Source organism: Pseudocitrobacter sp. 73, assembly GCF_008369545.1.
GTDB classification, from domain to species: domain Bacteria; phylum Pseudomonadota; class Gammaproteobacteria; order Enterobacterales; family Enterobacteriaceae; genus Pseudocitrobacter; species Pseudocitrobacter vendiensis.
On sequence record NZ_VTZO01000032.1, the window covers coordinates 1 to 57,671 of the forward strand.

Consider the following 57,671-nt stretch of genomic DNA (forward strand, 5'->3'; position numbering starts at 1 on the left):
GAACTGCCAGGCATCAAATTGCAGTAAACCGGGATGAAAATCCGGGTAGTGACAAAGAAATTCGGTGGAGCGGTAGTTCAGTCGGTTAGAATACCTGCCTGTCACGCAGGGGGTCGCGGGTTCGAGTCCCGTCCGTTCCGCCACTTATTAAAAAATTAAGCCTGCTACATTAGCAGGCTTAATGATAAGAAAATTTAGGGGCGTAGCTCAGTTGGTAGAGCACCGGTCTCCAAAACCGGGTGTCGCGAGTTCGAGTCTCTCCGCCCCTGCCATATATAATCCTTTGCTTATGCAAAGGATTTTTTTTGCCTGAAATTCAGCGAAATAACATCTCGCACCCTACTCCTTCCTTCAAAACATCCCTAAATCAACACATTATTTTTCAGGATATCGCGAATTTGCGCTTGTTTATCGCTGTTCTGTAACCAGATGGCATATAACGGACGAGAAAGCGTCGCGCTGTCCGCAACCGTATGTAGCCCACCTTTCTCTTTCGCCCACGCAGTAGGTAACCAGGTACAGCCTTTCAGCGGTTCCAACTGCTGTCTTGCCAAATCAGCTGAACTGGTGGTTAACAGCGGAACGTCGTCGTGCGCAATCAGGCCAGCCTCATGCTGCTGAAAATCCGGGCCCCATTCCAGACGCAAATAGTTGAGCTCTGCTTTCTCGCTGGAGGGCGATGCGCAGTAAAGTGCGAGTGTGAAGTTTCCCAATAACTGGCTGCTAAATTCATCCATTTTGGGGGCTTCTGTCGTGATTAGCAGATCAAGCTGCCGCTCATGGAGCTGCTTCACCAGTGACTGACGCTGCGCAATTCGCGCCTCAAACTGAAGATTATCAAAGGATTGATAAAGTCTACCGAGCCAGCCATTCAACATGCACTCCCAGAGCGACGCGCTGGCTCCGATGGAGAATTCATTATGCCGCGAGGTATGGGCGACCTCTTTACGCGCCGCCTGCCAGGTATTCATCAGCGTTTCCGCGTAGGGCAGCAGTTTTTCGCCAGCGGCGGTCAGACGAATATTGTTGCGATGTCGGGTGAAGAGATTGACCCCCAACTGGTTTTCCAACTGACGGATGCGAAAACTTACCGCAGATTGCGTCAAATAGAGGGCTTCCGCAGCGCGCCCGAAGTGGCGAGTTCTGCTCACTTCGAGGAAAGTTTTTAGCAATTCCGTATCCACAGCATTCTCCACAAAATTATTTGTCGTTATGATTTAAATCTTTTGTTTTACACTCTGTCAAGCGTAACTAATACTCCGCGCCATAAATAGCTCGGCCAAAGAATTAGGAGCGTGTAGGATGGCGGAAAGCTTTACGACGACTAATCGTTTTTTCGACAATAAAAATTATCCACGCGGGTTCTCTCGTCATGGTGATTTCACCATCAAAGAGGCTCAACTGCTTGAACGTTGTGGCTATGCCTTCAACGAACTCGATCTCGGCAAACGTGAACCGTCTACCGATGAAGAGAAGCAGTTTGTTGCGGTGTGCCGTGGCGAACGTGAGCCAGCGACCGAAGCTGAACGCGTATGGAATAAGTATGTGACGCGCATCAAGCGCCCTAAACGTTTCCACACGCTGTCTGGCGGGAAGCCGCAGGTGGAAGGCGCTGAAGACTACACTGAAAGCGACGACTAACAAGAAAGGGGCTTCGGCCCCTTTTTTAATGCAACAATTTCTGCAGATGAATCAGTACCCGGTCAATGCCCCGATAACTGAGCGCCTCCTGGAGATGATGACGCGCAATAGCGTCTACCCCTTCCAGGTCGGCAATGGTGCGCGACACCTTTAATAAGCGCTGCCAGGCGCGTATCGATAACCCAAGCGTGGTGAGCGTTTGCTCCAGCCATAGCGCATCCTCATCACACAGTGCACAGAAGCGACGAATATCACTACTGCCAAGTCTGGCGTTGAGCTGCCCCTGCCGATGGTACTGACGCGCCTGGGATTCAATGACGCGTGCCTGTACTGTCTGGCTGTTTTCTTCCTCCTGCCGCGCCTGACTCAATATTCCTGGCGGTGGTAACGGTATCTCAAGGGAAAGATCAAAGCGGTCCAGAAACGGGCCTGATAAACGCCCCAGATAACGTAGTGTTTGCTCCGGCGTACAACGATTGTGATTTCCCTGATAATGCCCGGTTGGGCTGGGATTCATTGCCGCAATCAATTGAAAACGCGCAGGATAGGTGATTTTTGCCCGCGTTCGTGAGATATGAATCTGCCCCGACTCAATAGGTTCCCGTAGAGCATCCAGCACCCGGCGTTCAAACTCCGGCAGTTCATCAAGAAACAGTACCCCGTTATGCGCCAACGAGATCTCGCCAGGTCCTGGAATGGACCCGCCGCCCACCATGGCGGTTAACGATGCGCTATGGTGTGGAGAACGGAAAGGGCGCTGACGCCATTGTTTCTGCACGTTGCTGGCATTCTCCAGGCTGATGATTGCCGCTGTTTCCAGCGCTTCCCGATCGTTGAGCGGAGGCAGCAACCCACGCAGACGCGAAGCGAGCATCGTTTTACCGGTACCTGGCGGGCCAATGAGCAAAAGATTATGGCCACCCGCAGCGGTAACCTCCAGCGCCCGTTTTCCCTGCTGCTGGCCGATGACGTCGCTTAAGTCCTCACATATCAGGGGTACAGGAGTTGCATCAGGCTGCGCCGTACGTAGTTCGTGTTTTCCTTCAAGAAAGGCACAGACTTCCTGCAAATGATTTGCGATATAGCATTCACTGCCGCCCAATAAGCCAACCTGCGCGGCATCATCTTCAGCCACCACAATCTGTCGACCGGCTTTACCCGCTTCAATTGCCGCTGAAATTGCACCGGGAATGCCGCGTAGGGCGCCTGTAAGCGCAAGTTCGCCCACAAACTCGTATTGACCCAGCTTATGGGGATTAAGCTGCTCAGAGGCCGCCAGAAGCGCGAGAGCGATAGGTAAATCATATCGGCCCCCTTCTTTTGGCAGGTCGGCCGGTGCCAGGTTGATCGTAATTTTTTTAGCCGGGTATTCATAACCGCTGTTGATAATTGCGCTTCGAACACGATCGCGCGCTTCTTTTACGGTTGTCTCCGGCAGACCAACCATGGTGAGGCCAGGCAACCCCTGGCTGATATGAACTTCAATGGTAATGAGCGGGGCGGTAACGCCAAGCGCCGCGCGTGTGTAGACAACGGAAAGTGACATAATGCCTCCTGATGTGCGGCATTATGCGCGTCTTTGTTATGCGAATAACCGTCGAGTTTTTGATTTTACGGCGAGGATTCCGGCATATCGCTGCTGTTTCATGGAGTTTCAATAAAATCAGAATGCGTCTCGCATTTTCAAAAGCCCTTGCGTTCCTGAAGGCGCAACAGTAGTGAAAATGCTCAACAGGTGAAAAAAATTCAATTCATAATTTTTTCATATAAAACAAATATCTTGTGCAAAATCCGCAGCATGATGAATATCACAGTAATAAAAAAAACTTGTGCTGTTCTTAACGTCTGTGGTAACTCTGTAGGCATCCCTTCGAACAAGATGCAAGAATAGACAAAAATGAAAGCCCTTCTACGAGTGATTAGCCTGGTCGTGATTAGCGTGGTGGTGATTATTATCCCACCGTGCGGGGCTGCACTTGGACGAGGAAAGGCTTAGAAATCAAGCCTTAACGAACTAAGACCCCCGCACCGAAAGGTCCGGGGGTTTTTTTATGACTTAAAAACAATAGCGAGGAGCAGATTATGAGTTGTAGCACAAAATCCTGTTTCTCCCGATCTACGGCGGGGAACTAACTATGAATGGGGCACAGTGGGTAGTACATGCGTTGCGGGCACAAGGAGTCGAGACAGTTTTCGGTTATCCGGGTGGCGCAATTATGCCGGTTTACGATGCATTGTATGACGGCGGCGTGGAGCACCTGTTGTGCCGACACGAGCAGGGCGCGGCGATGGCGGCAATTGGTTATGCGCGTGCCACCGGTAAAACGGGTGTCTGCATCGCCACGTCTGGTCCCGGTGCAACCAACCTGATCACAGGTCTTGCTGATGCGCTGCTGGACTCTGTTCCGGTTGTGGCGATCACCGGCCAGGTGGCTTCTCCGTTCATCGGAACAGATGCGTTTCAGGAAGTGGACGTCCTCGGTTTATCACTCTCCTGCACCAAACACAGTTTCCTGGTGCAGTCGCTGGAAGAGTTGCCGCGCGTGATGGCAGAAGCATTCCAGGTGGCAAACTCAGGCCGTCCGGGCCCCGTTCTGGTTGATATTCCGAAAGATATTCAGGTGGCAAAGGGCGATCTCGAACCCCATTTTTCCACCGTCGCCAGCGAAGATACGTTCCCGCACGCCGATGTTGATGCTGCTCGTCAGATGCTGATGCAGGCGAAAAAACCGATGCTGTACGTCGGCGGCGGCGTTGGGATGGCGCAGGCGGTTCCCGCGTTACGTGAATTTATCGCCGTCACGCAAATGCCAGCCACGTGCACGTTGAAAGGCCTCGGCGCGGTGGATGCCGACTATCCGTATTACCTCGGCATGCTGGGGATGCATGGCACCAAAGCCGCGAACCTGGCGGTGCAGGAGAGTGACCTGCTGATCGCCGTCGGCGCGCGATTTGATGACCGCGTGACCGGCAAGCTGAATACCTTCGCGCCGCACGCCAAAGTGATCCACATGGATATCGACCCGGCGGAAATGAACAAGCTGCGTCAGGCACACGTTGCTCTGCAGGGCGACCTGAATGCGTTACTGCCCGCGTTGCAACAGTCGCTGTCTATTGATGCGTGGCGTCAGCACAATGCAGAACTGCGTGCCGAGCACGCCTGGCGTTACGATCATCCGGGCGAGGCTATCTATGCGCCATTGCTGCTCAAGCAGCTTTCCGATCGCAAGCCTGCTGACAGCGTTGTCACCACTGATGTGGGCCAACACCAGATGTGGTCTGCACAACACATGACCTACACCCGACCGGAAAACTTCATCACCTCCAGCGGATTAGGCACGATGGGCTTCGGCCTGCCGGCGGCGGTTGGCGCGCAGGTTGCCCGCCCGAACGACACGGTTATCTGCATCTCCGGCGACGGCTCCTTCATGATGAACGTACAAGAGCTGGGCACCGTGAAGCGTAAGCAGTTGCCGTTAAAAATCGTTCTGTTGGATAACCAGCGCTTAGGCATGGTTCGTCAGTGGCAGCAGTTGTTCTTCCAGGAACGCTACAGCGAAACCACGCTTACCGATAACCCTGATTTTCTCACCCTGGCCAGCGCCTTTGGCATCCCTGGCCAGCACATCACCCGTAAAGACCAGGTTGAAGCGGCACTCGACACCCTGCTGGCAAGCGAAGGCCCGTACCTGCTTCATGTCTCAATAGACGAACTTGAGAACGTCTGGCCATTGGTACCGCCCGGTGCCAGTAATGCAGAAATGCTGGAGAAATTATCATGATGCAACATCAGCTCGCCGTGCAGGCTCGCTTCAATCCCGAAACGCTGGAACGTGTGTTACGTGTGGTTCGCCATCGCGGTTTTCAAATCTGCGCCATGAATATGGAAGCGGCCTCTGATGCACAGAATATAAATATCGAATTGACCGTTGCCAGTCCCCGCCCGGTCGAATTACTGTTTAGTCAGTTAAGTAAACTGGTGGACGTTGCTTCTGTCGCCGTCCATCAGTGCCAGACAACATCACAACAAATTAGCGCCTGAGCGCAAAAGGAAGAAAAATGACGACGAAAAAAGCTGATTACATTTGGTTCAATGGTGAGATGGTTCCATGGGGCGAAGCGAAAGTTCACGTGATGTCCCATGCGCTGCACTACGGTACTTCCGTCTTCGAAGGAATCCGTTGCTACGACTCTCACAAAGGGCCAGTGGTGTTCCGTCATCGCGAACACATGCAGCGTCTGCATGACTCAGCCAAAATCTATCGCTTCCCGGTCTCTCAGAGCGTTGACGAATTAATGGAAGCCTGCCGCGCGGTGATCCGCAAAAACAATCTGACCAGCGCCTATATTCGTCCGCTGGTCTTCGTGGGCGACGTCGGTATGGGTGTGAATCCGCCGGATGGCTACAAAACTGACGTGATCATCGCTGCGTTCCCATGGGGCGCGTACCTGGGCGCGGAAGCGCTGGATCAGGGCATTGATGCGATGGTCTCTTCCTGGAACCGCGTTGCGCCGAACACCATCCCGACGGCGGCGAAAGCCGGTGGTAACTACCTCTCTTCCCTGCTGGTGGGCAGCGAAGCGCGCCGTCACGGCTATCAGGAAGGCATCGCGCTGGATGTGAACGGTTATATCTCTGAAGGTGCGGGCGAAAACCTGTTTGAAGTGAAAGATGGCATCCTGTTTACACCGCCGTTCACCTCTTCCGCGCTGCCGGGCATCACCCGTGACGCCATCATCAAACTGGCGAAAGATCTCGATATTGAAGTTCGCGAACAGGTGCTGTCGCGCGAATCTCTGTACCTGGCGGATGAAGTCTTTATGTCCGGTACGGCGGCAGAAATCACGCCAGTACGTAGCGTCGACGGCATCCAGGTCGGCGCAGGCCGCTGTGGCCCGGTCACCAAACGTATTCAGCAAGCATTCTTTGGCCTCTTCACCGGTGAAACCGAGGATAAATGGGGCTGGTTGGATCAGGTTAATCACTAACAAAGAAAGGGGACGGCACGCACCGTCCCTTTTATTAGACAGACACTGGGAGTAAATAAAGCATGCCTAAGTATCGTTCCGCTACCACCACCCATGGCCGTAATATGGCGGGTGCCCGCGCACTGTGGCGCGCCACCGGGATGACCGACGCCGATTTCGGTAAGCCGATTATCGCGGTTGTAAACTCGTTTACCCAGTTCGTGCCGGGACACGTTCACCTGCGCGATCTCGGTAAACTGGTTGCTGAACAGATTGAAGCGGCAGGTGGCGTAGCCAAAGAATTCAACACCATTGCGGTGGATGACGGGATCGCCATGGGCCACGGGGGCATGCTTTATTCACTGCCATCTCGCGAACTGATCGCTGACTCCGTCGAGTATATGGTCAACGCCCACTGCGCCGACGCCATGGTCTGCATCTCTAACTGCGACAAAATCACCCCGGGGATGCTGATGGCCTCCCTGCGCCTGAATATTCCGGTGATCTTTGTTTCCGGCGGTCCGATGGAAGCCGGTAAAACCAAACTGTCCGATCAAATCATCAAACTTGATCTGGTAGATGCGATGATCCAGGGCGCAGACCCGAAAGTCTCTGATTCTCAGAGCGAGCAGGTTGAACGTTCCGCGTGCCCGACCTGCGGATCGTGTTCCGGGATGTTCACCGCTAACTCGATGAACTGTCTGACAGAAGCGCTGGGCCTGTCGCAGCCGGGCAACGGCTCGCTGCTGGCAACCCACGCTGACCGTAAGCAGCTGTTCCTCAATGCCGGCAAACGCATTGTTGAATTGACCAAACGTTACTACGAACAGGATGATGAAAGCGCACTGCCGCGTAACATCGCCAGCAAAGCGGCGTTTGAAAACGCCATGACGCTGGATATCGCGATGGGCGGCTCTACCAACACCGTTCTCCACCTGCTGGCGGCGGCGCAGGAAGCGGAAATCGACTTCACCATGAGTGATATCGATAAGCTCTCCCGTAAGGTTCCGCAGCTGTGTAAAGTCGCTCCAAGTACGCAGAAGTACCATATGGAAGATGTTCACCGTGCGGGTGGTGTACTGGGGATTCTGGGCGAGTTGGATCGCGCTAACTTACTGAATCGCGATGTGAAAAACGTGCTGGGCCTGACCTTGCCGCAAACCCTTGAGCAATACGACATCGTCGTGACTCAGGATGATGCGGTGAAAAATATGTTCCGCGCAGGCCCGGCGGGCATTCGTACCACCCAGGCGTTCTCGCAGGGTTGCCGTTGGGATTCTCTCGATGACGACCGCGCCAATGGCTGCATTCGCTCGCTGGAGCACGCGTACAGCAAAGACGGCGGCCTGGCGGTACTCTACGGTAACTTTGCGGAAAACGGCTGCATCGTGAAAACCGCGGGCGTCGATGACAGTATCCTCAAATTCACCGGCCCGGCGAAAGTGTACGAAAGTCAGGACGACGCGGTAGAAGCTATTCTTGGCGGTAAAGTGGTGGCGGGTGATGTGGTTGTGATTCGTTACGAAGGCCCGAAAGGCGGCCCTGGCATGCAGGAAATGCTCTATCCGACTACCTTCCTGAAATCGATGGGCCTCGGCAAAGCCTGTGCGCTGATAACTGATGGACGTTTCTCAGGCGGCACTTCCGGCCTTTCCATCGGCCACGTTTCACCGGAGGCGGCGAGCGGTGGCAATATTGCGATCATTGAAGATGGCGACCTGATCGAAATCGACATTCCGAATCGCGGCATTCAGTTGCAACTGAGCGAGCAGGAAATTGCCGCGCGCCGTGAAGCGCAGGAAGCCCGTGGCGACAAAGCCTGGACGCCGAAAAACCGTGAACGTCAGGTTTCCTTTGCCCTGCGCGCCTACGCCAGCCTGGCAACCAGCGCCGACAAAGGCGCGGTGCGCGATAAATCGAAACTGGGGGGTTAATGATGGCAGACTCACAACCCCTGTCCGGTGCCCCGGAAGGTGCCGAATATTTAAGAGCGGTGCTGCGCGCGCCGGTCTACGAAGCGGCGCAAGTCACGCCGCTACAAAAAATGGAAAAGCTGTCGTCGCGTCTTGATAACGTGATTCTGGTGAAACGCGAAGACCGCCAGCCAGTGCACAGCTTTAAGCTGCGCGGCGCATACGCCATGATGGCGGGCCTGACGGAAGAACAAAAAGCGCATGGCGTGATCACTGCCTCGGCGGGTAATCACGCGCAGGGCGTCGCGTTTTCTTCCGCACGGTTAGGCGTGAAGGCGCTGATCGTCATGCCAACCGCCACCGCCGATATCAAAGTCGATGCGGTACGCGGCTTTGGCGGCGAAGTGCTGCTTCATGGCGCGAACTTTGATGAAGCGAAAGCCAAAGCGATCGAACTGTCACAGCAGCAGGGCTTCACCTGGGTGCCGCCGTTCGATCATCCGATGGTGATCGCCGGGCAAGGCACGCTGGCGCTGGAACTGCTCCAGCAGGATGCCCATCTTGACCGCGTGTTTGTGCCGGTCGGCGGCGGCGGTCTGGCGGCGGGTGTGGCGGTGCTGATCAAACAACTGATGCCGCAAATCAAAGTGATCGCCGTTGAAGCGGAAGACTCCGCCTGCCTGAAAGCGGCGCTGGATGCGGGTCATCCTGTGGATCTGCCGCGCGTGGGGCTGTTTGCTGAAGGCGTTGCGGTAAAACGCATTGGCGACGAAACCTTCCGTTTGTGCCAGGAGTATCTCGACGACATCATCACCGTCGATAGTGATGCTATCTGTGCGGCGATGAAGGATTTATTCGAAGATGTGCGCGCGGTGGCGGAACCCTCCGGCGCGCTGGCACTGGCAGGGATGAAAAAATATATCGCTCAGCACAACATTCGCGGTGAACGGCTGGCGCATATTCTTTCCGGTGCTAACGTGAACTTCCACGGCCTGCGCTACGTCTCGGAACGCTGCGAACTGGGCGAACAACGTGAAGCATTGCTGGCGGTGACCATTCCGGAAGAAAAAGGCAGCTTCCTGAAGTTCTGCCAGTTGCTTGGCGGGCGTTCGGTCACCGAGTTCAACTACCGCTTTGCCGATGCCAAAAACGCCTGCATCTTTGTCGGCGTGCGCTTAAGCCGCGGCCTCGAAGAGCGCAAAGAAATTTTGCAGATGCTCAACGATGGCGGCTACAGCGTGGTTGATCTCTCCGACGACGAAATGGCGAAGCTACACGTGCGCTATATGGTTGGCGGGCGTCCATCGCATCCGTTGCAGGAACGCCTCTACAGCTTCGAATTCCCGGAATCACCGGGCGCGCTGCTGCGCTTCCTCAATACACTGGGCACGCACTGGAACATTTCGTTGTTCCATTATCGTAGTCATGGCACCGATTACGGGCGCGTACTGGCGGCCTTCGAGCTTGGCGACCATGAACCGGATTTCGAAACCCGGCTGAATGAGCTGGGCTACGATTGCCACGACGAAACCAATAACCCGGCGTTCAGGTTCTTTTTGGCGGGTTAATGGTTCGGCAAAATCTTCCAGAATGCCTCAATCAGCGGCTCATGCAGCCGCTTTTTTTGTGCACACACGCCCAGTTCAAACGGCGTTTTCTCATCGCTGCGCTCTAAAATCATTACGCGGTTACGCACCGGTTCCGGGCTGTTTTCCAGCACCACTTCTGGCAACAAGGCCACGCCGCAGCCGAGCGCCACCATCGAAACCATCGCTTCATGCCCGCCAACCGTGGCGTAAATCATCGGGTTGCTGATTTTGTTGCGTCGGAACCACAGTTCAATGCGGCGGCGTACTGGCCCTTGATCGGCCATGATGAACGGTATTGTTGACCAGTCCGGTTGCTCTACCGAAACCTGATTACGCACCGGGCACGGTAGGGCAGGCGCGATCAGCACTACTGCCAGATTCTCCAGCATCGAAAATGCCACCGCACCTGGCAGCGTCTCCGGCTTCCCGGCAATCGCCAGATCCGCTTCGCCAGTGACAACTTTTTCCATCGCATCCGCCGCATCACCGGTGGTGAGTTTGATCTCCACCGACGGGTGTTCCGCGCGGAACCGATCCAGAATCGGCGGCAGATGGCTGTAGGCAGCGGTCACCGAGCAGAAGATATGTAACTCGCCAGAGAGCGATGGCCCTTGCTGGTCGATGGTGTGGCGCAACTGCTGGTATTGCAACAACGTTTGCTGGGCGAAAACACGCAGCTCTTCGCCCGCTTCGGTCAGCGTCACCGTACGGTTATCGCGTACAAACAATGGTTGACCGAGATCTTCTTCCAGGCGCTGAATCTGTCGGGAAAGCGTGGACGGACTGACGTGCATCGCCCGTGCGCTGCGGCCAAAATGGCGGCTTTCCGCCAGATGTAGAAACATTTTCAGGTCGCGTAAATCCACTGGTTGATCCCCCGGTTAGGTCGTTGCATAAATTGCAATATGACGTTGTGAATATATCAATTTCCGCAATAAATTTCCTGTTGTAATGTGGTGACATTCTCGCTCAACAGCGAACCGAACAATAAGAAGCACAACATCACGAGGAATCACCATGGCTAACTACTTCAATACACTGAATCTGCGCCAGCAGCTGGCACAGTTGGGCAAATGTCGCTTTATGGGCCGCGACGAATTCGCTGACGGCGCGAGCTACCTTCAGGGTAAAAAAGTGGTCATCGTCGGTTGTGGTGCGCAGGGTCTGAACCAGGGCCTGAACATGCGTGATTCTGGTCTGGACATCTCCTATGCCCTGCGTAAAGAAGCGATCGCTGAGAAGCGCGCATCCTGGCGTAAAGCGACTGACAACGGTTTCAAAGTTGGCACTTACGAAGAACTGATCCCGCAGGCGGATCTGGTCGTTAACCTGACGCCGGACAAGCAGCACTCCGACGTGGTGCGTTCCGTACAGCCGCTGATGAAAGACGGCGCGGCGCTGGGTTACTCTCACGGTTTTAACATCGTAGAAGTGGGCGAGCAAATCCGCAAAGACATCACCGTGGTGATGGTGGCACCGAAATGCCCAGGCACTGAAGTGCGTGAAGAGTACAAACGCGGGTTCGGCGTACCGACGCTGATTGCCGTTCACCCGGAAAACGATCCGAAAGGCGAAGGCATGGCGATCGCTAAAGCATGGGCGGCAGCCACCGGTGGTCACCGTGCGGGCGTGCTGGAGTCGTCCTTTGTTGCGGAAGTGAAATCTGACCTGATGGGCGAGCAAACCATTCTGTGCGGTATGTTGCAGGCTGGCTCTCTGCTGTGCTTCGACAAGCTGGTGGAAGAAGGCACCGACCCGGCATATGCAGAAAAACTGATTCAGTTCGGTTGGGAAACCATCACCGAAGCGCTGAAACAGGGCGGCATCACCCTGATGATGGACCGTCTCTCTAACCCGGCGAAACTGCGTGCTTATGCGCTCTCTGAACAGCTGAAAGAGATCATGGCACCGCTGTTCCAGAAACATATGGATGACATCATCTCCGGCGAATTCTCTTCCGGCATGATGGCGGACTGGGCCAACGACGATAAGAAACTGCTGACCTGGCGTGAAGAGACCGGCAAAACCGCGTTCGAAACCGCGCCGCAGTATGAAGGCAAAATCGGCGAGCAGGAGTACTTCGATAAAGGCGTACTGATGATCGCGATGGTAAAAGCGGGCGTTGAGCTGGCATTCGAAACGATGGTTGATTCCGGCATCATCGAAGAGTCGGCTTACTATGAATCACTGCACGAGCTGCCGCTGATTGCTAACACCATCGCCCGTAAGCGTCTGTATGAAATGAACGTGGTTATCTCTGATACCGCCGAGTACGGTAACTACCTGTTCTCTTACGCTTGTGTGCCGCTGCTGAAATCGTTCATGACGGAAATTCAGCCAGGCGATCTGGGTAAAGCGATTGCCGAAGGCGCGGTAGATAACGCGCAACTGCGTGATGTGAACGAAGCGATTCGTGGTCATGCGATTGAGAAAGTCGGCCAGAAACTGCGTGGCTATATGACGGATATGAAACGTATTGCGGTTGCAGGTTAAGTGCGCGCTGATGCCCTCACCCCGGCCCTCTCCCACAGGGAGAGGGTGAAAACCGCACACATTTAACTATTTGCACCATCCGTTCCCTCTCCCTGCGGGAGAGGGTTAGGGTGAGGGGCATTAGTTACGGTACAGCACCTTAATGATGTGATAGCCGAACTGGGTGTGCAGCGGGCCAGTCGGCTCCAGCACCGGGCAAGAAAACACCACTTTATCGAACGCCGGAACCATCTGCCCCTGACGGAATTCACCTAAATCACCACCGCGTTTGCCTGATGGACAAATAGAGTGCTTCTTCGCCAGCTTGCCGAAATCGGCGCCGTTTTTAATTTGCTCCAGAAGATCCAGAGCGGTTTTCTCATCTTTAACCAGGATATGCAGTGCTGCTGCTGTTTTTGCCATGATATGCGCCTTCGAAAGGGGTCAATTAGGCTGGCGATTTTAGCATGCGTTATCGGCGATATAACACCTTGATGATGTGATAGCCAAATTTGGTTTTCACCGGCCCGTAAGGTTTCAGCAGTGGGCAACTGAAGACGGCGTCATCGAACGGTTTTACCATCATGCCTTGCTTGAATTCGCCTAAATCGCCGCCGTTGCGCCCGGACGGGCAGCTCGAATAGCGTTTTGCCAGATGGTCAAAGCTGACGCCGCGATCCAGTTTGGCGAGGATCTCAAGGGCGAGTTTTTCGGTTTTGACCAGGATGTGCAGGGCTGCGGCGCTCTTTGCCATGGTGAGGTTCTCATCGTGTTGTACTGTTCAACACTTTACCATTCGGCGGGTAAATCTCAGCGCAACTTTCTGCTACAATCCTCCCCCCGTTCGAAGATTGAGCAATACTCCTATGCGTTTAAACCCCGGCCAACAACACGCTGTCGAATTCGTTACCGGCCCCTGCCTGGTGCTGGCGGGCGCGGGTTCCGGTAAGACTCGCGTGATCACCAATAAAATCGCCCACCTGATCCACCAATGCGGCTATCAGGCGCGACACATTGCTGCGGTCACCTTTACCAATAAGGCGGCGCGCGAGATGAAAGAGCGTGTTGCGCAGACGCTGGGGCGCAAAGAGGCGCGTGGCCTGATGATCTCGACGTTCCATACCCTGGGGCTGGATATCATCAAACGCGAATATGCCGCATTGGGAATGAAATCCAACTTCTCTCTCTTTGACGATACGGATCAGGTCGCCCTGCTGAAGGATCTCACCGAAGGGTTGATTGAAGACGATAAAGTGCAGTTGCAACAGTTGATCTCGACGATCTCCAACTGGAAAAACGATCTGAAATCACCCGCGCAGGCGGCGGCAAGCGCGAAGGGCGAACGGGATCGTATATTCGCCCACTGCTATGGGCTGTACGATGCGCATATGAAAGCGTGCAATGTGCTCGACTTTGATGACCTGATTTTGCTGCCAACGCTGCTGCTGCAACGTAATGAAGAGGTGCGCGAGCGCTGGCAGAATAAAATTCGTTATCTGCTGGTGGATGAATATCAGGATACCAACACCAGCCAATATGAACTGGTGAAGCTGCTGGTGGGGCAACGGGCGCGTTTTACAGTGGTAGGTGACGATGACCAGTCGATTTACTCCTGGCGCGGCGCGCGTCCGCAAAACCTGGTGCTGCTGAGCCAGGATTTCCCGGCGCTACAGGTGATTAAGCTTGAGCAAAACTACCGTTCCTCCGGTCGTATTCTGAAAGCGGCGAATATCCTGATCGCCAATAACCCGCATGTTTTTGAAAAACGTCTCTTCTCTGAGCTGGGTTATGGGAAAGAGCTCAAAGTGCTGAGCGCCAACAATGAAGAGCATGAAGCCGAGCGCGTAACCGGCGAGCTGATCGCTCATCACTTCGTGAACAAAACGCAGTATAAGGATTACGCCATCCTTTATCGCGGCAACCATCAGTCGCGGGTGTTCGAAAAATTCCTGATGCAGAACCGCATCCCGTACAAAATTTCCGGCGGCACGTCGTTTTTCTCGCGTCCGGAAATTAAAGATCTGCTGGCCTATTTACGCGTGCTGACCAACCCGGACGACGACAGCGCGTTCCTGCGTATCGTTAACACGCCAAAGCGTGAAATCGGTGCGGCAACCATGCAAAAGCTGGGTGAGTGGGCGATGACCCGCAACAAAAGTCTGTTTGCCGCCAGCTTTGATATGGGCCTGACGCAGACGCTCACCGGGCGCGGGTACGAATCCTTAACCCGATTCACCCACTGGCTTGGCGAAGTGCAGCGCCTGTCCGAACGTGAACCTATCGCGGCGGTGCGTGACCTTATCCACGGCATTGATTACGAGTCCTGGCTGTTTGAAACCTCCGCCAGCCCAAAAGCCGCCGAAATGCGCATGAAAAACGTCAATACGCTGTTTGGCTGGATGACGGAAATGCTGGAAGGCAGCGAAATCGACGAGCCGATGACCCTGACGCAGGTGGTCACCCGCTTTACGCTGCGCGATATGATGGAGCGCGGGGAAAGCGAGGAAGAGCTGGATCAGGTGCAACTGATGACCCTGCACGCGTCTAAAGGCCTGGAATTCCCGTATGTGTTTCTGGTCGGGATGGAAGAGGGGTTATTGCCGCATCAGAGCAGTATCGATGAAGATAACGTTGATGAAGAGCGCCGCCTGGCCTACGTGGGCATTACCCGCGCGCAGAAGGAGCTGATCTTTACCCTGTGCAAAGAGCGCCGTCAGTACGGCGAACTGGTGCGCCCGGAGCCGAGCCGCTTTTTACTGGAACTTCCGCAGGATGATTTACAGTGGGAGCAGGAACGTAAAGTGGTCAGCGCGGAAGAGCGGATGCAGAAAGGGCAGAGCCATCTGGCGAATCTGAAAGCGATGATGGCGGCAAAACGCGGTCAATAAAACAGTGCCGGGGAGCGACCTCGCCTTACCCGGCCGGATATAGCAAAAATTCTCTGTAGGTCGGATAAGCGAAGTGCCATCCGACATCTGCTTTCTTACTGCACGATCAAAGGCCAGTGCACATAGCTCTGCCACTGACACTCCTGATCGACAATCTCTTTACCCAACGGATGATGTTCCAGCCAGCCCGCAGGTAGTCTCAGCGTTAACGTCTCTTCATTGGCTGTAATCGTGATTTGCGGCAAAAGGTCGTCGCGGCGGCGGTTAGCAAAGATAATCGCCAGGCGCAGCAGACGACACAGATGCTCGGCCACGCGTGGCGGCACGGCATTTTGCTGATGCAGCGATGAGAGATCGATAGCGTTGGTTTGGTTGAGCAGCAGCGTCGCCAGCAGTTTTTTCTGCGCGGGCGTAAAGCCTGGCAAATCAAGATTGCGTACCAGATACGCCGCATGTGCTGGCGCTTGTTTGAAATCGACGCTCAAACCAATTTCATGAAGATGGCATGCACTGAGCAGCAGTTCGCGGCTTAATGGCTCAATATCCCACTGACTTTCTACTTGATCGGCGAAGTGAGATGCCAGTTGCGACACACGCGCCGCCTGTTCGGTATCGACAATAAACCGGCGCTGCACGTTGCGCAGCGTACGGCTGCGGATGTCTTCATCCACCGCCAGATGAAGCATGCCGTAAACCAGGCCTTCACGCAGGGCACCACCGGCCAGCGTCATACACTGGATATTCAGTTCAGTGAAAATGGCGATTAAAATCGCCAGACCGCTCGGGAACACCAACGCGCGTTCCAGCGTAAGGCCTTCAATTTCCAGCTCTTCCAGACGTCCACACTGAATCGCGCGTTGTTTTAACTGCTGAAGTTTGGCAAGCGTGATGCGCTCGTCCATCCCCTGCGCCATCATGATTTCCTGCAACGCCTGTACCGTTCCCGACGCTCCTACGCACACTTTCCAGCCGTGCATGCGTAGCTCATCAGCGACCGGACGGAGCACATCGCGCGCGGCTTTTTCCGCTTCGTCGAAGTTTTCCTGCGCCAGATTACGATCGGTAAAGAAACGCTCAAGCCAGGTGACGCAGCCCATCGACAGGCTGAACAGCGAGGTGGTTTGCGCACCTTTGCCCGTGACCAGCTCGGTACTGGCGCCGCCGATATCGACGACCAGACGACGATCGTCGCCGCCGGTGGTATGCGCCACGCCCTGATAAATCAGGCGCGCTTCTTCTTCACCGCGAATCACCTGCACCGGGCAGCCAAGAATCTCCTGCGCTTTATCGAGGAAGTCTTGTGCATTAACGGCCAGACGAAGCGTCGCGGTTGCGACGACGCGAATTTGCGGTTGGGGAATATCCTGTAAACGTTCGGCAAACAGGCGCAGGCACTGCCACCCGCGCTCCATCGCTTCCGCCGACAGAATATTGTCGCTGCTGAGGCCAGCAGCCAGACGGACTTTGCGCTTGATGCGCGTCAGCGTCTGAATACTTCCAGCCACCTCACGAACAACCAGCATATGGAAACTATTGGAACCAAGGTCTATAGCTGCATACAGCGAGGTGGAGCTGGGCATATTCTTTTAACCTGAACGACGACGATTACGCGGCGCACCGGAACGGCGCGGACCATTGCCCTGACGCACGCGCGTCAGACGTAACGGTTTCGGCAGTTCGGTTAACAGCGCATCAGGATTGTACTTACTGACCGGAATGGAGTGGCCGATATAGGCCTCAATCGCCGGCAGGTTCAGCGCGTACTCTTCACAGGCGAGGCTGATGGAGTGACCGCGCGCGCCCGCGCGACCGGTACGGCCAATGCGGTGAACGTAGTCTTCGCAGTCGTCCGGAAGATCGTAGTTAAAGACGTGCGTAACGGCAGGAATATGCAGGCCGCGCGCAGCAACGTCGGTCGCAACCAGAATATCGAGGTCGCCACGGGTAAATTCTTCGAGAATACGCAGGCGTTTTTTCTGCGCCACATCGCCGGTCAGCAGACCTACGCGATGGCCATCTGCCGCCAGGCTTCCCCAGATATCTTCACAACGGTGCTTGGTGTTGGCGAAGATAATGGTGCGATCTGGCCACTCTTCTTCTAACAGCGTTTGCAGCAAACGCATTTTTTCTTCGTTAGACGGATAGAAAAGCTCTTCTTTAATACGGTGGCCCGTTTTCTGCTCAGGCTCGACTTCAACGTATTCGGCGTTGTTCATCTGTTCGAACGCCAGTTCGCGAACACGGTAAGAAAGGGTGGCAGAGAACAGCATGTTCAGGCGCTGGTTGGCTGGCGGCATACGACGGAACAGCCAGCGGATATCTTTAATGAAGCCCAGATCGTACATGCGATCGGCTTCGTCCAGCACAACAACCTGAATTGCCGCGAGGTTAATATGGTTTTGCTTCGCGTAGTCGATCAGACGGCCAGTGGTGCCGATAAGAATATCGACGCCGCTTTCCAGCACTTTCAGCTGTTTATCGTAGCCGTCGCCACCGTAGGCCAGCCCCAGTTTCAGGCCCGTTGCCTGAGCCAGCGGCTCGGCATCGGCGTGAATCTGCACGGCGAGCTCACGCGTCGGCGCCATGATCAGCGCGCGCGGTTGGTTCACCTGGCGGTCAGCAATTGCCGGGTGAGAAAGAAGATAATGAAACGTCGACGTCAGAAACGCCATCGTTTTCCCGGTACCGGTTTGCGCCTGCCCGGCAACATCACGGCCCGCCAGCGTCAGCGGGAGTGCGAGTGCCTGAATGGGCGTACAATTATGAAACCCTTTAGTTTCAAGGGCTTCAATCACCTTCGGGTGCAGGGCGAAGTCGGAAAACTTCTGTTCTGTTAAATGTGTTTTGCTCATAGTGTGGTAGAATATCAGCTTACTATTGCATTAAGAAAGCGTATCCGGTGAAATAACGTCAACCTTTGTTGGCGAAAGTAGAATCAACACGCCGTTGATTAATGCTACACAACACATCAGGCTTATTCCTGTGGAGTTATATATGAGCGATAAAATTATTCACCTGACTGACGACAGTTTTGACACGGACGTACTCAAAGCTGACGGGCTGACACTCGTCGATTTCTGGGCAGAGTGGTGTGGTCCGTGCAAAATGATCGCCCCGATTCTGGATGAAATCGCTGACGAGTATAAGGGTAAACTGACCGTTGCTAAACTGAACATCGATCAGAACCCGGGCACCGCGCCGAAGTATGGCATTCGTGGTATCCCAACCCTGCTGCTGTTCAAGAACGGCGAAGTGGCTGCAACCAAAGTGGGCGCACTGTCCAAAGGTCAGCTGAAAGAGTTCCTCGACGCTAACCTGGCGTAAGAGATCCTTAAACGGGCGTGCAGTGGTCCTAAAATAGCCAGGACTCTGGACGCCCGGCTTCAGTCGTGCTAAGTTAACTTTGACTTCGTTTTAAACATATCTTTGTTTGAATCTTGTTCGACCCGATACTTCCCGTTGGTACAACGCGTGAAGTTGACAGATTCCTGGCTTGTCACTCTTTCCGTCTTGTCGTTTCAGCTCTGTGTACGCTCTTGTTACCAGACCGCGAACAGACATGAGTTGATGGCCGTAAACAGGCATGGATGACCCTGCCATACCATTCACAACATTAAGTTCGAGTATTACCCCGAGTTTAAGAACCCACACCATTATGAATCTTACCGAATTAAAGAATACGCCGGTTTCTGAGCTGATCACTCTCGGCGAAAATATGGGGCTGGAAAACCAGGCTCGTATGCGCAAGCAGGACATTATTTTTGCCATCCTGAAGCAGCACGCAAAGAGTGGCGAAGATATCTTTGGTGATGGCGTACTGGAGATATTGCAGGATGGATTTGGTTTCCTCCGCTCTGCAGACAGCTCCTACCTCGCCGGTCCTGATGACATCTACGTTTCCCCCAGCCAAATCCGCCGTTTCAACCTCCGCACAGGTGATACCATCTCTGGTAAGATTCGTCCTCCGAAAGAGGGTGAGCGTTACTTTGCGCTGTTGAAAGTTAACGAAGTTAACTACGATAAGCCGGAAAACTCGCGCAACAAGATCCTGTTCGAGAACTTGACCCCGCTGCACGCAAACTCTCGTCTGCGTATGGAACGTGGTAACGGTTCTACCGAAGACTTAACCGCACGTGTGCTGGATTTGGCCTCGCCAATTGGCCGTGGTCAGCGTGGTCTGATTGTCGCACCGCCGAAAGCCGGTAAAACCATGCTGCTGCAGAACATCGCGCAGAGCATCGCTTACAACCATCCAGACTGCGTACTGATGGTACTGCTGATTGACGAACGTCCGGAAGAAGTCACCGAGATGCAGCGTCTGGTAAAAGGTGAAGTTGTCGCTTCTACCTTTGATGAACCGGCATCTCGCCACGTTCAGGTTGCGGAAATGGTTATCGAGAAGGCGAAGCGCCTGGTTGAGCACAAGAAGGACGTTATCATCCTGCTCGACTCCATCACCCGTCTGGCGCGTGCCTACAACACCGTCGTTCCGGCTTCCGGTAAAGTATTGACCGGTGGTGTGGACGCCAACGCCCTGCATCGTCCGAAACGCTTCTTCGGTGCGGCGCGTAACGTGGAAGAGGGCGGCAGCCTGACCATCATCGCAACGGCGCTTATTGATACCGGCTCCAAAATGGACGAAGTTATCTACGAAGAGTTTAAAGGTACAGGCAACATGGAACTGCACCTCTCTCGTAAGATTGCTGAAAAACGCGTCTTCCCGGCTATCGACTACAACCGTTCCGGTACCCGTAAAGAAGAGCTGCTCACCACTCAGGAAGAGCTGCAGAAAATGTGGATCCTGCGCAAAATCATTCACCCGATGGGCGAAATCGATGCCATGGAATTCCTCATCAATAAACTGGCGATGACCAAAACCAACGACGACTTCTTCGACATGATGAAACGTTCGTAAACATCGTTGAGTAGAAAAACGCCACGCTTAGCGTGGCGTTTTTGTTTTTCGCTTCCATACTGTCAATTAATAACAAATTTATCACTGATAGTTATCCTTAACGGCGACAGGATTGCTTTGTTTGTAGAATTGGTTGTAAATCAGTCGATTTTAGGCAAATCTCATCCGACTTCCTCTTCTGATGAAGGCCTATCGTGGGTATACTTTCGCTATTAATATTCTCTGCGAGTATATATTGTGAGTTTGCTGACCGTCGGTGCTGATCTGATCAGTATTTTCTTGTTCACAACCCTGTTCCTCTTTTTTGCACGTAAAGCGGCAAAAAAAGTGGGTTTGGTGGACAAACCTAACTACCGTAAGCGTCACCAGGGATTAATTCCGTTGGTTGGCGGGATTTCTGTGTACGCAGGGATCTGCTTCACCTTCGGTATCGTGGATTACTACATCCCTCACGCTGGACTCTACCTGGCCTGTGCCGGCGTTCTGGTGTTTATCGGCGCGCTGGATGACCGCTTTGACATCAGTGTCAAAATCCGCGCCACGATTCAGGCGCTGATCGGCATTGTGATGATGGTGGTGGGCAAACTCTATCTTAGCAGCCTGGGCTATATCTTTGGTTCCTGGGAACTGGTGTTGGGGCCGTTCGGTTTCTTCCTGACGCTGTTCGCCGTGTGGGCCGCCATCAACGCCTTTAATATGGTGGATGGTATTGATGGCCTGCTGGGCGGGCTTTCCTGCGTCTCCTTTGCGGCGATGGGGCTGATTCTGTGGTTTGACGGACAGACCAGCCTGGCGATGTGGTGCTTTGCGATGATTGCCGCCATCCTGCCGTATATCATGCTCAACCTCGGTATCCTTGGCCGCCGTTATAAAGTCTTTATGGGGGATGCGGGCAGTACGCTTATCGGCTTTACTGTTATCTGGATCCTGCTGGAAACCACGCAGGGGCAGCGTCATCCAATTAGTCCGGTTACGGCCTTGTGGATTATTGCGATTCCGTTGATGGACATGGTTGCCATCATGTATCGTCGTCTGCGCAAAGGGATGAGCCCATTCTCTCCAGACCGTCAGCACATTCATCACCTGATCATGCGAGCCGGTTTTACTTCCCGCCAGGCATTTGTCCTAATTACGCTTGCCGCTGCGCTTCTGGCCTCCATTGGTGTGGCCGCGGAGTATACTCACATCGTGCCGGAATGGGCCATGCTGATATTATTTTTGGCTGCTTTTTTCCTGTATGGTTACTGCATCAAAAGAGCGTGGAAAGTGGCGCGTTTTATCAAACGCGTGAAGCGCAGAATGCGCCGCAACAGTGGCAAAACACAAAACTTAACCAAGTAATACTGGGGATGTAATGACTCAACCATTACCGAAAGCGCCGCTGCAAGGTGCTGAGAATGAACTGGATATTCGCGGTCTGTTTCGCGCGTTGTGGTCGGGAAAACGTTGGATTATTGGCTTTGCGGTTTTGTTTGCCGTCATCGTCCTGATTTATACCTTTTTTGCCCGTCAGGAGTGGAGCGCTACGGCGATCACCGATCGCCCAACAGTGAACATGCTGGGCGGCTACTATTCCCAGCAGCAATTCCTGCGTAATCTTGATGCGAAGGCGAGCCCGGCAGGCACTATCCAGCCTTCGGTAATGGATGAGGCGTATAAAGAGTTCATCATGCAACTCGCCTCATGGGATACGCGTCGCGATTTCTGGTCGCAGACCGATTACTACAAGCAGCGCATGGTGGGGAATTCTCGCGCCGACGCGGCTTTGCTTGATGATCTGATTAACGACATTCAGTTTATGCCGGGCGACGTGCTGAAAAGCGTGAGCGACAGTGTGAAGCTGACGGCGGAAACCGCGCCGGACGCCAACAACCTGTTGCGTCAGTACGTGGCATTCGCCAGCCAGCGCGCGGCGGGTCATCTTAACGATGAGCTTAAAGGCGCCTGGGCGGCACGCACTATCCAGATGAAAGCGCAGGTCAAACGCCAGGAAGAAGTGGCGCAGACCATCTTTAAACGCCGCATCCATAGTGTAGAATCTGCGCTGAAAGTCGCGGAGCAACACAATATTTCACGCAGTGAAACGGACGTTCCCGCCGAGGAACTCCCGGATTCCGAACTGTTCATGCTGGGCCGCCCGATGTTGCAGGCGCGTCTGGAAAACCTTCAGGCCAGCGGGCCGACTTACGATCTGGATTACGATCAGGGTCGCGCCATGCTCAACACGCTCAATGTTGGCCCAACACTCGACCCGCGCTTTCAGACATATCGTTATTTGCGTACGCCAGAAGAACCTGTAAAACGCACCAGTCCACGCCGCGCATTCCTGATGGTGATGTGGGGTATCGTGGGTGCGCTGGTCGGTGCGGGTGTTGCGCTGACGCGTCGTCGCGTCCAGTAACTGCATCGTCATAATGAAGGACGATGGGCCTGTCTCATCCAATCGAAGAGAATCGATGTGAAAGTACTGACTGTATTTGGTACGCGTCCGGAGGCGATCAAGATGGCGCCTCTGGTTCATGCGCTGGCAAGAGATCCTCATTTTGAGGCCAAAGTCTGTGTCACCGCACAGCATCGCGAGATGCTCGATCAGGTGCTAAATCTCTTCTCCATTGTCCCTGATTACGACCTCAACATTATGCGTCCGGGTCAGGGGCTGACAGAAATTACCTGCCGAATCCTGGAAGGATTAAAACCGGTTCTGGAATCATTTAAACCGGACGTCGTGCTGGTGCACGGCGACACCACCACCACCGTGGCTGCGAGTCTGGCCGCTTTCTATCAACGTATTCCGGTCGGTCACGTTGAAGCCGGGCTGCGGACGGGTAATCTCTACTCACCGTGGCCAGAGGAAGCCAACCGTACCCTGACCGGGCATCTGGCCATGTATCACTTCGCGCCAACGGAAACGTCGCGCCAGAATCTGCTGAAAGAGAACATTGCTGACACCCGTATTTTTGTCACCGGCAACACGGTCATTGATGCGCTATTTTGGGTGCGCGATCGCGTGCTGAGCAATGAAACGCTGCGCAATACGTTGTCACAGCGTTATCCTTTCTTAGCCAACGGTAAAAAGATGATTCTGGTTACCGGCCATCGCCGCGAAAGTTTTGGCCGTGGATTTGAACATATCTGCCATGCGCTGGCCGAAATCGCGGCTACCCATCCGGATGTGCAAATTGTTTATCCTGTGCACCTGAATCCGAACGTGAGTGAGCCCGTGAACCGCATTCTGGGCCATGTCGACAACGTCATTCTGATTGAGCCGCAGGATTACCTGCCTTTCGTCTGGTTGATGAATCACGCCTGGCTTATCCTCACGGATTCCGGCGGGATTCAGGAGGAAGCGCCGTCGTTGGGTAAACCGGTGCTGGTGATGCGTGACGCTACCGAGCGCCCGGAAGCCATTGATGCCGGTACGGTGCGTCTGGTGGGCACAGACAGCCGTAAGATTGTCGAAGTAGTGTCACGGCTACTGTGCGATGAAAACGAATATCAGGCGATGAGCCGGGCACATAACCCATATGGTGATGGCCAGGCGTGTGAACGTATCTTATCAGCCCTCAAAAATAATCAGGTAACGCTATGAGTTTCTCTACCATCTCGGTAATTGGTCTTGGCTATATTGGCCTCCCTACTGCTGCGGCCTTTGCATCACGGGAAAAACAGGTCATCGGCGTGGATATCAACCAGCACGCGGTTGATACGATTAACCGTGGCGAAATTCATATTGTTGAGCCCGATCTCGACAACGTTGTTAAGACGGCGGTAAATGAAGGCCACCTGCGCGCGACCACCACGCCTGTTGAAGCCGATGCGTACCTGATTGCTGTGCCGACGCCGTTTAAAGGCGATCATGAGCCGGATATGGTCTTTGTTGAAGCGGCGGCGAAGTCGATTGCGCCGGTGCTGAAAAAAGGCGCACTGGTGATCCTCGAGTCGACCTCCCCGGTGGGCGCGACGGAGCAAATGGCCGCCTGGCTGGCTGATTTGCGCCCGGACCTCACCTTCCCGCAGCAGGCAGGTGAGCAGGCGGATATCAACATCGCCTACTGCCCGGAGCGCGTATTGCCGGGGCAGGTGATGGTCGAGCTCATCAAAAATGACCGCGTGATTGGTGGTATGACGCCGGTGTGCTCCGCGCGCGCCAGCGAGCTGTACAACATTTTCCTCGAAGGTGAATGTGTGGTGACTAACGCCCGCACGGCGGAGATGTGCAAGCTGACGGAAAACAGCTTCCGCGACGTTAACATCGCCTTTGCCAACGAACTGTCGCTGATTTGCGCCGATCAGGGCATCAACGTCTGGGAACTGATTCGCCTGGCGAACCGTCATCCGCGCGTGAACATCCTGCAACCGGGCCCTGGTGTGGGCGGACACTGCATTGCCGTCGACCCGTGGTTTATCGTGGCGCAGAATCCGCAGCAGGCGCGTCTGATTCGCACCGCCCGCGAAGTAAACGATCACAAACCATTCTGGGTGATTGACCAGGTCAAAGCCAACGTGGCGGATTGCCTGGCGGCAACCAACAAACGCGCCAGCGAACTGAAAATTGCCTGCTTCGGCCTGGCATTTAAACCGAACATTGATGACCTGCGTGAAAGCCCGGCCATGGAAATCGCCGAACTGATTGCCCAATGGCATGCCGGTGAAACGCTGGTCGTTGAACCGAATATTCATCAATTGCCGAAAAAACTCGACGGACTGTGTTCGCTGGTTTCCACCGCTGACGCGCTGTCTCAGGCAGACGTGATCGTCATGCTGGTTGATCACAATGAATTTAAAGCCATCGCCGCCGAGAGCGTGACGCAATCCTTTATCGTCGATGCGAAAGGGGTGTGGCGTTGAAACGGATTCTGGTCACCGGCGGGGCCGGTTTTATCGGCTCCGCGGTCGTGCGGCATATTATCGAACAGACGGCGGATGCCGTCGTGGTCGTCGATAAACTCACCTATGCGGGAAATCTGGCGTCGCTGGCTCCTGTTGCCAACAGTGAGCGTTTTGCGTTTGAGCAGGTCGATATCTGTGACAGTGCGGCGCTCACGCGCGTCTTTAGCGAATATCAGCCTGATGCGGTAATGCATCTGGCGGCAGAGAGCCATGTCGATCGTTCGATCGACGGCCCGGCCGCTTTTATCGAAACCAATATCGTCGGCACCTATACACTGCTGGAAGCGGCGAGAAGCTACTGGAATACGCTGGCAGAAGAAAGGAAATCGGCGTTTCGCTTCCATCATATCTCGACCGATGAAGTGTATGGCGACCTGCATTCGGCAGATGATTTCTTTACCGAAACCACACCGTACGCGCCCAGTAGCCCTTATTCCGCGTCGAAGGCAAGCAGCGACCATCTGGTGCGCGCATGGCTGCGTACCTATGGTCTGCCCACGCTCATCACCAACTGTTCCAACAACTATGGCCCGTATCACTTCCCGGAAAAACTGATCCCGTTAATGATCCTCAACGCGCTGGCGGGAAAACCGCTTCCTGTTTACGGCAATGGTCAGCAGATCCGCGACTGGCTGTATGTGGATGACCATGCGCGCGCGCTTTATCGGGTAGCGACGGAGGGTGCCGTAGGCGAAACCTACAATATCGGCGGCCATAACGAGCGTAAAAACCTTGAGGTGGTTGAGACTATTTGTGCCCTGCTTGAAGAGCTGGTGCCACACAAGCCGCAGGGCGTTGCACACTATCGCGATCTCATTACTTATGTTGCCGACCGTCCGGGGCACGACCTGCGTTATGCAATCGACGCGTCGAAAATCGAACGTGAACTGGGCTGGGTGCCTGAAGAGACGTTCGAAAGCGGAATGCGCAAAACCGTGCAATGGTATCTTGCTAACGAAACCTGGTGGAAACAGGTGCAGGACGGCAGTTATCAGGGCGAACGTTTGGGTCTGAAGGGTTAACCCGGAGGAGAAAACGGATGAAAGGTATTATTCTGGCTGGCGGGTCTGGTACTCGCCTGCATCCTATTACGCGCGGCGTATCGAAACAGCTACTGCCTGTCTATGATAAGCCGATGATTTACTATCCGCTGTCTGTGCTGATGCTGGCAGGGATCCGCGAAATCCTGATTATTACCACGCCTGAAGATAAAGGCTATTTCCAGCGCCTGCTGGGCGACGGCAGCGAATTCGGTATTCATCTCGAATATGCTGAACAGCCGAGCCCGGATGGGCTGGCGCAGGCGTTTATCATTGGCGAAACGTTCCTCAATGGTGAACCTTCTTGCCTGGTGCTGGGCGATAACATCTTCTTCGGCCAGGGCTTTAGCCCGAAACTACGCAGCGTCGCTACGCGAAGCGAAGGCGCAACGGTCTTTGGCTATCAGGTGATGGACCCGGAACGTTTCGGTGTGGTGGAATTTGACGACAACTTCCGCGCGATTTCGCTGGAAGAAAAACCGAAGCAGCCAAAATCCAACTGGGCAGTAACCGGCCTCTATTTCTACGACAGTAATGTGGTGGAGTATGCGAAACGGGTAAAACCTTCCGAGCGCGGTGAGCTGGAGATTACCTCTATCAACCAGATGTACCTGGATGAAGGGAAACTCACGGTCGAGTTGCTGGGGCGCGGCTTTGCCTGGCTCGATACCGGCACGCATGACAGCCTGATTGAAGCGAGCATGTTCGTACAGACGGTTGAAAAACGACAGGGGTTCAAAATCGCCTGTCTGGAAGAGATCGCCTGGCGCAACGGCTGGCTGGACGACGAAGGCGTTAAACGCGCCGCTGCTCAGCTTGCCAAAACGGGCTACGGCCAATATCTGCTGGAGCTGCTCCGTGCTCGTCCGCGCCAGTATTGAACCGCTGAGCTGGGAGAACCAGTTCTTCGGCATTAACAGCGCGAAGGTTCTTTTTGACGAACAGGCCGCGCCGTTGACGCCTGAAGCGCTGAACGGCTGGTCACGCGTACAGGCGAAAATTGCCGCCCATCGGACGGACCAACTGGATGCGTTACAACAGCTGGGTTTTCAACTGGTGGAGGGCGAGGTGGATTTGGCACTGACGGTAACCACCGTTACCCGTTCATCTGCCGGGGTGGCGACGGTTGACGATATTCCACAACTCCGCCAGCTCGCCGCGCAGGCATTCGCCCAAAGTCGTTTTCGCGCGCCGTGGTATGCCATCGACGCCAGCGGGCGGTTTTACGCGCAGTGGATCGAAAACGCGGTAAAAGGCACTTTCGACGATCAATGTCTGGTTTTTCGTCGTGATGACGGCACGATCCGCGCATTTGTTTCCCTGCGTGAAGTGAACGCCAGTGAGGCGCGTATTGGCCTTTTGGCCGGGCGCGGCGCGGGAGCAGAATTAATGCAGGCGGCACTGTGCTGGGCACAAACGCGCGGCCTGTCGACGTTGCGGGTGGCGACGCAAATCGGCAACACCGCCGCACTGAAACGCTACATTCAAAGCGGGGCGAACATTGTCAGCACCGCATACTGGTTATACAGGTGACACCATGATTCCATTTAACGCCCCGCCGGTGGTGGGAACCGAACTCGACTATATGCAATCCGCGATGGCTAGCGGCAAACTGTGCGGCGATGGCGGTTTTACCCGTCGTTGCCAGCAGTGGATGGAGCAGCATTTTGGTAGTGCGAAAGTGCTGCTGACGCCGTCCTGCACCGCATCGCTGGAGATGGCGGCGCTGCTGCTGGATATCCAGCCGGGCGATGAAGTGATCATGCCCAGCTACACCTTCGTTTCCACCGCCAACGCGTTTGTGCTGCGTGGGGCGAAAATCGTCTTTGTCGATGTGCGCAAAGACACCATGAATATCGACGAAACCCTGATTGAAGCGGCGATCACCGATAAAACCCGCGCGATTGCGCCGGTGCATTACGCAGGTGTGGCCTGTGAGATGGACACCATTATGGCCATCGCGAAGAAGCATAATCTGTTTGTCGTTGAAGACGCCGCGCAGGGGGTGATGTCGACCTACAAAGGCCGCGCGCTGGGATCTATCGGTCATATTGGCTGCTTTAGCTTCCATGAAACGAAAAACTACACCGCGGGCGGGGAAGGTGGTGCGACGTTAATCAACGATAAAGCGCTGGTAGAACGCGCGGAGATCATCCGCGAGAAAGGCACCAACCGCAGCCAGTTTTTCCGTGGCCTGGTGGATAAATACACCTGGCGCGATATTGGCTCCAGCTACCTGATGTCTGATTTGCAGGCGGCCTATTTATGGGCGCAACTGGAAGCCGCTGAGCGCATCAACCAGCAGCGTCTGGCGCTGTGGCAAACTTACTATGATGCGCTGCAACCACTGGCGAAAGCCGGGCGAATTGAGCTGCCCTCGGTGCCGGAAAACTGCGGCCACAATGCGCACATGTTCTATATCAAGCTGCGCGATAACGACGATCGCAGCAAGCTTATCGCCTTCCTGAAAGAAGCAGAGATTCTGGCGGTATTCCATTACATTCCGCTGCACACTTGCCCGGCGGGTGAGAAGTTTGGTGAATTCCATGGAGAAGATCGTTTCACTACTCAGGAAAGCGAGCGCTTGCTCCGTCTGCCGTTGTTCTACAATCTGGCGGCGGTCAATCAGCGAACGGTGATCAACACGCTGCTGAATTACTTCGCCTGATATGTCGCTGGCTAAAGCTTCTATGTGGACCGCCGCGTCCACGCTGGTAAAAATTGGTGTTGGCCTGCTGGTGGTTAAACTGCTGGCGGTGTCATTCGGGCCGTCAGGCGTTGGGCAGGCGGGTAACTTCCGTCAAATGGTCACGGTGCTTGGCGTGCTGGCGGGTGCAGGGATTTTTAACGGCGTAACGAAATTTGTTGCCCAGCATCATGATGACCCGGCGCAGCTACGTAAAGTGGTCGGCACGTCGTCAGCGATGGTGCTGGGGTTTTCCACGCTGCTCGCCATTGTTTTCCTGTTGGCCGCCGCACCTATCAGCCAGGGGCTGTTTGGTCACACGGAGTATCAGGGACTGGTGCGTCTGGTTGCGCTGGTGCAGATGGGCATCGCGTGGGCGAACCTGCTGCTGGCATTGATGAAAGGCTTTCGCGATGCGGCGGGCAATGCGCTTTCGCTGATTGCCGGGAGCGTTATCGGCGTCGTGGCCTATTACGCGTGCTATCGCTTTGGTGGCTATCAGGGCGCGCTGCTCGGTCTGGCGCTGGTGCCGGCGCTGATTGTTATTCCGGCGGCGGTGATGTTGACGCGCCGTGGTACCCTTCCGTGGGGATATCTGAAGCCGCAATGGGACAAGTGGCTTGCCGGGCAATTAGGTAAATTCACCCTGATGGCGCTCATCACCTCGGTCACGCTGCCCGTGGCATATGTGATGATGCGAAACCTGATGGCGGCGCATTACAGCTGGGATGAAGTGGGGATCTGGCAGGGGGTGAGCAGTATCTCTGACGCCTATCTGCAATTTATTACCGCGTCTTTTAGCGTCTATCTGCTGCCAACGTTATCGCGCTTAACGGGAAAATCGGAGATCACCCGCGAAATTCTTCGCTCGTTGAAGTTTGTCTTACCCGCTGTCGCGGCGGCGAGCTTTACCGTTTGGGTGTTGCGCGATTTTGCCATCTGGCTGCTCTTCTCCGCGAAGTTTGCCGCCATGCGCGATCTGTTTGCGTGGCAGTTGGTGGGTGATGTGCTGAAGGTTGGGGCTTACGTATTCGGTTATCTGGTGATTGCCAAAGCGTCTCTGCGCCTGTATATCCTTGCGGAAATCAGCCAGTTCACGCTCTTAACGGCGTTTTCACACTGGCTGATCCCGGCGCATGGCGCACTGGGCGCGGCACAAGCCTATATGGCAACCTACATTGTTTATTTCGCCCTTTGTTGCGGCGCGTTTTTAATCTGGCGTAAACGGCTATGACAGCACTGATACATGTACTGGGATCGGATATCCCTCACCACAACCAGACCGTACTGCGTTTCTTTGCCGAGGAACTGGCGAGCGTAAGTGAGCATGCGCGTCGGTTTATGGTGGTGAGTCGCGACGAAAGCCTTGCGGCGGCATTTCCTGCCCTGGCCATCGAGTGTTACCCCGATAAAGCAACGCTGGCGAAAGCAGTCGTCGCGCGGGCAAAGGCGTCACGCGCGCAGCATTTCTTTTTCCACGGTCAGTTCAATACTGGCTTGTGGCTGGCGTTGCTGAGCGGCGGTATTAAACCTGCGCAGGTTAGCTGGCATATCTGGGGAGCGGATCTCTACGAGGTTTCTCAGGGGCTGAAGTTCCGTCTGTTCTATCCATTGCGCCGCATGGCGCAGGGGCGAGTGGGACGAGTGTTCGCCACGCGCGGCGATCTCAGTTATTTTTCCCGTTTGCACCCGCGCGTGCCCGGCGAGCTGCTCTACTTCCCGACTCGTATGGACCCGGCCTTAAATACGCTGGCGCCGGATGCGCCGCGTAGCGGAAAACTTACCATTCTGGTGGGGAATTCCGGCGATCGCAGCAATGAACATATCGCCGCGCTGAAGGCGGTACATCAGCAGTTTGGCGACACGGTCACGGTGATTGTGCCGATGGGCTATCCGGCCAATAACGATGCGTATATTAGCGAGGTCCGTGCCGCGGGTCTGGCGCTGTTCAGCGAAGAAAATCTGCAAATCCTCAGCGAAAAGCTGGAGTTCGATGACTATCTGACATTATTACGCCGCTGCGATTTGGGCTACTTTATTTTTGCCCGCCAGCAGGGCATTGGCACGCTGTGTCTGTTGATCCAGGCGGGCGTACCCTGCGTGCTCAACCGGCAGAATCCCTTCTGGCAGGATATGACCGAGCAGCACATCCCGGTACTGTTTACCGAAGACGCGCTGGATGAAGCGGTCGTGCGTGAGGCCCAGCGTCAGTTGGCGCTGGTTGATAAAAGTGCGATCGCTTTCTTCCGCCCGAACTATCTTGCGCCCTGGCATTGTGCCTTGCGTTTAGCCGCCGGAGAGCCGACATGACGGAAATGCAATTCACCGGCCTGTTGGTCGTTTGGCTGCTGTCATCGCTGTTTATCGGCACGCTCACGTGGTTTGAATTCCGCCGGGTGCGTTTTAACTTCAACGTTTTCTTCTCGTTGCTGTTTTTACTGACGTTCTTCTTCGGCTTCCCGCTCACCTGTACGCTGGTGTTCCGCTTCGATGTCGGTGTTGCGCCGCCTGATGTCCTGCTGCAAACGCTGCTGGCGTCAGTCTGCTTCTACGCCGTGTACTATGTCAGCTATAAAACGCGCCTGCGTCCGGCCTCGTCCACGTCGCCGCGCAGGCCGCTGTTTACCATGAACCGGGTGGAAACGAACCTGACGTGGATCCTGCTGATGGGGCTGGCGCTGCTGACCGTTGGCATCTTCTTTATGCATAACGGCTTCCTGCTGTTTAAGCTGCGCTCGTACAGCCAGATTTTCTCCAGTGAAGTTTCCGGCGTAGCGCTGAAGCGTTTCTTTTACTTCTTTATTCCGGCGATGCTGGTGGTGTACTTCCTGCGTCCTGGCTGGAAAGCGTGGATTTTCTTCCTGCTCAGCACCGTCGCATTTGGTTTGCTGACCTACGCCATCGTTGGCGGCACGCGCGCGAACATTATTATCGCCTTCGCCATCTTCCTGTTTATCGGCATTATTCGCGGCTGGATCTCCCTGTGGATGCTGGTGGCAGCGGGCGTGATGGGCATTGTCGGCATGTTCTGGCTGGCGCTGAAGCGCTATGGCATGAATGTAAGCGGCGACGAAGCGTTTTACACTTTCCTCTATCTGACGCGCGACACCTTCTCGCCGTGGGAAAACCTGGCGCTGTTGTTGCAGAACTACGACAAAATCGAGTTCCAGGGGCTGGCGCCGATTGCCCGCGACTTCTATGTTTTCATCCCGACCTGGCTGTGGCCGGACCGTCCAGGCATTGTGCTCAATACCGCTAACTACTTCACCTGGGAAGTCCTGAATAACCACTCCGGGCTGGCGATTTCACCCACGCTGATTGGGTCGCTGGTGGTGATGGGCGGCGTGTGGTTTATTCCACCAGGCGCGGTAGTGGTGGGGCTTATCATTAAATGGTTCGACTGGCTCTACATGCTTGGCAATGAAGAGACTAACCGCTATAAAGCGGCCATTCTGCACAGTTTCTGTTTTGGCGCTATCTTCAATATGATTGTGCTGGCAAGGGAAGGGCTGGATTCATTCGTTTCGCGCGTGGTCTTTTTCCTGATTGTTTTCGGCCTCTGTTTACTGGTGGCAAAAATGTTGTACTGGCTGTTTGAAAGCGCGGGGCTGGTTCACCAGCGATTTAAACAGTTTAAGCATGTTTGAAAAGGATACTCATGACTGATTCACATACCGCGCCAACCTACGAGCTGCGCGGTCTGAAGCTTGTCGGCTGGCGCAACATGCAGCATGCGCTGGACTTTCTGTATGCCGATGGGCAGCTCAAAAGCGGTACGCTGGTGGCGATTAACGCTGAGAAAATGCTCACTGCGGAAGATAACGCGGAGGTCCGTACCCTCATTAACGCAGCGGAATATAAATATGCCGATGGCATTAGCGTGGTGCGCTCGGTACGCAAAAAATATCCGCAGGCGGACGTTTCACGCGTTGCCGGGGCCGATCTCTGGGAAGCCTTAATGGAACGGGCGGGCAGAGAGGGTACGCCAGTCTTTCTGGTGGGCGGCAAACCGGAAGTGATGGCACAGACGGAAGCGAAGCTGCGTCAGCAGTGGAACGTGAATCTGGTCGGCACGCAGGACGGTTACTTTAAACCGGAACAACGGCAGGCGCTGTTTGAGCGTATTCGCGACAGCGGGGCGAAAATCGTTACCGTTGCCATGGGCTCGCCTAAGCAGGAGATCCTGATGCGCGACTGTCGCGAAATCTATCCGGATGCGCTCTATATGGGCGTGGGCGGCACCTACGATGTCTTTACTGGCCACGTTAAGCGCGCGCCGAAGTTCTGGCAGAATCTGGGGCTGGAGTGGCTTTATCGCCTGCTTTCACAGCCAAGCCGCATTACCCGCCAGCTTCGCCTGCTGCGCTATCTGCGCTGGCACTATACCAATCAGCTGTAATACCTTCCTGAAAATGTGAATGGTTGCGCACTATTTGCGCGATTCATTCACATCTTTAATACTTTATTTGCCATTTATCAAAAATTGTTAAACCATTCGCCCCCTTGATGGAAAATCCGTCGGTTTTTTGTTATCTCCCTACCCGTCAACGCAATGCGTTATACACATAAAAATAACCGGCAATGACCGGAATCATGCAAACACAAGAGGATTTATGGCAGAGAAAAAACCGGAGCTCCAGCGCGGTCTGGAAGCCCGTCACATCGAATTAATCGCCCTTGGCGGCACCATCGGTGTCGGCCTGTTTATGGGCGCCGCAAGCACGCTGAAGTGGGCCGGTCCGTCGGTACTGCTGGCCTATATTCTGGCTGGTATATTCGTCTTCTTCATCATGCGCTCAATGGGCGAGATGTTGTTTATCGAGCCGGTTACCGGGTCGTTCGCCGTTTACGCGCACCGCTATATGAGCCCCTTCTTTGGCTATCTCACCGCCTGGTCCTACTGGTTTATGTGGATGGCGGTGGGGATCTCGGAAATTACCGCCATTGGCGTCTATGTACAGTTCTGGTTCCCGGAGATGGCGCAGTGGATACCTGCGCTGATTGCCGTCGGACTGGTGGCGCTGGCGAACCTGGCTGCGGTGCGTCTGTATGGTGAAATCGAATTCTGGTTTGCGATGATCAAAGTCACCACCATTATTGTGATGATTGTGATTGGCCTCGGCGTGATCTTCTTTGGTTTTGGTAACGGTGGTCACTCGATTGGTTTCGACAACCTGACGGCTCACGGCGGCTTCTTTGCGGGCGGCTGGAAAGGCTTCCTGACGGCGCTCTGTATCGTGGTCGCCTCGTATCAGGGCGTTGAATTGATCGGCATGACGGCAGGTGAAGCGAAAAACCCGCAGGTCACGCTGCGCAGCGCGGTGGGTAAAGTGCTGTGGCGTATCCTGATTTTCTATGTTGGCGCAATCTTTGTCATTGTCACCATCTTCCCGTGGAATGAAATCGGCACCAACGGCAGCCCGTTTGTTCTGACTTTCGCGAAGATTGGGATTACCGCTGCAGCGGGCATTATCAACTTTGTTGTGCTGACGGCGGCGCTTTCTGGTTGTAATAGCGGGATGTACAGCTGCGGCCGTATGCTCTATGCGCTGGCGAAGAATCGTCAGCTTCCGGCTGCAATGGCGAAAGTATCGCGTAGCGGCGTTCCGGCAGCGGGCGTGGCGCTCTCAATCGTGATTCTGCTGATTGGCTCGTGCCTCAACTACATTATTCCTAACCCGCAGCGCGTGTTCGTGTACGTATATAGCGCCAGCGTTCTTCCGGGGATGGTACCGTGGTTTGTGATTCTGATTAGTCAGATTCGTTTCCGCCGCGCGCATAAAGAGGCGATTGCCAGCCATCCGTTCCGCTCGCTGCTCTTCCCGTGGGCCAACTATTTAACGATGGCGTTCCTGGTTTGTGTGCTGATCGGCATGGGAATCAACGAAGATACGCGCCTGTCGTTGGTTGTCGGCATTCTCTTTTTAGCGATTGTCACGCTGGTTTATAAAGTTTTTGGCCTGAATCGGGGCGTAGATCTGCAAAAAGTGGAGAAATAAGCGACAAAACGCACAAAGCATGAGCAAACGATAATTTTCTTTAAAAAGGCACTAGACAGCGGGGTAGGAAGTCCGTAATATCCGACCCCGCAACGGCGCTAAGCGCCCGTAGCTCAGCTGGATAGAGCGCTGCCCTCCGGAGGCAGAGGTCTCAGGTTCGAATCCTGTCGGGCGCACCATTTACCCGGTGCTGGAGCTGCGGTGGTTTTGAAGACCGCGTAAAAGATTTGTAGTGGTGGCTATAGCTCAGTTGGTAGAGCCCTGGATTGTGATTCCAGTTGTCGTGGGTTCGAATCCCATTAGCCACCCCATTATTTAAAAGTTGTGACAATGCGAAGGTGGCGGAATTGGTAGACGCGCTAGCTTCAGGTGTTAGTGTTCTTACGGACGTGGGGGTTCAAGTCCCCCCCCCTCGCACCACGACTTTAAAGATTGAACTAAAAATTCAAAAAGCAGTATTTCGGCGAGTAGCGCAGCTTGGTAGCGCAACTGGTTTGGGACCAGTGGGTCGGAGGTTCGAATCCTCTCTCGCCGACCAATTTTGAACCCCGCTTCGGCGGGGTTTTTTGTTTTCTGCGCGTCGCGCACATTTCTGAATTTCTCTCCATTCGCAAAAAACGCCCCTTTCGCCGCGCTGCACATCACTATGATGGCGGATTCTGATGCTTAAGGATGGCGACGATGTCACAACAGATCCCAATCCGCGCGTTTCATGCGATGGCGAAACCCAGCGGATCCGAATGCAACCTCAACTGTACTTACTGTTTTTACCTGGAAAAACAGGCGCTCTATCCTGACGCCAGCGCGTGCTCGCGAATGAACGATGCGACGCTGGATGCCTACATCAAAAACTATATTGCTGCCGTTGAAGGGCAGGCGGATGTTGCATTTACCTGGCAGGGAGGCGAGCCAACGCTTTTAGGTCTCGACTTTTACCGCCGCGCGGTGGCATTACAGGCGAAATATGGCGCAGGCCGACGCATCAGCAACAGTTTCCAGACCAACGGCGTGCTGCTGGATGACGCGTGGTGTACTTTTTTCCGTGAAAACCACTTTTTAATTGGCCTGTCGCTGGATGGTCCGGCGGATATTCACAACGCATATCGGCTGACAAAAGGTGGAAGACCGACGCACAAACTGGTAATGCGCGCGCTGTCGTTGCTGCAAAAGCATGGCGTCGACTATAACGTGCTGGCCTGCGTCAATCGGCATAGCGCGCTGGAACCGCTCAACGTTTATGATTTTCTCTGCGACGCCGGGGTGAAGTTCATCCAGTTTATACCCGTGGTTGAACGACATGCCGGGGCGTGGGAAGCCAATGTGGGGCTTTCTCTGCACGGGCCGGGAAGTGAACAGGCGGTAAAGGGTGTTACGGCGTGGTCGGTTCGCCCTAAAGAGTATGGCGAGTTTCTGACGGCGGTGTTCGATAGCTGGATCCAGCGTGATGTTGGCACTATCTTTGTGATGAACATTGAATGGGCTTTTGCCAACTTTGTCGGCGCGCCAGGTGCCGTATGCCATCATCAGCCCACCTGCGGGCGCTCGGTGGTGGTGGAGCATAACGGTGATGTTTATGCCTGCGATCACTACGTTTACCCGGAATTTCAACTGGGGAACATTCATCATGATACGTTTGCAGAGATGATTGATTCATCCGCCCAGCAGCAGTTTGGCCAGGATAAATATGCGCGTTTACCCATGGTCTGCCAGCAATGCGAGGTATTAAGAGCCTGCTGGGGAGGCTGTCCGAAGCATCGCTTTATGCCGGGAAATGACGGCGAGATGAATTATCTCTGCGAGGGTTTCCGTCACTACTTCCGCCATTTGCCGCCCTATCTGAACGCCATGCGCGACCTGCTCGCCAGCGGTCGTCCGGCCAGCGATATCATGAAGGCACATCTCATTTTTCCGCAAAAAATTAATAAAGCCCGCCGAGGTTCGGCGGGCCTGTATAAGCGTTACAGCTTAACCTGCACTTTAGGCGGGTACTTCTTCAGAATTTCCATATAGGCATGGGCTTCGGTCTGCAACGGTACGCCCATCGGGATGTGACGTACGCCAACAGAATCCGACTCCTGCGGATCGGTATACAGATTAAATACCATTGATCCGGCCGTTTGCATCACGGCCCCGGTAAAGCCCCCCTGATAGCCGCTCTGGGTAAAGGCATACGGCTGCTGAATGACCATATGGTATTTGAACTCATCCATACGGATCGCCGCCAGTTGACCGTTCAGGAAGTAATGCTCAGCCTTACGATTAGACTGGCCATTATCACCGACGAAGAACGAGGTTTGATCCACGTCGTCAATAAAGGTGGTTTTAGGAACCAGTTTAGTCAGCTCCGCACCCGGGTGACCGGCAAGGCTCAACGCGGTGGGGAAGAGGTCAGCCAGATCGACAATACCGTCCGATTTACGCGGCTGAATCATGCCTTTCCAGTAAACGAAGGTGGGTACGCGTACGCCGCCCTCCCAGGTTGATCCTTTAGAGCCGCGGAACGGTGTACGTCCGTGTGGAGGAACTTCCGCTTCCGGGCCATTGTCGGAAGTAAAGACAATCAGCGTGTTGTCCAGTTGACCATTTTTCTCCAGCGTTTTATACAGGTTGGCGAAAACGTCGTTCATCTCAACCATGCAATCGCCGTAGGAGGTGCGTGCCGGGGAGCTGCCCGCGTATTTAGCATTTGGATAGTTATCGAAGTGGCAACCACGTGTACCGTAGTAGAGGAAGAACGGTTTATCGCTTTTTGCCATCTTATTGATAAAGTCGACGCCGTATTTCATCCAGCGCTGGTCAAGATCTTCCATGTATTTTGGCGTGATATCGGCGACCGCTTCCTGCTTACCGCCGCGCACAGCGTGAACATCATCTTTGCTGAACGGCAGTTTTTTGATGTATTCCGAACGTGCCGGGCTGAGCGCGACTTCCGGGTTAACATGTACGTCACGCCACTCGGTGTACATATCCGACACGGAGTTGAAGCCACGGAAATCATCAAAGCCGACGTTTTGCGGCTGCGAGCCTTCGTTTTCCCCCATATGCCATTTACCAATGGCCTGGGTCACGTAGCCTTGATCGTGCAACAGCTGTGGAAGCGTAGTCAGCCCTTCAAGCCCGCCAGGCATGCCGTACATGGGTGGCATCAAAATGCCGTGGTGAACGGAATACTGCCCGGTCAGAATCGTGGCGCGGGTGGGGGAAGAGCTTGGTTGTGAATAAGCAGAGGTCAGGATTAACCCCTGGCTGGCAACGGCGTCGATATCCGGCGTTGGGTTGCCCACCGCCACACCACCGCCGTTAAAGCCGACATCCATCCAGCCCACATCGTCGAGAACGAAGATGACGACGTTCGGTTTTTTACCGGTTTTTTTCTGCAACTCAGCCAGTTTCTGCTGTGTTTGCTTGTCCTGTGCCGGGTGCTGCATAACCGGCATCAGGTTGTCGGCAATTTTGGTTGCCGGGGTAACAAGGTACTGATTAGGGTGATCGTACCCTGCGAAGCCTTGACGCATGGTGGCGGAAGCAGGGGTATCAGCAGCGCTGGCGAGTACGGGAATTGCTGCGGCCATCGCGACAACCAGCAATTTTGGTGAAAAAGAAAAGTCCATTATTGATGCTCCAGTTTCATATCATCCACATGAAGGAGTAATTGCGTAGTGGTACACAAAAATATTAATTTGATAAATGGATAAAAATATTTTTATGTCGAGGTTATCCTACTCGCAGCCTGTCTATTTTGTAAGATAAAAAGAAAGCATCTCTTTGATTATTACTGCTATTTTATATTCTCGACATTAATATTATTTATGTTTTTTATTGATTTTAATTCTCTATCTTTTAATTGTTATATTTATATTTAATATTACGCCTTCATGTATTTATAATATTTATTCTTCTATTAAAATAGCGAAGAAATAGTTGGTCATTCTCGTGGTGGTGCTTTTTGTACAGAAAAATCCCATTCCTTCAGAAAGGGGATGATTTTGTGTCAAAGTGTGTGCAATAATGCGCGCCGTAGATGCTCATTCCATCTCTTATGCTCGCCTTCTGGCCTCATAAACTCAGGAATGACGCAGAGCCGTTTACGGTGCTTATCGTCCGATGACAGATGTCGCTTAGGCCTCATCAGACACCATGGACATAACGTTGAGTGAAGCACCCATTGTTGTCATAAAGACCTGTTTTAACGCCTGCTCCTGTGAGCAGGCGTTTTTTTATGGATAAAAAAAGGGGCCGGATGGCCCCCTGAAGCAGTGATTATTGCGGCGGGTTATTTTGCAACGTAAGCATCAACCCATCGCGGCGCATGGCCGCTGCTTCTTCCGGCTTCTTCAAACGGTCAAGCGTGTCGGCAAGCCAGGCATAGTCGAAGGCATCCGGGCGCTGTTTAAGCGCAGCGCGGAACGCGATGCTGGCTTCCTGCCACTCGCCGTGCTTCATCAGCGATTGACCCAGCGTGCTCCACAGCAGCGGGCGATCGCCAACGCTCTTGATCTGCTGGCGCAGCATTTTTTCCAGCTGTTCCGGGTTATTGGTGCGCAAACGCGGGATCAGCAATACCAGACGATCGTCATACTGACGTTTCAGCCCGTCAATGATGATCTGCTGCGCGGTGTCATGATCGTCACACTCAATTAAGTGCTCCGCCATGGCCACCTGAAGCGGCACTTCGTGGCGAGTTTTACGGCTCTGATTTTTCCACCAGTTTCGTAACCCATCACTGCCCTCGTCGGCACGCGCTTTATCCATTAAGCCAATCCACGCCTGCTGCTCGAGCAATGTACGATGGGCTTCATCGCCCACGTTCGCTTTCGCCATCGACGGGATGATGTCCAGCAGCGAACTCCATGCGCCGGTGCGGATGTAAGCCTGCTCAGCGAGACGAAGGACTTCCGGATGACGCGGCGTAATTTCCAGTAACTTATCGACACCGTGGCGTGCGGCGTGATCTTCATTACGCGCCAACTGTAAACGCACGCGAGTGATTTCAACCGGAATCAAGTCATTGCCGGCATTCTCTTCCGCACGTTGCAGATGCTGGTTAGCACGCGCTTCATCACCGCGCTGTTGTGCGGCCTCGGCGGCCAGCAGATAGTTAACCACCGGCTGTTCCGCGTGATCGGCGTTTTTCGCCATCAGCTTCTCAACCTGCTGATAATCGCCTTCTGCCAGTTTGAGCAGCGCCTGTTCCGTTTGCTTACGCGCGCGGCGGCGTTTGCGGCCCACGAACCAGCCGCGCGTATGCGCACCGGTGCGGAAAATGCGGCGCAGCACCCATTCGAGGGCAAACAGCACCACCATGATAAGGATCATGATGATCACTAACCCGGTGACGCTGGTTTCCACGTTGTAGTTATCCGTTTGGATCAGGACATAACCCTGGTGCCCGGCGATCATCGGGCCGACGACGATCCCGGCGATCAACAGTGCGAAGAGTAATAAGACTTTCAACATAATTACTCTCCTTGAGGCGCGGCAGGGGCGGGCGCGGGCGTTTCAGCCGGTGCGGCAGCACCGGGCTGCGCCATCAGATTACGCACGCGCGTCTGCATCAGTTTTTCCAGAATCGGCTGGCTTTGCAGCGTTTCCGGCACGTTCATGGTGATGCTCTGCTGACTGAGTTTGTCTACGTCATCAAGGAAGCTTTTCGTGGTGGCATCGTCGGTATCGTAGTAGGCGCGAACCCACGTCGACACGTTATCCAGCGCCTGTTTGTAAGTCTCTTCCTGATGACGCGGTACAGCCTGCGCCGCGACTAACAGACGAGAGCGAATGTTTTCGCGCAGGTAGACGTCCTGATTCGGCGCTAACAATGGCACAGCGGTTTCATCACGACGGCGAATGGTAATAAAGCTGTCCATAAAGTTCTGCCAGCTTTTTTGCAGATTCACGCGCCATTCGTTAATTGAGCTGGAGAGCTCATCGCTGTCGGCATCCATCGGTGAGTCGTCGGTGTTGTTGTCCGCCAGACGCAGGTTATCCACCTGATTCGCCAACTGATTCACTTTCAGGATGATACCGTCGTAGTCCACCTGAGAAACCGCGCCCAGGCTGGCGATATCTTCGGTGATGGCGCGACGGGCGCTAATCAGGCTCGGGTCGTTCATATCGGCCAGGCTGGCGTCGGCGCTTTTTAGCAGCGCGGCGGCGGTGGTGACATCCTGATCGCTCCACAGCTTGCGGCCTGCCAGCTTCACGAGGAAGTCGGACTGTGCCAGCAGCCAGGTTTTCGCATCGGTCCCGGAGATGGCCGCTACTTTTTGCTGCACTTCATCCAGTTGCTTCGCCAGCGTATCGCGCTGGTTTTGCGCCTCGGCAAGCTGTGCGGCCTGCTGTTTCAGCAGGGTGTCGAATTGCGTTTTTTGGTCGTCCTGCGCTTTTTGCAGCGCGACGAGTTGATTCGCCAGCGTGTCGTTGGCGGTGGTTTGATTTACGGCCTGCTGTTTTCCCCAGCCATACAGCCCCACGCCCGCCGCCAGCGCGATCGCGATCGCCACGGCGCTTAGCACCAGGCTGGTTTTCGCGCCGCCGGTTTTCTTGTCGGCGTCAGTGGGTTTTTGTGCTTCTGGCTGTGGCGTGGTCACCACGGCCTCCCTGGTCTCTTCAACCACGGCGGAGTTTTCTTTTTGATCCGTCATTATGGCTTCCAGTTTTGAAGTTATTGTAGTGCGCGCAGCAGCGCATCGTTGTCAGCGCTATCGGCAACCTGAATTTCCTGCCAGCCCAGCTCCCGGGCCAGTTGTGCAAGACGCTCACTGACAACCAGCAAACGGCAGCGCAGCAGCCAGTGCTCGCGATACCATTGCGGAATGAGTGCCCAAAGTTGGTGTAACATTTCCCCGCTGGTGACGACGAGGGTCGACACCTCACGTTTTTGCCAGCGCATGGCTTCTTCCGCGCCATCATAATGGACAGCGCTGCGTTGATAACATTCACAGAATGTGACTTCAGCGCCGCGTGCGGCCAGCGTTTCGCCTAACAGTTCACGCCCGCCATTGCCGCGTAAGATGAGCGCTTTCTTACCCGCAATATTTTGTAATTCAGGTAATTGTAGCAAGACTTCGCTGATTTCCCGATCCAAAGGATACCGCACCTGGCAGCCGCTCACCTGATGCAACGCCAGCGCGGTGCTGCGCCCAATGGCGAAACAGGCCGCTTGTTGCGGCCAGTGCTGGCCCTGCTGCTGCAATTGAGACTGAGCAAAAGAGACAGCGTGTGGCGATAACGCGAAGAGCAAATCATCAGAGCGCAGGGTATTCAGTGCGGGAGAGAGGCGCTCAAGTTCGCGACCGGGGGTGATTTCAATCAGCGGAAAGCTCCAGGCCACTCGCCCCAGTGCGCGCAAACGGCTCACTAATTCTTCTCCTTTTGGAGATGGGCGGGTGACCAGGATACTCATTCGGGCTTCTCTCCGTTGTAAACGGCGGTGAGGATGTCGCGCGCTCCGTTGTTCAACAGTTCCTCAGCGAGCTCAACGCCCATGCGTTCAGCGTCTTCAGGTTTGCCGCGTCGTTCGCCGCGCACCATCTGTGAACCATCCGGCGCGCCAACCAGCGCTCGTAGCCAGAGTTCGCCGTCAGTCAGTTCGGCGTAGCTGCCAATTGGAACCTGACAGCCGCCTTCCAGACGCGTGTTCATGGCGCGTTCTGCCGTTACGCGGGTGGCGGTTGGCGCATCGTTAAGCGGTGCCAGCAGCGTACGCGTAACGTCATCGTCCAGGCGGCATTCGATGCCGACAGCACCCTGGCCGACAGCCGGTAATGATTGCTCAGGCGGCATCGCCTGTCGAATGCGAGCGTCAAGTTTCAGACGTTTCAGACCGGCGACGGCCAGAATAATGGCGTCGTAATCGCCGTTATCCAGTTTTCCAAGGCGCGTGCCGACGTTGCCGCGCAGGGAGCGAATCTCTAAATCGGGACGATATTCTGCAATCTGGCACTGGCGACGCAGGCTGGAAGTGCCGACGATGCTGCCTGCCGGTAAATCGTCCAGTGAGGCATAGTGGTTGGAGACGAATGCATCGCGCGGATCTTCACGCTCGCAAATGGTCACCAGACCCAGGCCTTCAGGGAAATCGACGGGAACATCTTTCATGGAGTGAACGGCGATATCGGCCCGGTTTTCCAGCAATGCCAGCTCAAGCTCCTTTACAAAAAGCCCTTTACCGCCCACTTTTGCCAGCGGGGTATCCAGGATCACATCGCCGCGGGTCACCAGCGGCACGAGTTCAACCGTAAGCCCCGGATGACAGGCCATCAGGCGATCTTTAACATAGTGTGCCTGCCAAAGTGCAAGAGGACTTTGGCGTGTGGCAATTCTCAAAACTTTGTCTAACATGCTTGTTACCGTCATTGTCGTCCACGGCCCATCCTAACATTGTTGCTTTAATGATGTTAGTTTTCACGGTGTTTGGGTAATGTCAGGGTGGCCCGTATTTTCTGGAAGTTTCCAATATAGTCCTAAACGTATTGTGGAATTTACAGATAACAAACGGTGCTACACTTGTATGTAGTGCAACTTTCTTTACGGTCAACCAGCAAGGTGTTAAATTGATCACGTTTTAAACCATTTGTTCGTCCGCACCACCATAATCATAAGGACGGGCGACAAAGGCCACGATTCTTGTTGAAATTCTAAAAACCTCCGTACTTCCCTTTACGGGCGCTACGCCAGGTTTTGAACATCAGGCGATATGTCTTGTACCTCTATATTGAGACACTGAAACAGAGACTGGATGCCATCAATCAACTGCGTGTGGATCGCGCGCTTGCTGCCATGGGACCTGCCTTCCAACAGGTTTACAGTCTGCTGCCGACATTATTACATTATCATCACCCACTGATGCCGGGTTACCTCGACGGTAACGTTCCCAAAGGCATTTGCCTCTACACGCCTGATGAAACTCAACGCCACTACCTCGACGAACTTGAACTGCACCGTGGTATGCCGCCGCAGGCCTCGCCAAAAGGCGAGCTGCCGATAACCGGCGTCTACTCAATGGGCAGCACCTCGTCCGTTGGGCAAAGCTGCTCTTCTGACCTCGATATCTGGGTGTGTCACCAGTCCTGGCTCGATAACGACGAACGTCAACTTCTGCAACGCAAATGCAGCCTGCTGGAAAGCTGGGCCGCGTCGCTTGGCGTGGAAGTCAGCTTCTTCCTGATCGACGAAAACCGCTTCCGTCATAACGAAAGCGGCAGCCTGGGCGGCGAAGACTGCGGCTCAACCCAGCACATCTTGCTGCTGGATGAATTTTATCGCACTGCCGTGCGCCTCGCGGGGAAACGTATTCTGTGGAATATGGTGCCGTGCGAAGAAGAAGAGCATTACGACGACTACGTCATGACGCTCTACGCGCAGGGTGTGCTGACGCCGAACGAGTGGCTCGACCTTGGCGGGTTGAGTTCGCTGTCGGCGGAAGAGTACTTTGGCGCCAGCCTGTGGCAGCTGTATAAGAGCATCGACTCACCGTACAAAGCGGTGCTGAAAACCCTGCTGCTGGAAGCCTACTCCTGGGAATATCCCAATACGCGCCTGTTGGCGAAAGATATCAAACAGCGCCTGCACGATGGCGAGATCGTTTCATTCGGTCTCGACTCTTACTGCATGATGCTGGAACGCGTTACCGACTACCTCAAAGCGATTGACGATGATACGCGTCTTGACCTTGTACGCCGCTGCTTCTATCTGAAAGTGTGCGAAAAGCTGAGCCGCGAACGCGCGTGCGTTGGCTGGCGTCGTGAAGTGGTCAGCCAACTGGTGAAAGAGTGGGGCTGGGACGAAGAACGTCTCGCCATGCTGGATAACCGGGCGAACTGGAAAATCGATCAGGTGCGCGAGGCGCACAACGAATTGCTCGACGCGATGATGCAGAGCTACCGTAACCTGATCCGCTTCGCGCGCCGCAACAACCTGAGCGTCTCCGCCAGCCCGCAGGATATTGGGGTGCTAACCCGTAAACTGTACGCAGCGTTTGAAGCGCTGCCGGGCAAAGTGACGCTGGTTAACCCGCAGATTTCACCGGATCTTTCCGAGCCGAACCTGACCTTCATCCACGTGCCGCCGGGCCGTGCCAACCGTACCGGTTGGTATCTCTACAACCGCGCGCCGAATATGGAAGCGATCGTCAGCCATCAGCCGCTGGAATATAACCGCTATCTTAATAAGCTGGTGGCCTGGGCCTGGTTTAACGGCCTGCTGACCTCACGTACCCGCCTGTTTATTAAGGGCAACGGTATTGTCGACCTGGCAAAATTGCAGGAGATGGTGGCGGATGTTTCCCATCACTTCCCATTGCGCCTGCCTGCGCCGACACCAAAAGCGCTCTACAGCCCGTGCGAAATTCGTCATCTGGCGATTATCGTCAACCTGGAATATGACCCGACGGCGGCTTTCCGCAATCAGGTCGTCCATTTCGACTTCCGTAAGCTCGATGTCTTCAGCTTTGGCGAAGAACAAAACTGCCTCGTCGGCAGCGTTGACCTGCTGTATCGCAACTCGTGGAATGAGGTGCGTACGCTGCACTTCAACGGCGAGCAGGCGATGATTGAAGCGCTGAAAACGATTCTTGGCAAAATGCACCAGGACGCCGCTCCGCCGGATAGCGTGGAAGTGTTCTGCTATAGCCAACATTTACGCGGCCTGATTCGTACCCGTGTCCAGCAGTTGGTTTCGGAATGTATCGACCTGCGCCTTTCCAGCACGCGCCAGGAAACCGGGCGCTTCAAAGCGCTACGCGTCTCCGGCCAAACCTGGGGCCTGTTCTTCGAACGCCTGAACGTCTCGGTGCAGAAGCTGGAAAACGCCATCGAGTTCTATGGCGCTATCTCGCACAACAAACTGCATGGTTTGTCGGTGCAGGTGGAAACCAACCACGTCAAACTGCCGCAGGTGGTGGACGGCTTTGCCAGCGAAGGGATCATTCAGTTCTTCTTTGAAGATTCCGGCGAAGAGCAGGGCTTTAACATCTACATTCTGGATGAAACCAACCGCGCGGAAGTGTATCACCACTGTGAAGGCAGCAAAGAGGAGCTGGTGCGCGACGTCAGCCGCTTCTACTCGTCTTCGCACGATCGCTTTACCTACGGCTCAAGCTTTATCAACTTCAACCTGCCGCAGTTCTACCAGATTGTGAAAGTTGATGGCCGCGCGCAGGTCATTCCTTACCGCAGCCAGGCGATTGGCACTATCCCGCCGAGTAACCAGGATAACGACGCACCGTTATTGCAGCAGTATTTTTCGTAAGTATTGCGCGCCGTTGGTTACGGTAGGCCGGATAAGGCGTAGCCGCATCCGGCAACAAACCTCAGCGGAAGCTCACCGCCTCGCCCGCCTGCTGCGTTGCCGCCTGTTCCAGTAAATCCCAGAAGGTTTCGCCGCTACGGTCGCAAATCCACTCATCGCCTTTCAGGTCAAAATGGTAGCCGCCCTGTTTGGTCGCCAGCCACACCTGGTGCAGCGGTTCCTGACGGTTAATAATGATTTTGCTGCCGTTCTCAAAGCTGATGGTCAACACGCCGCCGTTGATCTCACAGTCGATATCGCTTTCGCCATCCCAGTCGTCCAGACGCTCTTCAATGGTCAGCCACAGGGTATCGGCCAGGCGATGAAATTCACTGTCGTTCATTGTTGTTTCCTGTTTTTAAGTGATGGCGGCAGTATAGCGGCATGGTGTCAGGGCTTCAAAGGTTGCTCAATGTCTTGTGCTTTGCGGCACTCTTCATCCGTCTTCAGGATGACGATGTCATCATTGGATGAAAACATGTTCTGATCCAGATTACGTGTCTTTGCCGGACAGGGCGACGCGGTTCGATAAAGTTGGCTACCGATCCAGGTATAAACATAGCGATTGTCATAAGCGAAACGCTCTGTGGTCTTCAGTGGTCCATCAATGGCAAAAATTTGAATATCGTCGCGTAATCGGGAAGAGCGCATAAAGTAACCATGGTCTTTCCCGGCGTTAATGCGTTGGTTCAGGAAAGGTGCAGAAGAGTCGAGCGTTAGGGTTTCCAGGGTGTCTTCACCAAAAGGAGACAATTTCGCAATGTACAGAGTATTTTTGTACTGCGCGATACGATCGGTGATGGGGTGAAATGCTTTTGGGTCAATATCGGGGAGTTTCTCCCATTGACTCCATTGCTGGTCTGTAGAGCGAAGCTTACGCCAGCTAACATCGTTTTCGCCGACGAGAAAAGCGCTCTCGCCATCAGAATATTGAGCAATGTTAACTGATGAGTTGTAGGGGATTCCCGTTGGAATAAACGCACCATCCTCAAGAAGTCTGCCGTCTAACTCTCCACTACGGTAGTCTGCCCAATAGCCATATCCTGAATGTCCGGTTTCCCAGTTCACCCGCACGGCCCTGGTATTGGGTGTTGGGTAGCGCCAAAGCTGTGAGCCATCGAATGCGTAAACATAACGATCGTCGTGTGCATACCATTTCTTGTAATGGGGGCTATCGCTAAGGTGAGCCTCACGCTCGTCAGGACCACGATAATCCATCAGGATAAGCGGCCCGGAGGACTCGAATACCTGGAGACCATCTTCTTCTTCACCACGAACTTGTAATTTGGTCAGTAAATAGCCGTGAGTTCTTCCCGCGTTAAAGCGTTTATCTATCACCAAACCAGGATTATCCAGCGTGACGATATCCAGCCTGTTTTCGCCAAATTCCGTTTTTTTGATGGTGTACAGTTTGTCCTGATACTGCGCGACGGTATTACTAAGAGGGTGAAATTGTTCTGGATCGAGGCCGGGTAGGACTTCTTGCTGGCATTCTGGCCCTTTGCGCCATGAAACAGAGTGTTCCTGCAAATTGAACGCCGCGCAGCTATTTGCCCTATCTTTGTCCAGATTTCCCTGATTCAGCACCTTCCGGTGCAGGCCGCTTTTATCTCGCCAGGTTAATAACGAACCGGGCATCCAGCGTACGACAGTAAATGTCTCCGGGTCGGCATCAAGCTGTTCGCCGTTGATCATCATTTCCGTGTGTGTACGGGCTAATGTATCCCAGGGGCCAAATGGTACGGCAACGCAGGGGTTAAACGTGGTGGAAAACTTTCCTCGCTGATCCCAGGACTTTTGCGCCAGCACGCGAAAACTCTCGGGGTCAGCGAGGCGATGCCCATCAACATATAAGAAATTAGCGTCACGTAATATCAGCCCCAGAACGTCAGGTTTCCAGGGGAAACGGAATTTCACCTGATGCAGCGTTTTGATATCTAAACTATTTTCTCCGCCATTGTCATCGGTGCGCTTGCCTTCGAAATAGAGGCTGTGTTTATCTGCGGCAAAATCACCCCATGCCTTGAACGAGGCGACATCGACGGGAGGTTTGTCTGGCGGGTTTTGCACAACTTCACCCGCGTAGAGGATATAGCGACCATCGCTATGCCAGGAATAATGAGGAAACCAGGCCTGTGCGCCCTTATAGAGGTAGTCGGTTGTCAAATCAGTCAGAGGCGGTTCTTTATCCCATTCGTCCAGTGTTGTCGGGTCTATTAATAAATTGGGTAACCGACGCAATCTCTTGTAATTCACGCCAGGAAGAGAAAGATTTGTTTCCTGATAAGGGCGCAGGTACACCACGCCTTTGCCTTGTTTCTGGTAAATATTATGCTCAGGCGCGGAAAGCCGACATCCCCATGCAGGCGCTAAGAACAACAAACAAGACAACAAACAAACCATATTGCGATATCGCATAAAGCCATCCTGGTGAGGTACATCATCCACAAAACCCCAAGTAAACCCTATTCCCCAACCTGAATACGTTACAATCATGACAATCCGCTGCTTTTCGGATTCCATAAAGAGATGCTAAACGCTTGCTTTTACGCCTTCTCCTGCGATGATAGAAAGCAGAAAGTCTTGAACTACAGGTACCCTGGAATGAAGAACATTTTCCGACCGCTGGCCGTGTTGGCTGTGCTGTTTAGCCTTACCGGTTGCGGCCTTAAAGGCCCGCTCTATTTCCCACCGGCTGATAAAACGGCGCCGACGCCGACCAAGCCCGTGGATAGCCAGATCCAAACGGAATCGCCGGATCGTAACGATCGCGGTGATGACGGCGGCCCGACGCAGGTTAACTATTGATATCACCGTTCTGTTCCGCGTAACTGGAGTAGATAATGCAGTTCTCTAAAATGCATGGCCTTGGCAACGATTTTATGGTCGTCGACGCGGTGACGCAGAATGTGTTTTTCTCGCCGGAATTGATTCGTCGTCTGGCGGACAGGCATCTGGGCGTCGGCTTTGACCAACTGCTGGTCGTCGAACCGCCTTACGATCCCGATCTCGATTTCCACTATCGTATCTTCAATGCCGATGGCAGCGAAGTGTCGCAATGTGGCAACGGGGCGCGCTGCTTTGCGCGCTTCGTGCGTCTGAAAGGCCTGACCAATAAACGTGACATTCGCGTCAGCACCGCCAACGGGCGTATGGTATTAAGTGTGACGGACGACGATCTGGTTCGCGTGAATATGGGCGAACCGAATTTCGAGCCTTCGCAGGTGCCGTTCCGCGCCAACAAAGCGGAAAAGACCTATATTATGCGAGCGGCCGAGCAGACAGTATTGTGCGGCGTGGTCTCGATGGGTAACCCGCACTGCGTGATTCAGGTCGATGATGTTGAAACGGCGGCGGTTGAGTCGCTGGGCCCGGTGATGGAAAGCCACGATCGCTTTCCGGAACGCGCCAACATCGGTTTTATGCAGGTGGTTAAACGCGATCACATCCGTTTACGCGTCTATGAGCGCGGCGCGGGTGAGACGCAGGCTTGCGGCAGCGGCGCTTGTGCGGCGGTGGCTGTGGGTATCCAGCAGGGGCTACTGGACGAAGAGGTTCGCGTGGAGTTACCGGGCGGACGTCTGGATATCGCCTGGAGAGGCCCGGGTCAACCGTTGTATATGACTGGCCCGGCGGCACACGTCTATGACGGATTTATTCACTTATGAAACACGTCGGGGAAGAACAGCAGGAAGCATTAAGCGCGCTCGACGATCGCGCTGTCGTGGATTATCTGTTGCAACATCCTGAATTCTTTATACGTAACGCTGCGGTCGTGGAACAGATGCGTGTTCCACACCCGGTGCGCGGTACCGTGTCGCTGGTTGAGTGGCACATGGCGCGCGCGCGTAATCATATTCATACGCTTGAAGAGAACATGTCGCTGCTGATGGAGCAGGCGACGGCTAACGAAGGGCTGTTCTACCGTTTGCTGCATCTGCAAAATCGCCTGGCGAGCGCGGAAAGTCTCGACGATTTGCTGTTGCGCTTTCACCGCTGGGCACGCGATCTGGGCCTTGCGGGTGCGTCGATTCGTCTCTTTGCCGATCGCTGGCGTCTGGGCGCACCGTCGAAATACACCCAACTGGTGCTGTCACGTCAGGCGTTTGAACCGCTGCGTATTCAGCGTCTTGGTCAGGCGCATCACTATCTGGGCACGTTGAACGGCCCTGAACTGCTGGTGGTGCTGCCGGAAGCGAAAGCCGTTGGCTCGGTGGCGATGTCGATGATGGGCAGCGACGCCGATCTGGGCGTGATTCTGTTTACCAGCCGCGATGCGCATCACTATGAAGCCGGGCAGGGTACGCAACTGCTACAGGAAGTGGCGCTGATGCTGCCAGGTCTGCTGGAGCGCTGGATTGAGCGCGCATGAATGACGAACTTCTCTCTGCGGCAGTAACGCGTTTTCTGCGTTATCTGGGCGTCGAGCGCCAGCTTAGCCCGATTACGCTTCTTAATTATCAGCGTCAGCTTGATGCCATCATTGAACTGGCCCAGCAGATGGGCCTGAAGCGCTGGCAACAATGTGATGCTGCCATGGTGCGCAGCTTTGCCACCCGCAGTCGCCGAAAAGGGCTGGGGGCCGCCAGTCTGGCGTTACGCCTGTCGGCGTTGCGCAGCTTTTTTGACTGGATGGTGAGCCAGGGCGAGCTGCCCGCGAATCCGGCAAAAGGGATCTCCGCGCCAAAAGCCCCGCGTCATCTGCCAAAAAATATCGACGTCGATGACGTCAATCGCCTGCTGGATATCGATATTAACGATCCACTGGCGGTACGCGACCGCGCGATGCTCGAAGTCATGTATGGCGCGGGCCTGCGTCTTTCTGAACTGGTGAACCTGGATATCAAACATCTCGACCTCGACACCGGGGAAGTATGGGTGATGGGCAAAGGCAGCAAAGAGCGCCGCCTGCCCATTGGTCGCAACGCGGTGGCGTGGATTGAGCACTGGCTCGATTTACGTGGGCTGTTTGGTAGCGACGATGACGCGCTGTTTCTTTCTAAACTGGGGAAACGTATCTCGGCGCGTAACGTCCAAAAGCGGTTTGCCGAGTGGGGCATTAAGCAGGGCCTGAACAGTCACGTGCATCCGCACAAGCTGCGCCACTCATTTGCGACCCACATGCTGGAGTCGAGCGGCGATCTGCGCGGTGTGCAGGAGCTGTTGGGGCACGCCAATCTCTCGACTACCCAAATCTATACCCATCTTGATTTTCAACACCTCGCCTCGGTGTACGATGCCGCGCATCCACGCGCTAAACGGGGGAAATAATGCGTTTTTACCGACCACTGGGCCACATCGCCGCACTGACGTTTGACCTGGATGATACCCTTTACGACAACCATCCGGTGATTGATCGCACCCAGCAGGAATCGCTGGCGTTTGTGCGCAGCTATCATCCGGCACTGTGCCATTTCGAAAACCGCGATTTACAGCAACTGCGCGACGCGCTACGTAAAGCGGAGCCGGAAATTTATCACGATGTCACCGAATGGCGTCGCCGCGCACTGGAACTGGGCATGCTCAACGCGGGCTTAACCGCGCAGGAAGCGGCGATTGGCGCTAACGCGGCGATGGCCAATTTCGCGCAATGGCGCAGCCGAATTGATGTGCCGCAGGAAACGCACGATACGCTGGCAAAGCTTGCGGAAAAATGGCCGCTGGTGGCGATCACCAATGGCAATGCTCAGCCGGAGCTGTTTGGCCTGAACGATTATTTTAAGTTTGTGCTGCGCGCCGGGCCGGATGGCCGCTCGAAGCCATTTGCCGACATGTACCATCTGGCCGCTGAAAAGCTGGATGTGCCGCTTAACGCCATTCTGCATGTAGGCGATGACCTGACGACGGACGTCGCGGGCGCTATTCGCAGCGGGTTACAGGCATGCTGGATCAAACCTCAAGATGCAGACCTGATGCAGGTGGCGGATAGCCGTTTACTGCCGCATATCGAAATTTCCCGGTTGGCATCGCTGACCTCGCTGATATAATCCTCAATAGTTCTGTATAAAATTCCAGGGGTTTTGGCGGATGGCGCTACGCTTATCCGCCCTACGGTAACGTAGGCCCGGTAAGCGAAGCGCCACCGGGCATTTCGCAGTTTATCTATTCTTAACGCGGCGGTGCCATCAATGGACGTTTCTTACCTGCTCGACAGCCTTAATGACAAACAGCGCGAAGCCGTCGCCGCTTCGCGCACCAACATGCTGGTGCTGGCTGGGGCGGGCAGTGGTAAGACGCGCGTACTGGTTCACCGTATCGCCTGGCTGATGACCGTGGAAAACTGCTCGCCGTACTCCATTATGGCGGTAACGTTTACCAACAAAGCCGCGGCGGAGATGCGTCACCGTATCGGGCAATTGATGGGCACCACGCAGGGCGGCATGTGGGTCGGTACCTTCCACGGGCTGGCGCACCGCTTACTGCGCGCGCACCACCTGGATGCCAATCTGCCGCAGGATTTCCAAATCCTTGATAGCGAAGACCAACTGCGCCTGCTGAAGCGCCTGATCAAAGCCATGAACCTCGACGAGAAGCAGTGGCCGCCGCGTCAGGCGATGTGGTACATCAACAGCCAGAAAGACGAAGGGCTGCGTCCGCACCACATCCAAAGCTACGGCAACCCGGTTGAACAAACCTGGCAGAAAGTTTATCAGGCCTATCAGGAAGCATGCGATCGCGCGGGGCTGGTGGATTTCGCCGAGTTGCTGCTGCGCGCGCATGAACTGTGGCTTAACAAGCCGCACATTCTTCAGCACTATCGCGAGCGCTTCACCAATATCCTGGTGGATGAATTCCAGGATACCAACAACATTCAATACGCGTGGATCCGCCTGCTGGCGGGCGACACCGGTAAAGTAATGATTGTGGGCGATGACGACCAGTCAATCTACGGCTGGCGTGGTGCGCAGGTAGAAAACATCCAGCGCTTCCTCAACGATTTCCCCGGTGCAGAAACAATCCGTCTGGAGCAGAACTACCGTTCTACCAGCAATATTCTGAGCGCGGCGAACGCCCTGATCGAAAACAACAACGGGCGCTTGGGTAAAAAACTGTGGACCGACGGTGCGGACGGCGAGCCGATTTCTCTCTACTGCGCTTTCAACGAACTCGACGAAGCGCGTTTCGTGGTTAACCGTATCAAAACCTGGCAGGACAACGGCGGCGCGCTGGACCAGTGCGCCATTCTCTATCGCAGCAACGCCCAGTCGCGCGTGCTGGAAGAGGCGTTACTGCAGGCGAGCATGCCGTACCGTATTTACGGCGGTATGCGCTTCTTCGAACGTCAGGAAATCAAAGATGCGCTCTCGTATCTGCGCCTGATTGCCAACCGTAACGACGATGCGGCGTTCGAACGCGTGGTGAACACGCCGACGCGCGGCATCGGTGACCGTACGCTGGATGTGGTGCGCCAGACCTCGCGCGATCGTCAGCTTACGCTGTGGCAGTCGTGCCGCGAACTGTTGCAGGAAAAAGCGTTGGCAGGACGCGCGGCGAGCGCGTTGCAGCGTTTTATGGAACTGATTGATGCGCTGGCTCAGGAAACGGCGGATATGCCGCTGCACGTGCAGACAGACCGCGTGGTGAAAGACTCCGGCCTGCGTATGATGTATGAGCAGGAAAAAGGTGAGAAGGGCCAGACGCGAATCGAAAACTTAGACGAACTGGTGACGGCGACGCGCCAGTTTGCGTACAACGAAGAAGACGAAGATTTAATGCCGTTACAGGCGTTTCTGTCTCATGCCGCGCTGGAAGCGGGTGAAGGACAGGCGGACACCTGGCAGGACGCGGTGCAGTTGATGACGCTGCACTCGGCGAAAGGTCTGGAGTTCCCGCAGGTGTTCATCGTTGGCATGGAAGAGGGCATGTTCCCGAGCCAGATGTCGCTGGAAGAAGGCGGGCGTCTGGAAGAGGAGCGCCGTCTTGCCTACGTTGGCGTGACGCGTGCGATGCAGAAACTTACGCTGACTTATGCCGAAACTCGCCGCTTGTACGGTAAAGAGGTCTATCACCGTCCGTCGCGCTTTATTGGCGAGCTACCGGAAAACTGCGTGGAAGAGGTACGCCTGCGCGCCACCGTCAGCCGTCCGGTAAGCCATCAACGCATGGGGACGCCGATTTCCGAAAACGACACCGGTTATAAACTCGGCCAGCGCGTGCGCCACGCTAAGTTTGGCGAAGGCACTATTGTCAATCTGGAAGGCAGCGGCGAGCACAGCCGCTTGCAGGTCGCGTTCCAGGGGCAGGGGATCAAATGGCTGGTTGCGGCATACGCGAAGCTGGAAACAGTCTAACTGTCCGAAAAGTATCGTTATTTTATGAGAGTCTGCTAGCCTTACAGTGAATGAGGTAAATCTTACCATTTAGCATTCCGTTGCGTGTTGACGCGGTTTTTTTGCTGGCGTAACATGCGCGCACGATTACGCTAAGAGGACAAATGCCTTGGACACACCCAGTAGATGCTGGCTCACTCTCCTGTCATTCAGGAACAACTCCTAAGGCTATCCTCTTATGCTGATAGCCTTAGCGGTTGTCGGCGACTCGTGTCATTTCCCCGTCGCAATGAGTCAGGCTGTTTAATGGTCTGAAACCCAATTTGTTTCTGTGTGCCCACCGGCTGTCCGATAATTTTTTGCATTGGGAGTCCCGGTCATGCTGAGCGCATTTCAACTGGAAAAAAATCGTTTAACGCGTCTTGAAGCGGACGAAATCAGCCATCTCGCCAGTTCGGTGTGGGTTGATTTAGTCGAACCCGACGATGAAGAACGAAACCGTGTGCAAAAGGAATTGGGCCAGAACCTGGCCACGCGCCCTGAACTGGAAGACATCGAAGCATCCGCGCGTTTCTTTGAAGACGAAGACGGTTTGCACATCCACTCCTTCTTCTTCTATGAAGATGCGGACGATCACGCAGGTAACTCCACCGTGGCATTCACCATCCGTGAAGGGCGACTCTTCACCCTGCGCGAGCGCGAACTGCCGGCATTTCGTCTCTATCGCATGCGCGCCCGTAACCAGTCGATGGTGGACGGAAACGCCTATGAGCTGCTGCTCGATCTGTTTGAAACCAAGATTGAACAGCTGGCGGATGAAATTGAAAACATCTACAGCGATCTGGAAAAACTGAGCCGCGTCATCATGGAAGGTCATCAGGGTGATGAATATGACGAGGCGCTTTCCACGCTGGCAGAACTGGAAGATATCGGCTGGAAGGTGCGTTTGTGTCTGATGGATACCCAGCGCGCGCTTAACTTCCTGGTACGTAAAGCGCGTTTACCGGCGGTGCAACTGGAGCAGGCGCGCGAGATCCTGCGAGATATCGAATCCCTGCTGCCGCACAACGAATCACTGTTCCAGAAGGTCAACTTCCTGATGCAGGCGGCGATGGGCTTTATCAATATCGAACAGAACCGCATCATCAAGATCTTCTCGGTGGTTTCCGTGGTCTTCCTGCCACCGACGCTGGTAGCTTCCAGCTATGGGATGAACTTCGAGTTTATGCCGGAACTGAAGTGGAGCTTCGGCTACCCCGGCGCGATTATCTTTATGATGCTCGCCGGGCTGGCGCCGTATCTGTACTTTAAACGGAAGAACTGGCTGTAAGTTCGTTGCCTGATGGCGCTACGCTTATCAGGCCTACTTCCCCGTTCAAACATAGCGCCAAAGCGTAGGCCGGATAAGGCGAAGCCGCCATCCGGCACACGGTTATCCCCGACGTCCCCGTCGCTGCGTATACACCGCATCCATAATAAAGATCGCCAGTGCTACCCAGATAAACGCAAATGTCACCATTTTATCGGCACCCGGCGTTTCACCGTAGAAGGTCACCGCCAGGATAAACATCAGGGTTGGGCCGATATACTGGAAGAAACCCAGCGTCGATAAGCGTAAACGGGTGGCCGCACCGGTGAAACAGAGCAACGGAATCGTCGTCACCACGCCTGCGGCAATCAGCAGCAGATTCAGCGACCAACTGTTGCTGCCCATATGGCTGGTAGCGCTGTCGGCAATGCCAAACAGATAAATCGCCGCGACCGGCAGCAGCCACAGGGTTTCAAACAGCATGCCGGTTTGCGCATCGACAGCGATTTTTTTGCGCACCAGGCCATAGAAGGCGAAGCTGAACGCCAGACCGAGCGCAATAATCGGCAGCGAGCCAAACGTCCAGAGCTGTACCAGCACGCCGCAGGCAGCGAGGGCCACCGCCAGCCACTGCATCCGGCGGAAGCGCTCACCGAGGAACAGCATCCCCAGTAGAATATTCACCAGCGGGTTAATAAAGTAGCCCAGGCTCGCTTCCAGCATATGGTGGTTGTTCACCGACCAGATAAACAGCAGCCAGTTACCTCCAATCAGCACGGCGGAGAGCGCCAGCATGAAGATTTTCTTCGGCGTTTGCAGCAGCGCTTTCACCGTCGACCACTGACGGCTGATGCTGATCAGCGCCACCATGAAGAAGAAGGACCAGATCACGCGGTGCGTCAGAATCTCATCGGCAGGCACGTAGTAGATAAGCTTGAAGTACGCCGGAGCGATCCCCCAAATAAAATAGGCGGCGAGGGCGAGAAGCACGCCCTGCCGCGTCTGTTTGGCATCCATCGGAGTCATCCGTTACAAAAAAGTAAACTGATTTTACCCGATTTTACTGTTTATCCCACCATATATGTGGCGGTTGCGCTGGCGATGTGGACCTGCTCTTCGTTGTGCAGTTCCACGCGCGCGACGGCGACTTTATTGCCTGCACGCAGCAGGGTGCTGGTCGCGGTGAAGCGGTTACCGCGTCCCGGACGCAAATAATCGACGCGTAAATCGATGGTACCCATCCGTGAGAGACGCTGACGTAGCTCTTCTTCGTTGATGGTGTCGTGGCGCGTCAATGTGCTGCCCACACAGACCAGGCCTGCCGCGACATCCAGCGCTGAAGCAATCACACCGCCGTGCAGAATGCTTTGCGCCCAGTTACCCACCATCATCGGCTGGTTATTAAAGTTGAGTTTGGCGAAGTCTTTTTCATAACGTTCCAGCTCCAGGCCAAGCGCCCGGTTGAACGGCATGTGATAAACAAAGATTTCACCGACCAGCTTCAGCGCGGCATCGGCAGTGAGTTCAGAAGACATAACAATCCTATCATTGGTTAATGAAATGTTGATTTTATGCCTATGAAATGTTGTTTTCTACATTAGGAATCGATTACTGAGCATTAAATGCTTAAGTATGTAAAATGAGTGATATTCAAACATTCACTATAAAAATCTTTTGTTCAGGAGAACATGACTGATGCAGCTCACCCGGAGTTGGTTATTGGCGGCAGTGCTGCCTGTTTCAGCGTTCGCGCAGGAAGCGACAATTAAATCGGTTCACGACACGCCTGCCGTAAAAGGCAGTAT

50 protein-coding genes, 6 tRNA genes and 1 pseudogene (1 of these 57 running past the window's edge) are annotated in these 57,671 nt (G+C 54.6%); 41 read left to right on the forward strand and 16 right to left on the reverse strand.

What is annotated here, in order from left to right; genetic code table 11:
• The first annotated feature begins 66 nt into the window (after window positions 1-66).
• A tRNA-Asp gene (locus F0Q32_RS22965) sits at window positions 67-143 on the forward strand.
• Window positions 144-196: 53 nt separating this feature from the next.
• Window positions 197-272 (forward strand) — tRNA-Trp (locus tag F0Q32_RS22970).
• Between the two features lie 90 nt (window positions 273-362).
• Here F0Q32_RS22970 and hdfR read toward each other — a convergent pair.
• Window positions 363-1,196, reverse strand: a complete 834-nt coding sequence (gene hdfR / locus F0Q32_RS22975) for an HTH-type transcriptional regulator HdfR (RefSeq protein WP_149464852.1) — start codon at window positions 1,194-1,196, stop codon at window positions 363-365.
• A gap of 106 nt (window positions 1,197-1,302) precedes the next feature.
• On the opposite strand from hdfR, the gene F0Q32_RS22980 reads away from it, so the two are divergent.
• Window positions 1,303-1,641 (forward strand): DUF413 domain-containing protein, encoded by a 339-nt coding sequence (locus tag F0Q32_RS22980; protein WP_015966470.1) that lies wholly within the window; start codon window positions 1,303-1,305, stop codon window positions 1,639-1,641.
• A gap of 25 nt (window positions 1,642-1,666) precedes the next feature.
• Here F0Q32_RS22980 and F0Q32_RS22985 read toward each other — a convergent pair whose 3' ends face one another.
• The gene (locus F0Q32_RS22985; RefSeq protein WP_149464853.1) at window positions 1,667-3,187 is read right to left on the reverse strand and encodes a YifB family Mg chelatase-like AAA ATPase; all 1,521 of its coding nucleotides are present in this window, start codon (window positions 3,185-3,187) and stop codon (window positions 1,667-1,669) included.
• A gap of 351 nt (window positions 3,188-3,538) precedes the next feature.
• Here F0Q32_RS22985 and ilvL point away from each other — a divergent pair, with 351 nt between their 5' ends.
• From ilvL to ilvA, 6 genes are all read left to right on the forward strand, one after another.
• Entirely contained in the window at window positions 3,539-3,637 is a 99-nt protein-coding gene (gene ilvL / locus F0Q32_RS22990; RefSeq protein WP_015966468.1) for an ilv operon leader peptide, read from the forward strand.
• Between the two features lie 139 nt (window positions 3,638-3,776).
• Entirely contained in the window at window positions 3,777-5,423 is a 1,647-nt protein-coding gene (gene ilvG / locus F0Q32_RS22995) for an acetolactate synthase 2 catalytic subunit (protein ID WP_149464854.1), read from the forward strand.
• Window positions 5,420-5,683: an acetolactate synthase 2 small subunit gene (ilvM, locus tag F0Q32_RS23000; protein ID WP_015966466.1), complete on the forward strand. Its 264-nt coding sequence runs from the start codon at window positions 5,420-5,422 to the stop codon at window positions 5,681-5,683. The genes ilvG and ilvM overlap by 4 nt, the downstream gene beginning before the upstream one ends.
• Window positions 5,684-5,700: 17 nt before the next feature.
• Window positions 5,701-6,630, forward strand: coding sequence for a branched-chain amino acid transaminase (locus F0Q32_RS23005; RefSeq protein ID WP_015966465.1), 930 nt, complete (start codon window positions 5,701-5,703; stop codon window positions 6,628-6,630).
• A gap of 62 nt (window positions 6,631-6,692) precedes the next feature.
• Window positions 6,693-8,543: a dihydroxy-acid dehydratase gene (gene ilvD, locus F0Q32_RS23010; RefSeq protein ID WP_149464855.1), complete on the forward strand. Its 1,851-nt coding sequence runs from the start codon at window positions 6,693-6,695 to the stop codon at window positions 8,541-8,543.
• A gap of 2 nt (window positions 8,544-8,545) precedes the next feature.
• Entirely contained in the window at window positions 8,546-10,090 is a 1,545-nt protein-coding gene (gene ilvA, locus F0Q32_RS23015; protein ID WP_000785599.1) for a threonine ammonia-lyase, biosynthetic, read from the forward strand.
• Here the strand turns inward: ilvA and ilvY are convergent.
• Window positions 10,087-10,977: an HTH-type transcriptional activator IlvY gene (gene ilvY, locus F0Q32_RS23020; protein ID WP_149464856.1), complete on the reverse strand. Its 891-nt coding sequence runs from the start codon at window positions 10,975-10,977 to the stop codon at window positions 10,087-10,089. The two genes, ilvA and ilvY, sit on opposite strands and share 4 nt — an antisense overlap.
• A gap of 151 nt (window positions 10,978-11,128) precedes the next feature.
• Between ilvY and ilvC the strand changes: the two genes are divergently transcribed.
• Window positions 11,129-12,604 (forward strand): ketol-acid reductoisomerase, encoded by a 1,476-nt coding sequence (gene ilvC, locus F0Q32_RS23025; protein WP_149464857.1) that lies wholly within the window; start codon window positions 11,129-11,131, stop codon window positions 12,602-12,604.
• Between the two features lie 120 nt (window positions 12,605-12,724).
• On the opposite strand, the gene ppiC (F0Q32_RS23030) is transcribed toward ilvC, so the two are convergent.
• Together ppiC (F0Q32_RS23030) and ppiC (F0Q32_RS23035) are read right to left on the reverse strand one after the other, a co-directional pair.
• The gene (gene ppiC / locus F0Q32_RS23030; RefSeq protein WP_108476931.1) at window positions 12,725-13,006 is read right to left on the reverse strand and encodes a peptidylprolyl isomerase PpiC; all 282 of its coding nucleotides are present in this window, start codon (window positions 13,004-13,006) and stop codon (window positions 12,725-12,727) included.
• Between the two features lie 49 nt (window positions 13,007-13,055).
• Complete coding sequence (ppiC, locus tag F0Q32_RS23035) at window positions 13,056-13,337, reverse strand: peptidylprolyl isomerase PpiC (protein WP_015966459.1); 282 nt, start codon at window positions 13,335-13,337, stop codon at window positions 13,056-13,058.
• Between the two features lie 112 nt (window positions 13,338-13,449).
• Between ppiC (F0Q32_RS23035) and rep the strand changes: the two genes are divergently transcribed.
• Window positions 13,450-15,471 carry a DNA helicase Rep gene (gene rep / locus F0Q32_RS23040; protein ID WP_149464858.1) on the forward strand — a complete coding sequence of 674 codons (2,022 nt, stop codon included), beginning with the start codon at window positions 13,450-13,452 and terminating at the stop codon, window positions 15,469-15,471.
• 95 nt (window positions 15,472-15,566) lie between these two features.
• Here rep and gppA read toward each other — a convergent pair whose 3' ends face one another.
• On the reverse strand, window positions 15,567-17,051 hold the full coding sequence (gppA, locus tag F0Q32_RS23045) for a guanosine-5'-triphosphate,3'-diphosphate diphosphatase (protein WP_149464859.1): 1,485 nt from the start codon (window positions 17,049-17,051) through the stop codon (window positions 15,567-15,569).
• A 6-nt stretch (window positions 17,052-17,057) separates the two neighbouring features.
• Window positions 17,058-18,323 (reverse strand): ATP-dependent RNA helicase RhlB, encoded by a 1,266-nt coding sequence (gene rhlB / locus F0Q32_RS23050; RefSeq protein ID WP_149464860.1) that lies wholly within the window; start codon window positions 18,321-18,323, stop codon window positions 17,058-17,060.
• 142 nt (window positions 18,324-18,465) lie between these two features.
• Between rhlB and trxA the strand changes: the two genes are divergently transcribed.
• The 20 genes and pseudogenes from trxA to F0Q32_RS23155 form a co-directional block, all read left to right on the forward strand.
• Entirely contained in the window at window positions 18,466-18,795 is a 330-nt protein-coding gene (gene trxA, locus F0Q32_RS23055; RefSeq protein ID WP_149464861.1) for a thioredoxin TrxA, read from the forward strand.
• 331 nt (window positions 18,796-19,126) lie between these two features.
• A complete protein-coding gene (rho, locus tag F0Q32_RS23065; RefSeq protein ID WP_001054528.1) occupies window positions 19,127-20,386 on the forward strand; it encodes a transcription termination factor Rho in 1,260 nt (419 codons plus the stop codon).
• A 237-nt stretch (window positions 20,387-20,623) separates the two neighbouring features.
• A complete protein-coding gene (gene wecA / locus F0Q32_RS23070) occupies window positions 20,624-21,727 on the forward strand; it encodes a UDP-N-acetylglucosamine--undecaprenyl-phosphate N-acetylglucosaminephosphotransferase (RefSeq protein WP_149464862.1) in 1,104 nt (367 codons plus the stop codon).
• Between the two features lie 13 nt (window positions 21,728-21,740).
• Window positions 21,741-22,787: an ECA polysaccharide chain length modulation protein gene (gene wzzE, locus F0Q32_RS23075; RefSeq protein WP_149464863.1), complete on the forward strand. Its 1,047-nt coding sequence runs from the start codon at window positions 21,741-21,743 to the stop codon at window positions 22,785-22,787.
• A gap of 57 nt (window positions 22,788-22,844) precedes the next feature.
• The gene (wecB, locus tag F0Q32_RS23080) at window positions 22,845-23,975 is read left to right on the forward strand and encodes a non-hydrolyzing UDP-N-acetylglucosamine 2-epimerase (protein WP_149464864.1); all 1,131 of its coding nucleotides are present in this window, start codon (window positions 22,845-22,847) and stop codon (window positions 23,973-23,975) included.
• Entirely contained in the window at window positions 23,972-25,234 is a 1,263-nt protein-coding gene (wecC, locus tag F0Q32_RS23085; RefSeq protein ID WP_149464865.1) for a UDP-N-acetyl-D-mannosamine dehydrogenase, read from the forward strand. The genes wecB and wecC overlap by 4 nt, the downstream gene beginning before the upstream one ends.
• Window positions 25,231-26,298 (forward strand): dTDP-glucose 4,6-dehydratase, encoded by a 1,068-nt coding sequence (rffG, locus tag F0Q32_RS23090; RefSeq protein WP_149464866.1) that lies wholly within the window; start codon window positions 25,231-25,233, stop codon window positions 26,296-26,298. Before wecC ends, rffG begins: the two co-directional genes overlap by 4 nt.
• Before the next feature lie 17 nt (window positions 26,299-26,315).
• The gene (rfbA, locus tag F0Q32_RS23095) at window positions 26,316-27,197 is read left to right on the forward strand and encodes a glucose-1-phosphate thymidylyltransferase RfbA (protein ID WP_149464867.1); all 882 of its coding nucleotides are present in this window, start codon (window positions 26,316-26,318) and stop codon (window positions 27,195-27,197) included.
• Complete coding sequence (gene rffC, locus F0Q32_RS23100) at window positions 27,175-27,849, forward strand: dTDP-4-amino-4,6-dideoxy-D-galactose acyltransferase (protein ID WP_149464868.1); 675 nt, start codon at window positions 27,175-27,177, stop codon at window positions 27,847-27,849. Before rfbA ends, rffC begins: the two co-directional genes overlap by 23 nt.
• A gap of 4 nt (window positions 27,850-27,853) precedes the next feature.
• Window positions 27,854-28,984: a dTDP-4-amino-4,6-dideoxygalactose transaminase gene (gene rffA, locus F0Q32_RS23105; RefSeq protein WP_149464869.1), complete on the forward strand. Its 1,131-nt coding sequence runs from the start codon at window positions 27,854-27,856 to the stop codon at window positions 28,982-28,984.
• A 1-nt stretch (window position 28,985) separates the two neighbouring features.
• Entirely contained in the window at window positions 28,986-30,236 is a 1,251-nt protein-coding gene (wzxE, locus tag F0Q32_RS23110; protein WP_149464870.1) for a lipid III flippase WzxE, read from the forward strand.
• The gene (locus F0Q32_RS23115) at window positions 30,233-31,312 is read left to right on the forward strand and encodes a TDP-N-acetylfucosamine:lipid II N-acetylfucosaminyltransferase (protein WP_149464871.1); all 1,080 of its coding nucleotides are present in this window, start codon (window positions 30,233-30,235) and stop codon (window positions 31,310-31,312) included. Before wzxE ends, F0Q32_RS23115 begins: the two co-directional genes overlap by 4 nt.
• On the forward strand, window positions 31,309-32,649 hold the full coding sequence (gene wzyE, locus F0Q32_RS23120; RefSeq protein ID WP_149464872.1) for an ECA oligosaccharide polymerase: 1,341 nt from the start codon (window positions 31,309-31,311) through the stop codon (window positions 32,647-32,649). Before F0Q32_RS23115 ends, wzyE begins: the two co-directional genes overlap by 4 nt.
• 11 nt (window positions 32,650-32,660) lie before the next feature.
• Window positions 32,661-33,401, forward strand: a complete 741-nt coding sequence (gene wecG / locus F0Q32_RS23125) for a lipopolysaccharide N-acetylmannosaminouronosyltransferase (RefSeq protein ID WP_149464873.1) — start codon at window positions 32,661-32,663, stop codon at window positions 33,399-33,401.
• A gap of 214 nt (window positions 33,402-33,615) precedes the next feature.
• Entirely contained in the window at window positions 33,616-35,001 is a 1,386-nt protein-coding gene (locus F0Q32_RS23130; protein ID WP_149464874.1) for an amino acid permease, read from the forward strand.
• Window positions 35,002-35,103: 102 nt separating this feature from the next.
• Window positions 35,104-35,180: transfer RNA gene (locus F0Q32_RS23135), tRNA-Arg, on the forward strand.
• Window positions 35,181-35,236: 56 nt separating this feature from the next.
• Window positions 35,237-35,312: transfer RNA gene (locus tag F0Q32_RS23140), tRNA-His, on the forward strand.
• Window positions 35,313-35,333: 21 nt separating this feature from the next.
• A tRNA-Leu gene (locus F0Q32_RS23145) sits at window positions 35,334-35,421 on the forward strand.
• 41 nt (window positions 35,422-35,462) lie between these two features.
• Window positions 35,463-35,539: transfer RNA gene (locus F0Q32_RS23150), tRNA-Pro, on the forward strand.
• Between the two features lie 143 nt (window positions 35,540-35,682).
• Window positions 35,683-36,918 (forward strand): annotated as a pseudogene (locus F0Q32_RS23155) (anaerobic sulfatase maturase); the annotation flags it as partial.
• Window positions 36,919-36,959: 41 nt separating this feature from the next.
• Here F0Q32_RS23155 and F0Q32_RS23160 read toward each other — a convergent pair.
• The 5 genes from F0Q32_RS23160 to hemC form a co-directional block, all read right to left on the reverse strand.
• Complete coding sequence (locus F0Q32_RS23160; RefSeq protein ID WP_149464875.1) at window positions 36,960-38,612, reverse strand: sulfatase-like hydrolase/transferase; 1,653 nt, start codon at window positions 38,610-38,612, stop codon at window positions 36,960-36,962.
• Window positions 38,613-39,261: 649 nt separating this feature from the next.
• Window positions 39,262-40,458 carry a protoheme IX biogenesis protein HemY gene (hemY, locus tag F0Q32_RS23165; protein ID WP_149464876.1) on the reverse strand — a complete coding sequence of 399 codons (1,197 nt, stop codon included), beginning with the start codon at window positions 40,456-40,458 and terminating at the stop codon, window positions 39,262-39,264.
• A gap of 2 nt (window positions 40,459-40,460) precedes the next feature.
• On the reverse strand, window positions 40,461-41,642 hold the full coding sequence (hemX, locus tag F0Q32_RS23170; protein ID WP_149464877.1) for a uroporphyrinogen-III C-methyltransferase: 1,182 nt from the start codon (window positions 41,640-41,642) through the stop codon (window positions 40,461-40,463).
• Window positions 41,643-41,662: 20 nt separating this feature from the next.
• Complete coding sequence (gene hemD, locus F0Q32_RS23175; protein WP_149464878.1) at window positions 41,663-42,403, reverse strand: uroporphyrinogen-III synthase; 741 nt, start codon at window positions 42,401-42,403, stop codon at window positions 41,663-41,665.
• Complete coding sequence (gene hemC / locus F0Q32_RS23180; RefSeq protein WP_149464879.1) at window positions 42,400-43,341, reverse strand: hydroxymethylbilane synthase; 942 nt, start codon at window positions 43,339-43,341, stop codon at window positions 42,400-42,402. Before hemC ends, hemD begins: the two co-directional genes overlap by 4 nt.
• 360 nt (window positions 43,342-43,701) lie before the next feature.
• Here hemC and cyaA point away from each other — a divergent pair, with 360 nt between their 5' ends.
• A complete protein-coding gene (gene cyaA / locus F0Q32_RS23185) occupies window positions 43,702-46,248 on the forward strand; it encodes a class I adenylate cyclase (protein ID WP_149464880.1) in 2,547 nt (848 codons plus the stop codon).
• A gap of 61 nt (window positions 46,249-46,309) precedes the next feature.
• Here the strand turns inward: cyaA and cyaY are convergent, their stop codons facing one another.
• Entirely contained in the window at window positions 46,310-46,630 is a 321-nt protein-coding gene (gene cyaY, locus F0Q32_RS23190) for an iron donor protein CyaY (protein WP_149464881.1), read from the reverse strand.
• Window positions 46,631-46,677: 47 nt separating this feature from the next.
• Window positions 46,678-48,705, reverse strand: a complete 2,028-nt coding sequence (locus F0Q32_RS23195; RefSeq protein ID WP_149464911.1) for a hypothetical protein — start codon at window positions 48,703-48,705, stop codon at window positions 46,678-46,680.
• Window positions 48,706-48,891: 186 nt separating this feature from the next.
• On the opposite strand from F0Q32_RS23195, the gene F0Q32_RS23200 reads away from it, so the two are divergent.
• The 8 genes from F0Q32_RS23200 to corA all read left to right on the forward strand — a co-directional run bounded on the left by F0Q32_RS23200 (window position 48,892) and on the right by corA (window position 55,887).
• Window positions 48,892-49,095: a lipoprotein gene (locus tag F0Q32_RS23200; protein WP_149464882.1), complete on the forward strand. Its 204-nt coding sequence runs from the start codon at window positions 48,892-48,894 to the stop codon at window positions 49,093-49,095.
• 35 nt (window positions 49,096-49,130) lie between these two features.
• Entirely contained in the window at window positions 49,131-49,955 is an 825-nt protein-coding gene (gene dapF, locus F0Q32_RS23205; RefSeq protein ID WP_015966432.1) for a diaminopimelate epimerase, read from the forward strand.
• Window positions 49,952-50,659, forward strand: coding sequence for a DUF484 domain-containing protein (locus F0Q32_RS23210; RefSeq protein ID WP_149464883.1), 708 nt, complete (start codon window positions 49,952-49,954; stop codon window positions 50,657-50,659). Before dapF ends, F0Q32_RS23210 begins: the two co-directional genes overlap by 4 nt.
• A complete protein-coding gene (gene xerC / locus F0Q32_RS23215; protein ID WP_149464884.1) occupies window positions 50,656-51,558 on the forward strand; it encodes a tyrosine recombinase XerC in 903 nt (300 codons plus the stop codon). Before F0Q32_RS23210 ends, xerC begins: the two co-directional genes overlap by 4 nt.
• On the forward strand, window positions 51,558-52,274 hold the full coding sequence (yigB, locus tag F0Q32_RS23220; RefSeq protein ID WP_149464885.1) for a 5-amino-6-(5-phospho-D-ribitylamino)uracil phosphatase YigB: 717 nt from the start codon (window positions 51,558-51,560) through the stop codon (window positions 52,272-52,274). Before xerC ends, yigB begins: the two co-directional genes overlap by 1 nt.
• Before the next feature lie 141 nt (window positions 52,275-52,415).
• Entirely contained in the window at window positions 52,416-54,578 is a 2,163-nt protein-coding gene (gene uvrD / locus F0Q32_RS23225; protein ID WP_015966428.1) for a DNA helicase II, read from the forward strand.
• 148 nt (window positions 54,579-54,726) lie between these two features.
• Window positions 54,727-54,783 (forward strand): YsgD/CorL family protein, encoded by a 57-nt coding sequence (gene ysgD / locus F0Q32_RS26875; RefSeq protein ID WP_350435819.1) that lies wholly within the window; start codon window positions 54,727-54,729, stop codon window positions 54,781-54,783.
• Window positions 54,784-54,936: 153 nt separating this feature from the next.
• Complete coding sequence (gene corA / locus F0Q32_RS23230; protein ID WP_015966427.1) at window positions 54,937-55,887, forward strand: magnesium/cobalt transporter CorA; 951 nt, start codon at window positions 54,937-54,939, stop codon at window positions 55,885-55,887.
• 102 nt (window positions 55,888-55,989) lie between these two features.
• Here the strand turns inward: corA and rarD are convergent, their stop codons facing one another.
• Both rarD and yigI read right to left on the reverse strand, forming a co-directional pair.
• Entirely contained in the window at window positions 55,990-56,883 is an 894-nt protein-coding gene (rarD, locus tag F0Q32_RS23235; protein WP_149464886.1) for an EamA family transporter RarD, read from the reverse strand.
• A 50-nt stretch (window positions 56,884-56,933) separates the two neighbouring features.
• On the reverse strand, window positions 56,934-57,401 hold the full coding sequence (gene yigI / locus F0Q32_RS23240) for an acyl-CoA thioesterase YigI (RefSeq protein ID WP_149464887.1): 468 nt from the start codon (window positions 57,399-57,401) through the stop codon (window positions 56,934-56,936).
• Window positions 57,402-57,561: 160 nt separating this feature from the next.
• On the opposite strand from yigI, the gene pldA reads away from it, so the two are divergent.
• Window positions 57,562-57,671, forward strand: partial view of a phospholipase A gene (gene pldA / locus F0Q32_RS23245; RefSeq protein ID WP_015966424.1) — the 5' end (the start) only. Its footprint extends 757 nt past the window's final position; only the first 110 of its 867 coding nucleotides appear in the window; its start codon is at window positions 57,562-57,564; its stop codon lies off the right edge, out of view.

Excerpts from the sequence above, each read along its gene's own strand:
- yigI (WP_149464887.1), bottom strand. The coding sequence starts at position 57,401 with ATGTCTTCTGAACTCACTGCCGATGCCGCGCTGAAGCTGGTCGGTGAA.
- F0Q32_RS22985 (WP_149464853.1), bottom strand. The coding sequence starts at position 3,187 with ATGTCACTTTCCGTTGTCTACACACGCGCGGCGCTTGGCGTTACCGCC.
- F0Q32_RS23210 (WP_149464883.1), top strand. The coding sequence starts at position 49,952 with ATGAAACACGTCGGGGAAGAACAGCAGGAAGCATTAAGCGCGCTCGAC.
- F0Q32_RS23130 (WP_149464874.1), top strand. The coding sequence starts at position 33,616 with ATGGCAGAGAAAAAACCGGAGCTCCAGCGCGGTCTGGAAGCCCGTCAC.
- ilvD (WP_149464855.1), top strand. The coding sequence starts at position 6,693 with ATGCCTAAGTATCGTTCCGCTACCACCACCCATGGCCGTAATATGGCG.
- hemC (WP_149464879.1), bottom strand. The coding sequence starts at position 43,341 with ATGTTAGACAAAGTTTTGAGAATTGCCACACGCCAAAGTCCTCTTGCA.
- rarD (WP_149464886.1), bottom strand. The coding sequence starts at position 56,883 with ATGGATGCCAAACAGACGCGGCAGGGCGTGCTTCTCGCCCTCGCCGCC.
- F0Q32_RS23115 (WP_149464871.1), top strand. The coding sequence starts at position 30,233 with ATGACAGCACTGATACATGTACTGGGATCGGATATCCCTCACCACAAC.
- F0Q32_RS23160 (WP_149464875.1), bottom strand. The coding sequence starts at position 38,612 with ATGGACTTTTCTTTTTCACCAAAATTGCTGGTTGTCGCGATGGCCGCA.
- hemY (WP_149464876.1), bottom strand. The coding sequence starts at position 40,458 with ATGTTGAAAGTCTTATTACTCTTCGCACTGTTGATCGCCGGGATCGTC.
- xerC (WP_149464884.1), top strand. The coding sequence starts at position 50,656 with ATGAATGACGAACTTCTCTCTGCGGCAGTAACGCGTTTTCTGCGTTAT.
- gppA (WP_149464859.1), bottom strand. The coding sequence starts at position 17,051 with ATGCCCAGCTCCACCTCGCTGTATGCAGCTATAGACCTTGGTTCCAAT.
- wzzE (WP_149464863.1), top strand. The coding sequence starts at position 21,741 with ATGACTCAACCATTACCGAAAGCGCCGCTGCAAGGTGCTGAGAATGAA.
- dapF (WP_015966432.1), top strand. The coding sequence starts at position 49,131 with ATGCAGTTCTCTAAAATGCATGGCCTTGGCAACGATTTTATGGTCGTC.
- wzxE (WP_149464870.1), top strand. The coding sequence starts at position 28,986 with ATGTCGCTGGCTAAAGCTTCTATGTGGACCGCCGCGTCCACGCTGGTA.
- yigB (WP_149464885.1), top strand. The coding sequence starts at position 51,558 with ATGCGTTTTTACCGACCACTGGGCCACATCGCCGCACTGACGTTTGAC.
- rhlB (WP_149464860.1), bottom strand. The coding sequence starts at position 18,323 with ATGAGCAAAACACATTTAACAGAACAGAAGTTTTCCGACTTCGCCCTG.
- ilvL (WP_015966468.1), top strand. The coding sequence starts at position 3,539 with ATGAAAGCCCTTCTACGAGTGATTAGCCTGGTCGTGATTAGCGTGGTG.
- ilvC (WP_149464857.1), top strand. The coding sequence starts at position 11,129 with ATGGCTAACTACTTCAATACACTGAATCTGCGCCAGCAGCTGGCACAG.
- uvrD (WP_015966428.1), top strand. The coding sequence starts at position 52,416 with ATGGACGTTTCTTACCTGCTCGACAGCCTTAATGACAAACAGCGCGAA.
- F0Q32_RS22980 (WP_015966470.1), top strand. The coding sequence starts at position 1,303 with ATGGCGGAAAGCTTTACGACGACTAATCGTTTTTTCGACAATAAAAAT.
- wzyE (WP_149464872.1), top strand. The coding sequence starts at position 31,309 with ATGACGGAAATGCAATTCACCGGCCTGTTGGTCGTTTGGCTGCTGTCA.
- F0Q32_RS23195 (WP_149464911.1), bottom strand. The coding sequence starts at position 48,705 with ATGCGATATCGCAATATGGTTTGTTTGTTGTCTTGTTTGTTGTTCTTA.
- ppiC (WP_015966459.1), bottom strand. The coding sequence starts at position 13,337 with ATGGCAAAGAGCGCCGCAGCCCTGCACATCCTGGTCAAAACCGAAAAA.
- rffA (WP_149464869.1), top strand. The coding sequence starts at position 27,854 with ATGATTCCATTTAACGCCCCGCCGGTGGTGGGAACCGAACTCGACTAT.
- rho (WP_001054528.1), top strand. The coding sequence starts at position 19,127 with ATGAATCTTACCGAATTAAAGAATACGCCGGTTTCTGAGCTGATCACT.
- rep (WP_149464858.1), top strand. The coding sequence starts at position 13,450 with ATGCGTTTAAACCCCGGCCAACAACACGCTGTCGAATTCGTTACCGGC.
- trxA (WP_149464861.1), top strand. The coding sequence starts at position 18,466 with ATGAGCGATAAAATTATTCACCTGACTGACGACAGTTTTGACACGGAC.
- F0Q32_RS23200 (WP_149464882.1), top strand. The coding sequence starts at position 48,892 with ATGAAGAACATTTTCCGACCGCTGGCCGTGTTGGCTGTGCTGTTTAGC.
- wecG (WP_149464873.1), top strand. The coding sequence starts at position 32,661 with ATGACTGATTCACATACCGCGCCAACCTACGAGCTGCGCGGTCTGAAG.
- ilvA (WP_000785599.1), top strand. The coding sequence starts at position 8,546 with ATGGCAGACTCACAACCCCTGTCCGGTGCCCCGGAAGGTGCCGAATAT.
- F0Q32_RS23005 (WP_015966465.1), top strand. The coding sequence starts at position 5,701 with ATGACGACGAAAAAAGCTGATTACATTTGGTTCAATGGTGAGATGGTT.
- cyaY (WP_149464881.1), bottom strand. The coding sequence starts at position 46,630 with ATGAACGACAGTGAATTTCATCGCCTGGCCGATACCCTGTGGCTGACC.
- hemD (WP_149464878.1), bottom strand. The coding sequence starts at position 42,403 with ATGAGTATCCTGGTCACCCGCCCATCTCCAAAAGGAGAAGAATTAGTG.
- ppiC (WP_108476931.1), bottom strand. The coding sequence starts at position 13,006 with ATGGCAAAAACAGCAGCAGCACTGCATATCCTGGTTAAAGATGAGAAA.
- rfbA (WP_149464867.1), top strand. The coding sequence starts at position 26,316 with ATGAAAGGTATTATTCTGGCTGGCGGGTCTGGTACTCGCCTGCATCCT.
- corA (WP_015966427.1), top strand. The coding sequence starts at position 54,937 with ATGCTGAGCGCATTTCAACTGGAAAAAAATCGTTTAACGCGTCTTGAA.
- wecC (WP_149464865.1), top strand. The coding sequence starts at position 23,972 with ATGAGTTTCTCTACCATCTCGGTAATTGGTCTTGGCTATATTGGCCTC.
- ilvM (WP_015966466.1), top strand. The coding sequence starts at position 5,420 with ATGATGCAACATCAGCTCGCCGTGCAGGCTCGCTTCAATCCCGAAACG.
- ilvG (WP_149464854.1), top strand. The coding sequence starts at position 3,777 with ATGAATGGGGCACAGTGGGTAGTACATGCGTTGCGGGCACAAGGAGTC.
- hemX (WP_149464877.1), bottom strand. The coding sequence starts at position 41,642 with ATGACGGATCAAAAAGAAAACTCCGCCGTGGTTGAAGAGACCAGGGAG.